Origin of the sequence: Clostridium tunisiense TJ (genome assembly GCF_000300195.1) — a bacterium.
Taxonomy (GTDB): Bacteria; Bacillota; Clostridia; order Clostridiales; family Clostridiaceae; genus Clostridium_J; species Clostridium_J tunisiense.
Window position 1 is genome coordinate 1 of record NZ_AMQH01000022.1, and the last position, 44,249, is coordinate 44,249.

Genomic DNA, 44,249 nt, shown 5'->3' on the forward strand with positions numbered 1-44,249 from the left:
TGTATATCCGTGTAATGATGTTATAGCAAATGATTTTCTTCCCATAATTCAAACTCCTTTCTCCGTACATTTAGTTTTTGGAGAAAAGTTTTAATTATTCGGTATAAGTTAAACATTCGTCAAGGAACCCTATATAGGGTTCCTTATTCAAAGATTAACTTATTAAAGATTAATTTTATTCATGATGAATTTTATTCATCTTCAAAAGGATTTAGGGGAACCAACATAGGAAGAATAACTTCTTTGAAGCAATGTTTTCAGGTTGAAGTGGTTTCTATATATATAAAGGTCATTCCACGAATTTTGGGATGACCTTTATATATAAAATAATTTTTTTGAAATATACCCTAAAAACCTTAATAAGTCCTTCGTACTTTATAACATGTGCAAAACAAATCCATGGATGTAAAAATAAATGCATAAGTACTTGTGTTTAAAAGTGTAACAAAATATTGAAAACAGGATGTTATCAATTAAACTTAGAAAAAGAATTGAAGTATGGAGGAAATATTATGTTGAAAAATAAGAAAATTGCAACTATTATCGCTGGGGTAGCTTTAGCGCTAGGAGTGTCAGGTATGGCTTATAGCTATACAGCACCTACCAAATATGTAAGTTTTGATATTAATCCAAGTGTGGAGTTAGTAACTAATACTTTTGATAAAGTTATTAAAGCAAGCGCATTAAATGAAGATGGTATAAAGATTCTTGAAAGTGTTGATTTAGAAAATAAAGATATTAAAGAAGCTGTAGATTTATTAACACAAGCTGCTATTGATAATGGATATTTAAAAGAAGAACTTCAAAATGAAATATTAGTTACTGTAGCTACAAATGATGAGGAAGAAGCTACAAAAACTCAAACAGATTTAGAAGAAGTAATTAAAGAAGAACTTACTGAAGAAAAACTAGAAGAAGTGCCAGTGACAACTGAGAATATTAATATGGAACGTCATAAAGAAGCTGAAAGACTTGGAATATCCCCAGGAAAAATGAATTTAATTCAGAAGCTTGAAGCAGTTAACCCAGGCATAAACTATGAAGAGTATGCGAAAAAACCAGTAAAAGATATTATGAAAGAAATTAAAGAAATTAGAAAAGGTAATGTAGAAACTACTAATACTGTTGAAGAATCAGAAAAGGTAGAAACAACTGGAACTGAAACTGAAGTGACAACTGAAGACGCAAATAAAGCAGTTGAAAGTTCAGAAGTAAAAGAGAAAGCTAAAAAAGAAAAAGTTAAAGAAGAGAAAGTAAAAGAGGAAAAAGTTAAAGAAGAGAAAACAAACAATGGAAATCAGGGAAATGGTAACAATGGTAATAGCAAAGGAAATAATGGACAAGGAAAAGGAAACAAAAACTAATACTTTAAAAAAGTATCCAGCTTATTCACTATGCAAAATGTAAGATAAAGATAAATAAACAAGTAATTAGTATAGGTGAAGCCACTTGTATAAAATTACTACCTTAAAATCCTATAGCAACTATAAAGAATGAAAGCCAAAAAGAGGTTTATGCCTTAACATGTACATTTTTATCAAAGGCTTTTAATTAAATAATGAATAGGTTCATTTTGTTTGGTCCCTTTAGAGGGGGATTAGGTTCTCACCAAAGTGTTACTTTCTGGATAGTGCCCCCACTTTCAGAGGGTGAGATGCTTTGCTTTTCAAAATATATTAAAATCTCAGGTTAAAATTTTGGTAACGGAAACCAAGATACTAACCTGAGATTTTTTTGTTTTGATTTGAGCTGAAAATAATATTTAGAACATGAAAACTTCATAAAATATAAGTTGTAATAGTACTTCTACATAGTTCAATAAATTAAAAACAACTTATATGAAATAAAATGCAAAAACAGACTTATTATTTGCGTAGTTTCTTTATTGTATTCAACATATATTAATATTAAAGCTGAATTACCATGCCTTTTCCATGAGCCTTAGCCTTTAGCAATGCATTTTCTGTTGCCTTAACCCATTGGTCTAAGGTGGAGATTTTATTTTCCTCCTTTAAAAAAGTACAAGTACCAATGGAAATAGTTAAGTTTTGTTTTTCACTTTTCAAAAAAATAGGAGTTTTTGCTACTGAGGTTGCTATCCTTTCTGCAAGAATAAAACTAGCCCTCTTACTTAGTAAGGGTATTACTACTATAAACTCATGGTTATGGGAACGTGCTACAGTTCCAGATTCACCTACAGTGGATGAAATTATTTCTGATACTTCTTTTAAAATCTTATCCCCCTCAGTTTTACCATACTTTTCATTAATATCTTTAAAATTATCAATGTCCAGGAGCATAAGAGTACAGAGCCACATGTATGGGAATTTATTAGTGAGTAAAGTATCAATATACCATCTATTGTAAATGCCAGTGACGAAATCTTTTTCTGATTTAGTGTTGACTCTAGAAGTGGTGGAGTTATTCATAATAGCCATCAATTTAAACACCTCTTTTCTCATAAAGCAATGGTGACTATATATCAGTATATGAAGATTTAAACTGGTTAGTGAAAATAAATTATTGAACAATTTTAAAGCATAGGTTTCCTTAGTTAAAGATTAATTTATTCATAATGAATTTTATTCATAATGAATGAAATTCATCTTCAAAAAGCCTTAAGGGAACCAATGTAGTTTCCATGTATAGGTTAAATGTTGAATTTATTATATATACATCTGTAATTATTTAAGTTCAATGTAACAGTGGAGAGTAGCAAGTAATATTATAATATTAAGGAGCAGCTTTATATTTTTTAAATTAAAATCATGTTAAGTAGCTGCATCTGGGGAGAGTAGAGATTTGTGATGAAAAATCATTAAACTTTATCTCTTAAATTTTTATTTGCTTCATATTGAAGGGTGATTTAAGTGAAGTATTTGTTATTATTATGGAAAAGACAAAGTCTATTTATAAGATTGACCATAGCTTTAATAACTAGCACTTTGGTAGTTTTATGTATAGTTCAGCTCTTAGAATTGGCTAGAACTAGTGAGTTTTTAGGGTTACCCTGGGGAGGAAAACCTAATAATGAGGTAATAATGCTGAGAGTAATTTCAATGAGTTTTATAAATATGTGTTCAATTTATAGCTATGATTTTTTAAAGGAATGTGAAAGTAAAAAAGTAAAGATAAGGATGGTAGCTACAAGTTGGTATATTATAATAATTTCCTGGTTAGCATTAGTTATTAACTATTTCAATGTGGATGATTTTGTCCCAATAGAAAATATAATAACTATTATAGGTATGACAAACATTTCTCTAGCTATGTATTGGCTTTACTTCTTTGCCTATATTTATAGCACAGTAAAGATAAGATTGGAAAATGAGAAGAAGCTTTCTCGAGAATTTCTTAGACAAGCTGTTACGGATAACCTTACAGGGCTAAGAAATAGAACAGCCTTTGTTAAAGATTTGCATGAAACTTTAGAAACTTGCAATATGGAAGAACAAAGCTTATCTGTTTTATTTTTAGATTTAGACAGGTTTAAATATGTTAATGACACTTTTGGCCATAGTGTGGGGGATTTAGTACTAATAAGAGTAGCTGAAATGCTAAGAGCATTGGCGAATAAGGATAGAATAATATACAGATTAGGTGGAGATGAATTTACAATAATTAATATGAAATCCAAGGAAGATATATTCTTATCAGAAACCATTATTAAGTCCTTTGAAAAGCCATTGAGGATAGATAATAAAGAAATTTATACAACTGCTAGTATTGGTATTGCAAGATATCCTGAGGCAGGAAATGATGTAGACACACTTACAGGGAATGCGGATTCAGCTATGTATATGGCTAAGGAGCAGGGTAAGAATAGATTTTGGATATATACAAAAAGTGTAAACCATAACAAATTAGGTTTATTAGAGTTAGAAAATGATCTTCGAAAGGCAATAAGTGAGGAACAGTTTTTTCTTAACTTTCAGCCAATTATAGATATAAAACAACAAACAGTTAGCTCTTTTGAAGTGCTTATTAGATGGAAGCATCCTACTAAGGGGATAATACCCCCAGGGGTTTTTATACCTTTAGCAGAAGAAACGGGGCTCATAGTGCCCATAGGGGAATGGGTTCTTAAAAATGCTTGTTTGAAGTATAATGAGTGGATAAAACCACAACACAAGGACATCAAGTTGGCTGTAAATCTTTCTGCAAGACAAATCCAGCAAAACAAACTGGTAAATAGTTTAGAAGATATTTTAGTAAAAACCAATTTTGAAGCGAAAAATTTGGAACTGGAAGTAACAGAAAGTTCCATTATGAAAAATTTAGAGGAGAGTATTGAAAGATTACGTTTATTAAGGGATGAAAGTATAAGTATAATTGTGGATGATTTTGGAATAGAATACTCATCATTGAATTATCTTAAACTGTTACCTATTAATACTCTAAAAATTGATAAATCCTTTGTGGACGGAATTTTAAAAAATAGAAGTGATCGGAGTATTATAAAGGCAATGATAGAAATTGGGCATAGCTTAGATATCACTGTAATAGCTGAAGGTGTGGAAAACAAAGAACAGTATGAGTATTTAAAAATACTAGGCTGTGACAGGATACAAGGATACTATTTTAGTAAACCAGTTGAGGTGGATAGGATTCCAGAATTCTTTAGAAAGTAAAAATATAAAAAGCTTGAAAGCCTGTTAACTTTCAAGCTTTTGATTCGATATTATTGATATTACAATTCTTATTGTCAAAGTGAATTTGGTAGTACAATTCAAAAAATCAAAATGACATAGATTTTGGATTCAAATTTTATAAAATGTACAAAGAGTTTATAAAATTTAATAAAAGAATTTGTAGGTGAAGAAATGAGAGAATTAGATATACTGCAAAAACACAAGGAATATCCAATAGAAGCATGTGAGTGTGACACCAACTTAAAAAGAGAGCTAAAAAATAAAGAGAAGTTGATAAATGCAATTTTTCAAGTTGCGAATATTGGTGTATGTGTTACAGATGAAAAGGGATTTTTTCAAATGGTAAATGAAGTTTACTGTAAGCTATATGGATATAATAGAGAAGAGTTAATAGGCAAGCACTTTACTATAGTGATTCCAGAAGAAAATCATGACAATGCTATAAGAGCACATGAAGCTTTTATTTCAGGAGAAGTAGAAGTTAGTAATGAGTGGTCAGTAATTACTAAGGATGGAAGATTATTAAGTGTCTACGTAACCTCCACATTATTAGAGCAAGAGGATGGGGAAAAATGCAGGGTTACAACGATTACAGATGTGACGGAGTTCAAGGAAGCCTATAATAAACTAAATTTAGTATCCTATGCCCTTTCTACTGCTAATGATGGTGTGATTTTTACATCTACTGATCCAAGCGATATCTTATATGTAAATGAAGCAATGATGAGGATAACTGGTTTTAGCAAAGAAGAACTTGTAAAAGAACAAAAAGGCTTTTTAAAAAGTGGTCCAGAAGATAGTAAATTCTATGAGGATATGTGGCACCAAGTAGAAAATCATGGCTTTTGGCAAGGAGAAATTAGAGGAGTAAAAAAGAGCAAGGAAGAGTATGTTGCTGAGCTGGCATTAAATAAAATCATGAATTCAGATGGACAAGTAACTAATTATATAGCAAATTTAAATGAAATAACAGAAAAGAAAAGAGTAGAAAAGAAAATACACTATTTAGCCACTTATAGTAGCATAACAAATTTACCTAATCGTCAATTTTATGAAAGCGCTGTAAGTCAGGTAATAAAGGCGCATAAAGATCCTCAGGGTAAAGTTGCAATGATTATGGTGGACTTAGATAGATTCAAAAATATAAATGATAGCTATGGGTTTTCAATGGGAAATAAACTTTTAAGAGCTGTAGCCTATAGAATAAAAAACATTTTAAAAGGCGTATCTACCGTAGCATATCTTGGTGAAGACCATTTTGGCATACTGTTAGATCAAATCACAGGAATGAACAACGTATGTACCATAACCCAGAAAATTAAGAGTGCAATCGGTAGACCTTTTGTTTTCGATAAAAATTATATTTACATTACTTGTAGTATGGGAGTAAGTTTTTACAGAAGAGAAAGTAAGGGCAGTGAGGACTTAATAAGTCATGCTGAGAAAGCTATCCTAAAAGCAAAAAACCAAGGTGGAAATTGTATGCAAGTATATACCTTAGAAATGGACAGAAAGCTCACTAGAAGAGCTCAGATTGAAAATGATTTAAAAACTGCTATCTACAATAATGAGCTGTTCTTAGTTTATCAGCCTCAAGTAGAGTTACTCAATGAAAAACTTGTAGGGGTGGAGGCTTTACTAAGATGGAAGCATCCTACCTTAGGAATGATATCACCAGATGAATTTATACCTATTGCAGAGGAAACAGGAGCAATTTTATCTATTGGGCAATGGGTTATAAAAACTGCAGCAATTCAAGCTAAGCAGTGGGAGTTAGATGGATTACCCGTTAGTAAAGTTGCAGTAAACCTTAGCTCAGTGCAGTTAAAACATGATAATATTTGTATGCTTATTAAAGATATATTACAACAGGTGGGACTGAGTCCAGAAAGTATTGAAATTGAGCTAACTGAAACTACTATGATGGAAGATATAGGAAGGTCTATTGATATCTTTAATACCTTAAAGGAAATGGGATTAAAGATTGCAGTAGATGATTTTGGAACTGGATATTCCTCTTTAAGTTATCTAAGGAAGATACCTATAAATAAATTGAAAATTGATCGATCCTTTATAATGGATTTAGAAACAGATTTTGAGGAATCTATAATAACTAAAACCATAATTCATATGGGTAAAAACTTAGGTTTCAAGGTTATAGCAGAGGGAGTAGAAACAAAGGAACAAATGCAATATTTAAGGGAAAATGGTTGTGATGAAGCTCAAGGATATTATTATAGCAAACCTCTTACACAAAATGAGTTAAAGGATTTTATCATAAATCATTATATATCATCGTAAAAATACAGATGAAATCACTATATAAAGAGGGGTTATCTTGCAACGCATAAATATGTGAAGTGAGGAGCTCCTTTTATTTTTTACATATAAAACTTCTATTACATACAAAATATATTGGTAAGTAAAACTTTTAAATAAATCAAGGTTGCTTGAAAATACTTTTTTAGACCTACCCCAAAAAAGTACACTGTAATTTCGAATATATATAGATATAATTTAAATATGTACTGTAGGTAAACGTTAGGACGTGAGTTTTATGAATAAGGATATAAACCAAAGAGTTTTAGAAATAAGAGTAAATCCAGAGGAATTAAATGGATTTATGGAAGAGTTCAAGCCCTTTGTTATTTCTACAGCAGAAAAAACTTTAAATAGATATATAGATTGTAAAAATGATGAAGAGTGGAGTGTAGCACTACTTGCTTTTAATGAAGCTATACAGAATTATGAAATACAAAAAGGAAGTTTTTTAGCTTTTTCAAAAATGGTAATTAAAGCTAGATTAATTGATTATTATAGAAAAGAATCAAAGCATAAAAATTTGTTGTACATAAACAAAGTGTTGGAAGATGAGGAAGAAATAGATTTATCAGAAAAACAAGCTATTGAAGAGTATCAGAAACAAAACCTTAATGAGTATAGAAAAATCGAAATTAGACAACTAACTGAGGAATTAGCAAAGTGGGATATTACCTTTAAGGATTTAGTAAAGGCTTCACCTAAAAGAGCTTCTACAAGAAAAATATACAATGTCATAATTAAATATATTTTAAATGATGAAAAGTCACTAAACTATGTTCTGAGCAAAAAAACCATCCCTATTTCAGATATTGAAAAAAATACTTTAGTACCTCGGAAAAAGATAGAGAGAGCACGAAAATATATAATATCAGTAGTATTAATAATTCTAGGTGACTATGAGTATTTAAATGACTATATTAATTTGGAGGAAGAAATATGAAGGGTATAATTGTTCAGCAGGAAAAAGGGCGTTTTATTATTATAACGAAAGATGGAAGATTTATTAAGGTAAGAGGTGAAAATGGTTATTCTATTGGAGATGAATATGAAGGAAAAATCGGATTGTTAAGATTAAGTGAACTGTTCTCCAATGTTATAAGTACTGGTGACAATGTAAATCGCACAAGATTTAACAAAAGAATAGCTACTGCTTTTGCCTCTATATTTTTAATTTTTGGTATGTCTACAGCAGCTTATGCCTATATGATACCTTCAAATTATGTGAATATAGATATAAATCCCAGTGTGGAATTAAGATTTAATAGATTTAATAGAGTTGTTAAGGCAGTAGGCTTAAATGAGGATGGTTTGAGGGTTTTAGAAGAACTGTCTTTAAATAATAAGCCTGTAGATGAAGCTATAAAATTAGTTATTGCTGAAGTAGAAGAAGAAGGGTATTTAAAGGAAGAGTTAGAAAATCAAGTTTTAGTTACAGTTTCAGCAAAAGATGAAAGTGCAGCAAAAGATATGGAGAGTCAGTTAGGTGAATTAGTAAAGGAACAGCTTGAAGAAGATAATTTAGTGAAAGTTCCAATCACCACAGCTGTTGCCACTTTAAATAGACATAAAGAAGCTGAAGCACTAGGAATTTCTCCAGGGAAACTTAATTTGATAGATAAGCTTCAAGATGTTATGCCAGAAATAAATCAAGAGGATTATGTAAATACATCTGTAAAAGATATTATGAAAGCTATTAAGAGTAGTAAAAAAGAAGGTTCTGTAGAAGAAAAGTTGGAAAGTAATGAAGAGAAACAGGAAGAACCAGCAAATAACCTAGAAAACAAAGATGGCACAAAGGAAGAAAAAAGCACTAATGATAATAGCAATGAGAATAATGGCAATAGCATGAAGGAAAATAAAAATAACAATTCTAATAATGAACAGAAAAATAGTAAAGTAAATAAAAAAGAGAAAGAAGATAAGAATAATAAATCTCAAATAAATAAGAATAAAAATCAACCTAAAAAGGATAAAGATAAATAAAGGTTAAGTTATAATAATATAAGTAATTTAAGGTGAAACTTCTAATGTATACGAAAATATACATTGGTTCCCTTAAAATTTTTATAAGTGAATAAAATCAAAAGTTAGTTTAATAGTTCATTATGCTCAATGTTGTAATTTAGCATAATGAACTTACCTCCTATAAACAAATATACCTTTTATAAAGCAGTGAGCTATAGGAATATAGTTTGCTGCTTTGTTATTAGTTAAAAATAATTACAATTGCAAAGTATGTTAAAATCATGTATAATTTTTAAGAGTATTAAATTGCTTCATTAAATTGATATAGATAAAAGGTTTTCTAGGGTTCCGCAGTAGCAAATACTGGTCTGGTCCAAGAGAAAACGCACATGAAATTGTGTACACGGAGGGATAAAAGCCTGGGAGATATCAAAAGAGATATCTTCTAGGCTTATTTTATTGCACTAATGGTAACTAGTGTAAATTGGTTAATTTCACAAATAGGATATGTATAATAAAAGTTAATTTGTGACTAGTTTAAGGTAATAATTAGTATTAATAATAAGGTTAATAGCAAAAGGAGAGTCGTTATGAGCAAAAGATTAAATTTATTAGAGCATAATATTAGGAGTATATTTTTTCATTACTTGCTTCCAAGCATAGGTGGAATGGTTGGACTATCATTATATATCTTTTTTGATACTATGTTTGTTGGACAAGGAGTGGGAAGTGATGGACTTGCAGCCCTTAGTATAGCAATACCTATGTATAATGTATACAATGCTATAGGGTTGCTCCTTGGGGTAGGTGGAGCTACAGTACTTTCAATCTATCATGGAGAAGAAAACTATGATAAAGCTAATGAGGCCTTTACCATTTCTTTTATTATTGCAATTGTTTTAGGAATAGTTTTTACTATAGTTCAAGTTGTATATATCGATGAGCTATGCTATTTTTTAGGGGGGAAAGGAACTCTATTTCCACTAGTTAAAGAATATCTAGAAGTAATGGCTAAATTCACTTGGGCCTTCATTTTATCGGGAACAATGGTAGCAATGGTTAGAAATGACAAAAATCCAAAGCTTGCCATGTGGGCTATGCTTTCAGGGTGCATTTCCAACATTTTCTTAGACTGGTTATTTATTATTGGATTCAACATGGGGATGACGGGAGCTATAGTTGCAACAGTTATTTCACCAATTATTACTTTGACCATCTTAAGTTTTCACTTCATCAGAAAAATGAACACTATAAAATTAGTGAGATTTAAAAAGGATATAACTTTAATAACTAGAATTCTTAAAAATGGAATTGCAAGCTTTATACTTGAAATTTCAGGAGCCATTGTTATATTTGCTTTTAATAAGGCTGTGTTTAATTTAATAGGAGATATAGGATTATCTGCCTATAGTATTATTGCAAATATAAATTTAATATGTGCTGCAGTATTCACTGGAGTTGCCCAAGCTATTCAACCAATTATAAGTGTAAACTTTGGAGCTAAAAAGACAGAAAGAATTAACAAAGCATTGATTTATGCTCTAATTACTTCCATAAGTTTAGGAGTAGTTTTTTATATTGTAGGTCTAGTGCTACCAAAACCCATTGTACTGATTTTTAATAGTGATAATCAGGAGTTAATGAATATTACAGTTACTGGAATAAGAATATATTTTACTGCTTTCTTATTTATGGGAGTAAATATTACTCTAGTTTCTTATTTTCAATCTATGGAAAAATCCAAGATTTCTATTTTTTCATCCTTAAGTAGGGGAATAATCTTTATACTAGTTGGATTATTTATATTACCCAAGATATTTTCAGTAAATGGGATTTGGCTTACTGCTACCTTTGCTGAGATAATCACTTTAATTATTAACCTAGTATATTTTTTAATTAAGAGAAAACGCCTAATAGCCTAGCATGGTTTTTAAGACTTCATCTTTTATGAGATGAGGTTTTTTTTTACATATATAGCTAGTATAAAATTAAGTTTTTAATCAAGCGGGACAAATACCATTTGTTCCTAAGTGTAAATCAGATAAATAATAAATGCAGTATTGATCTTACATTATTGAAAATTATAATAGGAATTTTTGAATAACCAAGAAAATAAACTCATATATTTAAAGTGTAAAACTAATTTTAACAACATTTCGGAAGCTTCAAGACTGACATCTTCTTTAAGTGGCAGTTGCTTAGCCTAGTAAATTGCTTTGGTGCAACAAAGTACCTTTGTTTAATTTTAAGCGGCTTCCAAAGTAGCTCCATAAAATGAACTTATTTATTATTTAATAAAAGTTTTTTAAAGTGTTTGAAAACTTAAAAAGTTATGATATAATATTTTTAAGATTGGAAACGTTACCGAAAACGATTTTAAAAATTATACATAAGTAAACATAAAATGATTTTACTATAGGAGAATAGAGTAGGTTAATTAAAGTAATAAGCTCTATTCTCCATAATTAATTTAAGAATTGGAAACGTTTCCGAAAACGTTACATATATTTTTCAGAAAAGAGGTTTTTTATGAAAAATCTAAATATAAAAGATATTGCTCGCATAGCAGGTGTTGGTGTTACTACTGTTTCAAGAGTTTTAAATAACCATCCTGATGTTAAAGATGAAACAAGGCAGAAAATCTTAGAAGTTATGAATAATTTTAATTACGTGCCAAATAACAGTGCAAGAAACTTAAAAAGAAACACTTCTAATAATATTGGAGTATTAGTTAAAGGAATTCATAACCCTTTCTTTTCAAAAATGATTAAATCCATTGAAGAAGAGATAGATAAAGAAGGATACTCTATGATCCTTCACTATAATGAAAGTAATAATAATGATATAGAAGCAGCAATTGAACTTATCAAGGAGAAAAAGTTAAAAGGCTTAATTTGTCTTGGAGGAGATTTTGAAAATCTAGACAAGCAAGAGCTTATTAATTTAAAGACTCCTATTGTATTAGCGTCAACTTATGTTATAGAAAAAGCAAACAAGACTTTATTTTCCAGTGTAATTATAGAAAATGAAAAGGCAGCTTTTAAAGCAGTAGATTACATAGCAAGCCTTGGACATGAAAAAATTGGAATTATTACTACAGGAGAAGAAGATAGAACTATTGGAAAGCTAAGATTTGAGGGTTATAAGAAAGCTTTAGAAAAAAATTCTATAGAGTTTAATGAGAACTTTGTAGAGATAGGTGAGTATACCTTTGAGTCTGGTTTTGAGGCAATGAATAAGCTTTTGGATAAGAACTTAGATTTAACAGCAGTATTTGTTACAACAGATATTATGGCCATAGGTGCTTCCAAGGCGATTTTGACTAGAGGACTTAAAATTCCAGAAGACATTTCCATTGTAGGCTTTGATGGTATTGATTATTCACTATATTTCCATCCATCCATTACTACAGTAGTACAGCCGGTAGAGGAAATGGGGAAAAAAAGCATAGATTTACTCTTTGAAATACTAAAAAATAAAAGAGAGCATCAGCATATAGTCTTAGAAACACAACTAGAGGAAAGAGAATCATGTAAAAAATTTTTGAAGGAGGCTTCACATGGCTAATGTTGTTATAAAGGGCATTGAAAAGGTTTATCCTAATGGATTTAAAGCAGTGCATGGTATTGACTTAGAAGTTAACGATGGCGAATTCATGGTTTTAGTAGGACCTTCAGGCTGTGCTAAATCTACAACTTTAAGAATGGTAGCTGGACTTGAGGAAATCACTAATGGAACAATTTTTATAGGAGATAAGGTGGTAAATAATATTCCACCAAAGGATAGAGGAATTGCCATGGTATTTCAAAACTATGCACTTTATCCTCATATGACAGTTTACGAAAATATGGCATTTTCGTTAAAGCTAAAAAAGCTTCCAAAGGATGAAATAGATAAGAAGGTAAGGGAAGCAGCGAAAATATTAGATTTAGAAGAAGTATTAAAAAGACGCCCAAAAGAGTTATCTGGAGGGCAAAGACAAAGGGTAGCCGTAGGACGTGCCATTGTTCGTGATCCAGAGGTTTTCCTATTTGATGAACCACTTTCAAACTTAGATGCAAAACTAAGAGTTCATATGAGGGTACAACTTTCACAGCTTCATAAGAAGCTTAAGTCTACTATGATTTATGTAACCCATGACCAAGTTGAAGCTATGACTATGGGAGATAGAATTTGTGTAATGAACTTTGGAAAGATAATGCAGGTAGATTCACCACTAAATCTTTATCATTATCCTAAGAATAAGTTTACTGCTGGTTTTATTGGTTCTCCTGCTATGAATATTGCTGAGGGAGAGTTAGTAAGCAAAGAGGAAAAAGTTGCTGTGAAAATAGGTGGAGAAGTATTAGTACTTCCAGAAAATAAGGGAAGTAAGGTTAAAAGTCATGTAGGGAAAAAAGTTTGGTTTGGACTTAGACCTGAACACATTAATTTAAAAGATCAAGAGAACTCATCAAAAGTAAATGGAAGTATAGATGTAATTGAACATATGGGAAATGAGTCTTTTGTTTATTTTAGTAAAGGGGAATTACAGCTAACAGCAAAAATTGATTCTATGGAATCAAGATGTTTAGAAACAGGAAAAGCAGAAAACTTTATATTTCATTTGGAAAACTGTCATATTTTTGATTATGAAAGTGAAGAGAATATAAGTCTATAATTACTAGGTCCTTAAAAATATTTCAACAAGGATTCTATGATTTTATTTTGGGAAGAATCTTTAGCTAGAAACAAACCTTGTTGGAAATTTAATCTCATTCCATTGTGGCTCTTCAAAATGAACTTGGTGATTATTTAAAAGTGTTATCAATTTAATTTTAATATATTCATAACATTACAGGGGAGGATTATTAACATGAAAAAAGTTAAAAAAATCTTAGCTTTAGCAATTTCATCCTTGATGGTAACTTCAGCTTTAACTGGTTGTGCAGCAAATGGGGATAAAAAATCAGAAGAGGGAACGAAACCAGCGGCAGAGGAGAAAAAAGAAAATGTTACTTTAAACATATTTCAGTTTAAGGTAGAGATTGATAAGGAGTTTAAAGAGGCAGCACAAGCTTATACCGCAGAACATCCAAATGTAAAAATTAATGTAGAAACTGTAGGTGGTGGTGCTGACTACGGTGCAGCTCTAAGAGCAAAAATTCAAGGTGGAACAGAACCTTCTATATTCAATATTGGGGGACCACAAGATGTTAAGGATTGGGAATCTAGATTAGTTGATTTAACTAATGAGCCCTGGACAAAACAAGCTCTTGATGGAGTTTTATCAGGCGTTACAGTAAATAATAAAGTTTATGCAATGCCTTTTGCAGTAGAAGGTTATGGCTTTGTTTATAACAAAGAAATATTCCAAACTGCAGGAATTGATACTAAAGGAGTTAAAGACTATGCTTCTTTAGAAAAAGCAGTAAAAGATTTAGATACTAAAATAAAAGCTGGTGAATTAAAAAGCAAATATCCAAACTTAGAAGCAGCTTTTGAGTTACCAGCAAAAGAAACTTGGGTAACTGGACTTCATACTTCAAATGCAGCTATTTCACAAGAATTTAATAGTTCATTAGATGCCTTTGCAGCTAAAAAGATCGATTTCAAAAACGGGGAAGCTCTAAAAGCATTAATAGATTTACAAGCTAATTACTCTCCAAGTGCAAAATCAAAAGAGAAGTTAAGCACAGTAGATTATGCAACTCAAGTAGACCAAGGACTTGCTATTGAACGTGTGGCTATGGTTCAACAAGGTAACTGGATTTATGGCGGAGTTCAAAAAATAGATCCAAAAGTAGCGGATAAACTTGATATATTACCAATGTCAGTTAAGGGTGGAAAAGAAGACACAATCCCAATGGGAGTTCCAATGTATTGGGCAGTTAACAACAAAGGTACTGCAGCTGAGCAAACAGCAGCTAAAGATTTCTTAAATTGGCTTTACACTTCAGAAAAAGGTAAGGACTATATAGTTAATAAATTCTTCTTTATTCCTCCATTTAAAGGTTATGAAAGTTTACAACCCAAAGACCCACTAGGTGCTGCGGTTAAGAGATATGCTGAAGCTGGAAAGACTACACCTTGGGTATTTATGGGATATCCAACAGGGTGGGGAATGGAAGTTCTTGGACAAGAAATTCAAAAATATTTAGCTGGACAAGAAGATTGGAATGCAGTAATGAAAAATTCTCAAGCTAAATGGGAAGAAATGAGAAAATAGTATTACAGGCGTACACAACAATTTATAGAAAAATAATCTTATAGTTTGTATTTGTTTAGTAAGAAACATTGAAATTGGGGAGGGGTTTTTCCCTCCTTAATTTATAGCTTTAGACATCTTCAAAAAATAAATAAGTCAGTATGCCTGTTTATTTTTTGTTATACTGCTTCAACAGAACCCTTAGATAGTACTACTATCGAAGAACCCTGTTTGTTTGTGGTTACAAGCTTGCTTGTGAACTCAAAATATCCTTCACATCTTTGATTTGTTTTTTGTGTTAAGATACCCTATTCACTTTTTTTCTTAAGAACTTGGGAAAAAATTCAAGACTAAATTTAAAAAGGAGGTTACTATGAAGAATTCAAAGTTATGGTTTAGTTTATTTGTTGGTCCTATACTTTTAGCATTTTTAATGGTAGTAATAATTCCTATGATTTCAGGAGTATATTTTTCCTTCACTAATTGGAATGGTATAGAAAATAATGCTACTTGGGTTGGACTTACAAATTATAAACAAGTGTTTAATAAAGAAAGTGGTTTCATACCAGCATTTATATTTACAGCGAAATTTGCAATAGCATCAGTAATTGCAATAAACTTATTTGGATTTTCTCTTGCCTTATTAGTTACTAGAGGGATGAGAATAAGCAACCTTTTAAGAAGTATATTTTTCATGCCTAATATGGTTGGAGGTTTGATTTTAGGTTTTATATGGCAATTTATTTTTACCAAGGCTTTTTCTTGGGTTGGTACTAAATTAGGAATAGAGTTTTTGAAGGGCTGGCTCGCAACCAGTACCACAGGTTTTTGGGCCTTAGTGATATTAATGTCTTGGCAAATGTCAGGTTATATGATGATTATATACATTGCGGCTCTTCAAGGAATTCCTGAATCCTTAAACGAAGCTGCAAAAATTGATGGAGCTAATGGGTTCCAAAGATTAAGACATATCACCCTTCCCTTAGTGGCACCAGCTTTTACTGTAGGATTGTTCTTAACTTTATCAAACTCTTTTAAGTTATTTGATCAGAACTTATCTTTAACAGGAGGAGGACCTTTTAACTCCACACAAATGTTAGCACTTAACATATATAATTCAGCCTTTACCTTTAACCAATTTGGTTTAGCTCAAGCAAAGGCAGTTATATTTTTAATAACTATAGCAGTTATATCACTTACACAGCTTTATTTTAGTAAGAAAAAGGAGGTAGAAATGTAATGAAAGAAAAGTTTTTTAAAAAGCTAGGTTGGAACCTTTTAGGTATCTCAGTGGCTTTAATATTTTTAGCACCTCTATACATTGTGTTTACTAACTCCTTTAAAACAGCTAAGGGAATTTTTACAAATGTACTTAGTCTACCAGTAAAGGATACCTTTACTGTAAATAACTATATTCAGGCCTTTAAGGACTTAAACTTTATTCACTCTTTAGCTAACTCTTTATTTATTACAATTACAAGTACGGTGCTAATAGTGATTTTCGCTTCAATGGCAGCTTGGATGTTAGTGAGAAGCAAATCGAAGTTCAGTACTTTTTTATTCTTCTTGTTTGCGGCGGCCATGCTAATACCCTTCCAATCAGTTATGCTGCCATTAATAAATTTATTAGGAAAGCTTAAGATGTTAAATCCTGTTGGATTAATATTTGCATATTTAGGCTTTGGTTCAAGTTTATCCATAATTTTATATCATGGATTTATTAAAGGAATACCTGTGGAACTTGAGGAAGCAGCTTTAATTGACGGCTGTAATAAATTTCAGGTATTCTGGCTTATTGTATTTCCACTATTGAAGCCAATAACCGTTACGGTTTCTATTTTAAATGCAATGTGGATTTGGAATGACTTTTTACTCCCTCAATTAGTTATAAATAAACCAGAGTGGCACACTATACCATTAAAAATGTTCTATTTCTTTGGACAGTACTCAAAGAGATGGGATTTAGCTCTTGCAGGGCTTGTAATTGGTATGATTCCTATTATTATATTCTACTTCTTTGCTCAAAAGCATATTGTTAAAGGTGTTACTCAAGGGTCTATAAAGTAATAAAATATGGGAGTAGATTTAGGGTAATAAATGAAATTATATAGACTGAAAAAGTCTATAAAACAGTATAAGAGGGGGAGTAAGTATATGAACTTTTATGAATTATCAGATAAGGTGTTTAAATATTCCTTTGGAAATCCCATTAACACTGAGGCTGTAGTAACTAAAGGCGAAAAAGTAAAAAATGAAGCTTTAAGATATTTTAATATAGATGATACTGAAGGAATGAGATTTACCTATAAAATGACTAAGGAACAAGTAGTTTGGGGTCTAGGAGAAAATCTAAAAGGTATGAATAAAAGAGGAGGAATTTATGATTCCTTTTGCAGTGATGACCCAAGGCATACTCCAGACAAAAAATCCTTATATGGAGCTCATAACTTTTTAGTTGTAGATGGTAAGGAAACCTTTGGAGTGTTTATTGACTATCCAGGTAAGGTTATTTTTGATATTGGATTCTCAGAAGAAAGCTCTCTCATAATAGCCATTGAAGAAAAGGATGTAGAGGTTTATATAATAACTGGAGAAAAACCTTTAGAAATTGTAAGAGAGTTTTTAAGTATAATTGGGGAAGGTTATGCTCCGCCTAAGTGGGCTTTTGGATATCAACAATCAAGGTGGAGCTACCCTAATGAAGAATCGGTGAGAGAAGTTGCAAAAAAATTTATAGAAAATAATATCCCTTGTGATGCCATTTATTTAGATATAGATTATATGGAAAGATTTAAAGATTTTACAATAGATCAAAAAGCTTTTCCAGAATTTAAAACTTTTGCTAAAGAGATGAAGGATAAAGGTTTTAGGCTAATTCCAATTATTGATGCAGGGGTGAAAATAGAAAAGGACTATGACATATATGAAGAAGGCTTAGAAAATAATTACTTCTGCCAGGATGAGGAAGGAAAGGCTTTCATGGCAGCAGTTTGGCCAGGGCGTTGTCACTTTCCAGATTTTTTAAATCCTCAGGTTAGAACCTGGTTTGGATTAAAGTACAAGGTATTAACAGATTTAGGTATTGAAGGCTTTTGGAATGATATGAATGAACCAGCCTTATTTTACACAGAGAGGGGATTAAAGGAAGCAGTTAGCTTGGCTAAGGTATCTGAAAATGAAAACTTAGATATTTATTCCTTCTTTAAGTTAAAAGACTCCTTTAACAATATGTCTAATAGTTTAGAGGATTACAAGAGCTTTTATCACAATATAAATGGGGATAAAATAAATCATTATAAAGTCCATAACTTATATGGTTACAATATGACTAGAGCTGCAGGTGAAGGCTTAAACCTTATAGATTCAAGTAAAAGATTTTTGCTATTGTCTAGAGCCTCTTATATTGGAATGCATAGGTATGGAGGTATTTGGACTGGCGATAATCATTCCTGGTGGGAACACTTACTTTTGAATATAAAGATGATGCCTTCCTTAAATATGTGCGGATTTCTTTATATTGGTGCAGATACAGGAGGTTTTGGAGGAGATACAAACCATGAGCTAATAACAAGATGGACGCAGTTTAGTATATTTACTCCTCTTTTTAGAAATCATGCAGCTATGGGAACAAGAAAACAAGAACCTTTCTCCTTTGAAGAAGAAACAATAAAAAATCTTAGAAATACTCTTGAACTCCGATATGCATTAATACCATATATTTATTCTGAATACATGAAATCCTTAAAGAACAAGGATATGTACTTCAAGCCTTTAAGTTTTGAATACACGGATGATTTTAGCAAAAGGGTGGAAAACCAATTGCTTTTAGGAGCTTCATTAATGATAACTCCGATATATGAAGAAAATTCCTTAGGTAGATATGTTTACTTACCAGAGGATATGGTACTTTGGAAGGTGAAGAATTACCAGGAAAGAATCTATGAAATTCTAAAAGGTGGTCATCATTATATTGATGTTGGGTTAAATGAAGTACCAATATTTTTGAGAAAAGATAAGGCTTTTATTTTAGGAAAACACAGTAAAAATGTGGATAGTTTAAATAATGAAGAGCTTAAAGTCATAGCCTTTGTAGAGAATGAAACAACTTATGTTTACTATGATGATGATGGCACTACTAAAGACTATAAGACAGGAACCCATGAAGAAGTAATTATTAATATAAAAAAATGTGGTGAAGATGACTTTGCTATTGAGATAAAAAACAAAGGAAATACAAAGGTGAGGGTTCTAAACCTTGAAATAATTGATACAAATGGAAGGGTTCATAAGAAAATCCTATCAGTTGAAACCTAAGAAGGAGAAGGATAAAGATGAAGAGAAGCAGCGGTATTTTAATGCACATAACCTCCTTACCTAGCCCTTATGGAATAGGAACCTTTGGAAAGGAGGCCTATGAATTTGTAGACTTTTTAGTTAAAGCAGGGCAAAAATATTGGCAAATACTGCCACTAGGATCTACAAGTTTTGGAGATTCTCCCTATCAATCTTTCTCAGCCTTCGCAGGGAATCCTTACTTTATAGATTTGGACCTTTTAAATAAAGAAGGTATTCTCTCCAAAAAGGACTATGAGACATTAGATTTTGGTCATAGCATTGAAAGTGTAGACTATGAGAAGATATTTAAAAATAAGATGAAGGTGCTAAAAGTTGCTTTTAACAATGCAAAGAACAAATATTTAGAGGATATAAAGGAGTTTAAAGAGGACAATACCCAGTGGCTAGAAGATTATGCCCTTTATATGGCAATAAAAGAAAAGTTTCAATTAAAGCCTTGGAAGCTTTGGGATGAGGATATTAAACTAAGAAAAGAAAGTGCTATAAAAACTTATAAGAAAGAATTAAAAGAAGAAATAGAGTATTGGGTATTTTTGCAGTACTTATTTTATAAACAGTATGGGGAATTAAAAGCTTATGCAAATTCCAAGGGTGTTAAAATTATTGGTGATATTCCTATATATGTGGCAGAAGATAGTGCTGATACCTGGGCAAATAGCAATATATTTCTCCTTGATGAAAATAAGATTCCAACTGTAGTGGCTGGATGCCCACCAGATGCTTTTTCAGAAACTGGACAGCTTTGGGGAAATCCTATTTATGATTGGAAGGCTTTAGAAAAACAGAATTACTTATGGTGGATTGAAAGAATTGCTGGAAGTAAAAAACTATATGATGTAATTAGAATAGATCATTTTAGAGGCTTCGAATCCTATTGGCAAATTCCTTATGGAGAAGAAACGGCTATAAATGGAACTTGGGTAAAAGGACCTGGGATAAAGCTTTCCAACGCCATTAAGAAAGTATTAGGGGATGTAGAAATTATTGCTGAAGACTTAGGGTTTCTAACTGAAGAAGTTATAAATTTCAGAATAGAATCTGGGTACCCAGGAATGAAAGTGCTTCAATTTGCCTTCGATTCTAGGGAAGAAAGTGACTACTTACCACATAATTATGAAAAGAACTGTGTGGTTTATACAGGAACTCATGATAATTATACGGTAAATGGATGGTTTAAAAACACTAATAAAGCAGATGTAGATTATGCAGTTAGGTACTTAAATTTGAGTGAAAAGGAAGGCTATAATTGGGGATTTATTAGAGGGGCATTAAGTTCTGTAGGTAGTTTAGCAATTGCACAGATGCAGGATTATCTAGGCCTTGGAGATGAGGGAAGGATGAATATTCCATCAACCCTAGGAGGTAACTGGCAGTGGAGAGTGAAGAAAGAAGCTCTTACAGAAGAGTTGGCAGAAAAAATAAATAAAATAACAAAACTTTATGGAAGATAAAAAAGGAAAGGTAGATAAATATGTTTGATACTAAAGAATTAAGAGAAAACATAGAAAGAATTCTTAAAACAGATTACGGCAAAACTTTAGCTAAAGCTCAAACTCATGAGAAGTATAATGCCCTTTCTAAAGCCATAATGGGAACAATTATTAATAACTGGGATGAAACAGAGAAGACTTACTCCACTGGAAAAGCAGCTTATTATCTTTCCGCCGAGTTTTTAATGGGAAGAGCCTTAGGTAACAACCTATTGAACTTAGGAATTTATGAAGATGTAAAAGTAGTATTAAAGGACATGAATATAAATATCAATGATATTGAAGAAATGGAAGAAGATGCTGGTCTTGGAAATGGTGGTCTTGGGAGACTTGCAGCTTGTTTTATGGAATCCTGTGGAACTTTGAATCTTCCTGTAAGAGGCTATGGTATAAGATATAGTCATGGCTTATTTAAGCAAAGTTTTGAAGATGGTTTTCAAAGGGAACAAGGTGACAATTGGCTTAAATATGGAGATCCTTGGTCAATAAGAAAAGAAGAGGAATCTGTAATTGTTGAATTTGCTGATGAAAAGGTTAAGGCAGTACCTTATGACACACCAATCATTGGCTATGGCACAAAGAATATAAATACTCTTAGATTATGGAAGGCAGAAAGCTTTAAGGATTTTGATTTTCATCTATTTAATGACCAAAAGTATAATGAGGCAGTAGAGGAAAAAAATAAGGCAGAGGATATATCAAGAGTGCTATATCCTAACGATTCCACAGAAGAGGGAAAAATACTTAGACTAAAGCAGCAATACTTTTTTGTATCAGCTTCCTTAAAAGATTTAATAAAACAATATAAGAAAGATCATAGGGGAGATTTCAAGGACTTTCCAGAGTTTCACGCAATTCAGCTTAATGACACTCACCCTGTAGTTGCAATACCAGAGTTAATGAGGTTATTAGTGGATGAAGAAAATATAGATTGGGAAATAGCTTGGGATATTACTGTAAAAACCTTCTCTTATACTAATCACACTATCTTAGCAGAGGCTCTAGAGCAATGGTGGAATGGCCTTTATAAAAAGGTGCTTCCAAGAGTATATGAAATTATTGAAGAGATTGATAGGAGATTTGTTATTGAGCTTTCACAAAAGGGCTATGAACCAGAAAAGATAAATTCTATGGCTATTATTAATAGGGACATGATTCGTATGGCTTTTCTTGCTATTCATGGAACTCATACTACCAATGGAGTAGCTCAGCTTCATACAGATATATTGAAATTTCAAGAGCTTAGAGATTGGTATGAGCTTTATCCAAATAGGTTTCAAAATAAAACTAATGGAATTACACCAAGAAGATGGCTTGCACTTTGCAATAGGGAATTAGCACAAATGATTACAAAGCTCCTTGGAACTGATAAATGGATAAATGAACTTACTTTACTTAAAGATCTTGAAAAATATTTAGAGGACGAAATGGTGCTAAATAAGATTTTAGAAATAAAGGAAGAGAAAAAGCACCAGTTAGCTGAATATATAAAAGTTCATGAAGGGGTGGAAATAAATCCAAATTCTTTATTTGATATCCAAATAAAAAGATTACATGAGTACAAAAGACAGCTTTTAAATGCCTTTGGAATTTTGGATTTATATTTTAAACTAAAGGAAAATCCAGAAATAGATATAGTACCTAGAACCTTTATTTTTGGAGCAAAAGCTGCTCCAGGATATATAAGAGCTAAGGGTATAATAAAGTTTATAAATGAAATAGGAAAACTAATTAACAATGACCCTCTGGTTATGGGAAAAATTAAAGTAGTTTTTGTTCAAAACTATAGAGTATCCTATGGGGAAAGGCTATTTCCAGCAGCAGATATTTCTGAGCAAATTTCTACAGCAGGTAAAGAGGCTTCAGGTACTGGAAATATGAAGTTTATGCTAAATGGAACTCCAACTTTAGGAACTTTTGATGGTGCCAATGTGGAGATAGTACAAGAAGCAGGAGAAGAAAATAATTTTATTTTTGGTGCTAGGGTTGAAGAAATAGAGAAAATTAAGGATACTTATAACCCAAAAGATTACTATGAAAATAATCCAAGATTAAAGAAGGTAGTAGACACCTTAATAGATGGAACCTTCTCTGATGGAAATACAGGAATGTTTGAAGAAATCTATACCTCTCTTCTTGAAGGTGCAGCTTGGCATAAGCCAGATCATTACTTTATATTTAAAGATTTTATGGGTTATGTAGAAGCACAAGAAAAGGTAGATAAGGCCTATAGACATAGACTTTTATGGGCTAAAAAGTGTCTAAAGAATATAGCTAACGCTGGTAAGTTTAGTAGTGATAGAACCATTGAAGAGTATGCAAGAGAAATTTGGTATATTGAGCCAAAAAAAATATAAAAAGCCAGATAAAACCCATTATATTTTAGGTACACAAGAGTTCTAATTATTTTAGTCTTGTGTGCCTAAATTTTTGTAGAATGGATGAATTAAATGAATTATAATTATAATATATAGAATGCAATAAACGTACTGTATAAATATAGATAAGTCTATTTTCCATTCTCTTTAACATAAGTGCCTAAAATTATAAGTAATATTACAACTTATGTAAGAGGTTTAGAGTATTTGTACAAAGAGCAAAGCAAGGAGGAGCACCATGTATGTAGGAGTAGATTTAGGCGGGACTAATATTGCAGTTGGCCTAGTAGATGAAAATAGTATTTTAAAATATCACAAGTCTACACCAACTAGGGCAGAAAGAGGTTCAAAGGAAGTAATTAAAGATATTATTAAGCTAATCAATGAAACAATAAGAGACTATGGCATAAATAAAGAGACAGTTAAAGCCATTGGTATAGGTGTGCCAGGAATTGCAGAGCCTAATTCTGGAGAGGTAATTTACTGTGTCAACTTAGGGTGGAATAATGTACCTTTAAAGCAAGACCTTGAAAAAGAGCTAAATATTCCAGTATTTGTAGACAACGATGCCACCGTTGCTGGACTTGCAGAGTATAAGATAGGCACTATGAGGAATTGTGAAAGTGGTGTGTTCATAACTTTAGGTACTGGAGTTGGTGGAGGTATTGTTATCAATGGTAAGGTTAGGTCAGGTTTTAATGGTATAGGATCTGAAATTGGGCACATGATAGTAGGAGAAAACTTTTATCCTTGTAATTGTGGTCGCAATGGGTGTTTAGAAACCTTTACTTCCTCAACGGCCTTAATTAACTATACGAGAAAATTAATTAGTGAGGGGAATGAGACCTCCATAGTTAAAAAAACAAAGGGCAGTTTAGAAGAAATTAATGGAAGAATTATTTTTGAAGCTGCAAAAGAAGGAGATTATGTAGCTAATAAAGCTGTAGATAGGTTAGTAAAATACCTAGCTATTGGAATTACCAATATCATAAACATTATTGATCCAGAGATAATAGCATTAGGTGGAGGACTTTCTGGAGCAGGAGATTTTCTTTTGGTAAAAGTTCAAGAAGAAGTTGAAAGAGTAAGATATATGAAAATGATTCCTATAGGAAAGATAGTTCTTGCAACCCTTGGAAATGAAGCAGGAATTATTGGAGCAGCAGCTCTTGGTATGTAGGAAATAAGCTCAAAGTTTAGCCTCACAGGGAAAATACCTGTGAGGCTAAATAATTTGTTAATTTCCGCTACCTAAGTTTTGGCAAGTTCCTCTTGCACCAGATTTCATACCAGCTCCATTACCCATACCTTTGCCGGCACCTCTTCTTTGTCCATTTTCTCCCACCATGTTCCCATTACCTTTTCCTTTTTGCCCTTCACCTGGAGTAGTGCAAGCGGCTGAGTTTTCTTCTATTTTAGCTTTTATGGCTTCACCTTGTTCTTTTGTTACTGAACCATTATTTATAGCTTCGTCAATAGATTTTATTTTTTCTTCAACCATAGTTGACTTAAACTCCTCAGCAGTAATTCCTTTTTCACTCACCAAATCATACATTGTTTTACCAGCAGCTCTGCCTTCAATTATTTCAGTTTCCTCTATACCAAACTTTTCTTTTAATAAGCTTGTCATAAAATCATAGCCTTTTTTACCAGTAATTCCTCTAAGTCCAGAACCTTGGCAAAGAGAAGTAGGGTTATTAGTGTTAGCTGTAGTAGTTGCTGAGTCTGCATAAGCAGTTGCTCCAACACCAAGTGCTAATGTTAGTGCTAATACCATCATAAGATTTTTCTTTTTCATTGTCATTACCTCCATAAATTTATTTGTATTTTTACTGAGTTACAACACAGGCCTCCAACAGGAAATTTAAGTATATTTATCTTGGAAATCTATAAGAGAACAAGTTAGATCTCTGTTCAACTAAGGAATACTATGGTGTTCCAAAAACAAATTTAATAGTTGAAAGTTAATATGTTTTATATCTCAGTAGCTTATATTAAAATAATACATACAAACTTTGATAATACTATGGGGTAATTGTGATAAATTTGTGAAATATCAAGTTAAAGAATTTCTATATTTTAAATTTTACCTTATGTCTTTAGAAATAACTTAGTATACTAAGTTACTTACTATACTAAGTTATTTATTACTCTGGTACTTCCTCCATAGGCTTATCACACTTTCTTATAAATTTATTGGGAATTATAAAATAGAATTCTGTTTCTTTTCCTAGGGAACTATTAGCACCATATTCAAAGCCATGTAGTTTTAAAATTTCGCTAGAAATTGGGAGACCAAGACCCATACCACCACTTTGAGAAGTTTTGTAATACCTATGCCAGATATCTTCTAGTAAATTTGGAGGTATTCCCACTCCATAATCTATAATAGATACTTTAATATGTGTATTTTCTTCACTAGCTAAGACTTTGATTTCACTATTTTCCCTACTAAATTTAATTGCATTATCTAGAAAATTATAAAGAACTCTTTCTAGATGTTTTTTATCAGCTTCTATATTTATGGGTAGGAAACTGCAATGAATGGAAAGATTTTTTTTAACAATCATAGGATGAAGCTTATTAATCACATCCTCTAGTAGCAGTGAAAGGTTGATAGAACTCTTATTTAGTGTAAATGCTCCTTGTTGAAATTTAGAAAGTTGAAGCAAATCTACAACCAAGTTATTTAATCTATCTACTTCTTTAATTATTTCAAGGGAATATTTATCTTTATCTTCTTCAGTTACTAAACCATCATAAATAGCTTCACTATAGCTTCTTATTACACTAAGTGGGGTTTTAAAGTCATGGGAAACGTTAGCCACAAATTCCCGCTGAAGGTGATTTTTCTTTTTAAGTTCAAGAGCCATTTTTTTAATACTATAAGATAGTGCTTCAATTTCATCTTTTGTATTTATATCTAACTTTAAATCAAAGTTTCCTTTTGATATTTCATCAGCAGCATTTTCTATTTGTAGTATAGGATTAGTAAACTTTCTCCCAATATAAGAAATGAGTGGGAGTGATAATAATACTCCTACCACAAAAACTAAAAATAATATTATATAAATACCTTTCAAATAGTCCTCAGAGTATTTATTATTTTGAAAAACCACAATATCACCTAATGAGGTTTGAAACTTGTAATAAAGAAATTCTGATCCCATCATATTTTTAAATTTTCCCTTTTTCACAAAATCTTTTTCTTTAACATTTTGTAGAAAAGACATCATTCCCATTTTTCCTTGAGTTAATGGTGTAATAGTTCCATCTTTAATTAGGATAGCACTAACTTCAAGACTTGGAAGGGGATTAGATGTACTCAGATACTCATAAATTTCCTTGGATGAGCTTTCTAGATAAGTGTATTGCTGAAACATATAAAATTTAGATAAAAAGATACTGCTACCAATAAAACATAAAATCACTACAAAAGTAATTATGCCTAAGAAATATTTTGAAAGTTTTACTGTTATTTTATTCATATTTACTCTCCATAAATTTATTAATTATAAATAAGAAAATTACGGCATTATATTTTAAGCAGAACATTAATTGACTAATGAGATTTTCAGTATATTTAATCATTATATAAGGTGCAATATTATTTTTACATTGAAAGAAAATTTTAAGCAACTTATACAAAAGAGAATACAAAACAGGATTAGATATAATTATTCAGTATTTTTATTGCATTCTATATATTTCAAAATAAATTTCATTAAGATTTAGTGAAAAGATTATTATATACTAATTTTTAAAGTCCATCTTATAGCCTACACCCCAGACCGTTGCCAAATGATTTTCACAAAAGCTAATTTTTTCTCTTAACTTTTTCACGTGAGTATCAACAGTTCGAGAATCTCCAGCGTAATCATATCCCCAAACTGTACTAAGTAATTGTTCTCTATTAAAAACTTGACTAGGATTCTTACAGAAAAACACTAGAAGATCGAACTCTTTTGGAGTTAGTACTATATTTTTATCCTCTTCTATTACTTCTCTCTTGTTTTCTGAAATAGTTAATTTATTGAAAACAAGTGTTGTACTATTATCTACCTTGCTATTCATTCTCAAGTTTACTCTTAATATTAATTCTCTCATGCTAATAGGTTTCACCATATAATCATCAGCCCCTAATTCTAGACCAAAAATCCTATCATCTTCCTCACCTCTAGCAGTAGTCATAATTACTGGGGTGTTTCCTAAGGTTTTAATTTTTCTTAAAAGAGCCCAACCATCTTTATTAGGGAGCATTACATCTAAGATAATCAAATCAAAAGTTTCGGTAAAAATAGCATCTTCAGCTAATTTACCATCTGAAATGCAAGTAACTTCATAATTCTCTTTTTCTAAATATAAGGTCATTACTTCTAAAAGTTTAGTTTCATCTTCAACAATAAGTATTTTACCCTTCATAAACTCACTCCTTTAAAGTTTGATTATCATTATATTACAATAATATAATAAAACAAAGTATTTTTCTATACTAAAGTTAGCAACCAATAAGTGAAGAAGTATGCTCTAATAAAGTATATTTATAACTTATATACAGTTATAAAGTTTCTCAAATATGCAAATATTATATTTAATAAATAATATATGGTCATCAAAGAAGAGGAGTATTTGAAAAATTCAAGTGCTTCGTAAAGGAGACTGAGATGAAAAGAGGAGTTATTGAAAGAAATTTTCGCAAGATTAAAAACCAAATTCATCAGATAAATGAGATAGTAAAAAATTCAAAAACTAATTCCTTATGGGAGCATGAGGCTTCTGTTAGAAAAAAGCTTAAGCAACTAAAGGAATTTGAAGGTGCGGGCCTTCGAGATTATGAAGAAGTTTACCAAAGTTATTTAGAAATTTTAGAGTATATTTCTGAGAGACTTGTTAAGGATTATAACAATAAAAACGATACAAAGTTTAATTTCAGAGACATTATAGAAGATAATTACGAAGGATATTTAAAATCAGGAATAATTAGTGTATTAATTTCTAATCATATGCCTAGATTAATTTCTAGTGAATTTGATAGAGTGTTTCCAATGAATCCTAAGAATGAATATAGAGAAACAAGAAGAGTGAAAAGGGAGTTTTATCTTCACTTAGGAGAAACAAATACAGGAAAAACCTACAATGCTATGCAAAGGTTAAAGGGCAGTAGCAGAGGTATCTATTTATCCCCATTGAGAATCTTGGCTTTAGAGAATTATGAAAGATTAAATAATGAGGGAGTTAAATGCAGTCTTTTCACAGGTGAAGAAGAAATTATAGTAGAAGGAGCTACTCATATATCTTGTACTATTGAGAAATTGGATATTGAAGAAGAGTATCAGGTTGCCATTATTGACGAGGTTCAAATGATAGATGATGATCAACGTGGTGCGGCATGGACCAGAGCTTTGCTTGGGGTGAAAAGCAAGGAAGTTCATCTTTGTGGGTCTTTGAATGCTAAAAATATTATAATAAAAATCCTAGAAGACTGTGAAGAAAATTATACTTTAAAGCTGTATCAACGGCAAATACCTCTTCAACTTCAACAGCAGAACTTTTCCTATAGAAATATAGAAGAAGGAGATGCATTAGTTGTTTTTTCGAAAAAAAGAGTATTAGAGCTAGCATATGAATTTGCAGACCTTGGCATTAAGGCCAGCTTAATTTATGGAGATTTACCACCTGAAGTTAGAAGAAAACAATATGAACAATTCATTAATAAAGAGACAAAGATATTAATTTGTACTGATGCTATTGGCATGGGAGTTAATCTTCCCATTAAAAGAATAATATTTATGGACATAAAAAAATACGATGGAAATGAATTTAGATTTTTAAACTCCCATGAAGTAAAGCAAATAGCAGGTAGAGCAGGGAGAAAGGGGATATATGAAGTTGGTTATGTGGCATCCATTGGTGGAAATCAAGATTTCCTAGATGAAATGCTAAGTTCAGAAGATAGAGAAATAAAAGAAGCAGTAGTGGGGCCTAGCGAAGCAATTTTAAAAGTAAAAAGCCTTTCTTTAAGGGAAAAGCTTGCTCTGTGGAGTACTAGAGAAGAACAAGTACCTTTTTATAGAAAAATGGATATTAATGAATATTTAATAATTCTTGATCATCTTAAAAGCTATAAACTTCATGAACAGGATCAATGGAAACTTATAAGAATTCCTTTTGATGTAACAAATCCTAAGTTAATGGAAGCTTTTTTAATTTATGTTGATCAATTATTCATTGGAAAAATGGATAGTATATCAAAACCATCCTATTCATTACAAGAATTATATGAACTTGAAATTTACTATCAAAAGGTGAACTTGTACTATAGCTTTTCGAAAATTTTCAAATTAGAATATGATGAGCATTGGGTACAGGACGAAAGAGCTAGGGTAAGTGAAGAAATAAATAAAATATTACTTGACATATAATTAATATTTATTAAAAGTTTTAAGAGAAACTGGGGTAATATAAACATATAAAATATTACAAATGATAAACATTTGAAGTTTTCAAATAAATTACCTCTTATAGAATTAGTTTAATTGTAGAAACTAATATAGAGAAGGATATAAATTTAAAATTATTATGTTTTAGGTAAAAGCAATAAAAAACAATATTGGAGGGATTATTATGGCAGAAAACAAGTATAAAGAAAAACATATGGCAATGCCAATTGAAAATTTTGCAACAGCACCATTGGCTAATAGGGATCATTTACAACCACGAACAAGAGTAAATATTCCTAATAATAACGAGATTAGAAATGCAAAAGATTGGGTAGATGCAAATCAAAAATAGTATCTAAAAGTGAAAAAGCAACAGTTTCATAAAAAGAAGCTTGATTTGAAATCAAGCTTCTTTTTATGAGAAAATTTTTAAATTTTATAATTAGTATTGTATTTCAGCCAATCTTCTGTATGTGTCGTATCTTTCACGGGCATGCTTTTCTGCTACATCATACATTTGATCAGCAATTTCAGGGAATACGGTTGCAAGAGAAGTGTAACGAATTTCACTTAAGATAAACTCTTTAAAGGATTTTGTTGGTTCCTTAGAATCTAATACAAATGGATTCTTTCCTTCTTCCTTAAGCATTGGATTATATCTATAAAGATGCCAATATCCAGACTCCACAGCCTTTTTCTCTTGGGCAATACTTGTGCCCATTCCTGTTTTAATACCATGGTTAACGCAAGGTGCATAAGCAATAATTAAGGAAGGTCCTTTATATGCTTCAGCTTCTGCAATAGCTTTTATTGTATGGTTCATATTAGCACCCATAGAAATTTGAGTTACATATACATAGCCATAACTCATAGCCATTAAGCCTAAATCTTTCTTTCTAATTTTCTTACCAGCAGCTGCAAATTTAGCTACTGCAGCTGTAGGCGTAGCTTTAGAAGACTGGCCACCAGTATTAGAATAAACCTCTGTATCCATAACAAAGATATTAACATCATCGCCTGTTGATAGAACTTGATCTAATCCAGAGAAACCTATATCATAAGCCCAACCATCTCCACCAATCATCCAATGAGATTTTTTAACTAAATGATCCTTATTCTCCATAATTTCTTTAAGAATTGGATCTTTTTCATAGTCTATAGTCTTCATAGCTTCAAGAATTTTAGAGGTAGCAGCTTTAGAAGCTTCTCCATCATCAATACCAGCTAGCCACTGTTCAAATGCGTCTTTAACAGGTGCACTTAAAGTTGAGTTTAACGCTTCCTTCATTAACTGAGCAAGTTTTTCCCTTAGTTGTTTTACCGCTAAGTACATACCATAGCCGTATTCTGCATTATCTTCAAAGAGAGAGTTACCCCAAGCTGGACCTTTACCGCATGCATTAGTAGTATATGGAACAGAAGGTGCACTACCACCCCAAATTGATGAACAACCTGTAGCGTTGGCTATCATCATTCTATCACCAAATAATTGGGTAAGTAGTTTAACATATGGAGTTTCTCCACAACCTGGGCAAGCACCACTGAATTCCATAAGTGGTCTTACAAACTGGCTTCCTTTTAGTGTTTTCTTATCCATAATATGATCTTTAGAAGTAACTGTTGTACCAAACTCCCAGTTTTCAGATTCCATTTCAATTTCATGTTCTGCTGGTTTCATGATTAATGCTTTTCCTGGAGCAGGACAAATATCAGCACAGTTTCCACAACCAGTGCAATCTAGTGGACTGATTTGTATACGGTAATGTAAGTCTTCAAAGCCTTTTCCAGTAGGCTTTTTAGTTTTAAAGGTATCAGGTGCTTTTTCTTTCTCATTATCATCAAGTAATAATGGACGTATTACTGCATGAGGACATATATAAGCACATTGGTTACATTGAATACACTTATCAATTTGCCACTCAGGAACGGTAACCGCTATACCGCGTTTTTCATAGGATGTTGTTCCCGTTGGGAAAATACCATCTTCCATACCGTTGAAAGCGCTAACAGGGAGTTCGTCTCCCTCATGTCTTTCCATAGGTCTTTGAATATTTTTAACAAAATCGGGTTCTTCCTTAATTGGCAGATTTTCATCTTCTGCGTTAGCCCAAGATTCAGGTACATTAACCTTGTGTAATGCATTTACACCCTGGTCAATGGCTTCTTTATTCATATTAACAATCTTTTCACCCTTTTTACCATAGGTCTTTTCTACAGAAGATTTTAGTAAATCTATGGCTTGTTCTACTGGAATAACATTAGCTAGTTTAAAGAAGGCAGACTGCATTATCATATTAATTCTACCACCTAGACCAATTTTCCCAGCTATAGAAATTGCATCTATGGTATAGAAATTAATATTGTTTTTTGCAATATATCTTCTTAAAGAAGCAGGCAATCTTGTTTCTAATTCCTCATCACTCCATCGGCAGTTAAGAACAAATACGCCATTTTTCTTTAATCCTTTTACTAAGTCAAAATTGTAAACATAGGAAGGATTATGGCAAGCTATATAATCAGCTTTATATACTAAATATGGTGACCTAATTGGTTTTTTACCAAATCTTAAGTGTGAAATTGTACTTCCACCAGATTTTTTACTATCATAAGAAAAGTAAGCTTGAGCATAAAGATCTGTATTATCTCCTATAATTTTAATTGCAGATTTATTTGCTCCAACAGTTCCATCTGAACCTAGTCCCCAAAACTTACAACTAATAGTTCCTTCAGCAGCAGTTTCGATGATTTCTTCTTCAGGTAGTGAAGTATTAGTAACATCATCTACAATTCCAATGGTGAAGCCGTTTTTAGGTCTTGGAGCTTTCAAATTATTATAAACTGCTAAAATTTGAGATGGTCTAGTATCTTTTGAGCCAAGGCCATATCTACCACCCACTATTAATGGCTTTTCAGAATGATTGTAGAAGGCATTGCAAATGTCTAGATACAATGGTTCACCGAGAGAGCCAGGTTCCTTTGTACGATCTAGTACAGCTATTTTCTTTACAGTCTTTGGAAGAACATTAAATAGATATGTACTACAGAATGGACGATAAAGATGAACTTTGATAAGTCCTACCTTTTCACCTTGGTTAGTTAAATAGTCTATGGTTTCTTCGATTGTGTCACATACAGAACCCATAGCTATAATTATATTTTCAGCATTTGGGTCACCATAATAGTCGAAGGGATGGTATGCTCTTCCTGTAATTTTTTCTAGTTCTCTCATATAATTTTCTACGATATCAGGTACTGCTTCAAAATATCTATTAGAAGACTCCCTTTGTTGGAAGTAGATATCAGGGTTTTGAGCTGTACCTCTTAGCGTTGGATGTTCAGGATTTAGAGCTCTTTGTCTAAAGGCTTTAATAGCATTGTGATCTACTAGCTTAATAACATCCTCAGGATTTACTATTTCTATTTTTTGATATTCATGTGAGGTTCTAAATCCATCAAAGAAATGTATAAAAGGAACTCTAGATTTTATAGAAGAAAGGTGAGCAACATTAGCTAAATCCATTACTTCTTGAACATTTGAAGCAGCTAAAAGGGCTACTCCAGTTTGTCTAGTAGCCATTACGTCTTGATGGTCTCCAAAAATAGAAAGGGCATGCGCAGCAACAGCACGTGCGCTTACGTGTAATACTCCTGGTAAAAGTTCTCCTGCCATTCTATAAAGGTTAGGGATCATCAGCAATAATCCTTGAGATGCAGTATAGGTTGTTGTAAGTGCTCCTCCAACTAGAGAACCGTGTACAGAGCCAGAAGCACCAGCTTCTGATTGCATTTCAACAACTTTTACTGGTTGACCAAACATATTTTTTCTACCGTGGGCAGACCAATCATCTGTAAGTTCAGCCATAGGTGTAGACGGGGTTATAGGATAGATAGCAGCAACTTCTGTAAAAGCATAAGAGGCTTCTGCAGCAGCTTGGTTTCCATCCATAGTTTTCATGATTTTTGCCATTAATAAAATCCTCCTCTATAATGATTTAAGCACCTACAAGAATTATGAGTGAGTAGGTACCTTACATTAAATCTTACCTATTCTATTATTTACTAGGAATACGCAGTCCATACATTAAAATTTTATAAAGTAATACAAAGAGATATAAATAGCAGTTGATGAGAAGAATTTTAAGGTTTAAATATAGATTGCTCCTTCGTTAACCAGGAACATTTGATGAGAAAATATGAATTAAGTATTCATATTGAGATGTTTTACAAGTCTCATCTATGCAGGGTTTCTTAAAGAAAGTTTACAAGAGAGCTTAAGTATTTAAAGGTTTCTATATAAATTTATAGTTTGGAATTAAACTTATAGGGAGAAAGGGCTTATTTTTAGTGTGAAGACTAAGAGGTTGGTAGAAATATGTCGAATTAATTGGTAAAAATGTTATAAATTTGTGAAATGTAAGTAAATATGCAGAAAAATGTTGAATATTGGAAAATCACATGTTATATTATTATTGAAAATAAATTTACTTTAATGAAAATAAATAAATTAAAATGGGGGAATGATGAAATTTATGTGTAGTGATTGTTTAGAAGAAACAAAAGCTAGTATTTTGAAAAATCTACTGAGAGAATTAGAAGGAAAAAGCAAAGATACGTTAACGCATTGTTATAATGTAGTTAATTACGCTACAAGTTTTGCTAGATATATTCAGTGTGAAAAAGAGGATATTACTAAACTTCATTACGCAGCATTATTACACGATATAGGAAAAATTAGAATTCCAAATGATATACTTAATAAAAGTGAAGAATTGACAAAAGAAGAATATGAAATAATAAAAAAACATTCCTACTATGGTTATGACATTGTTAAGTATACAGGGATTTTCAACGAGGAATTAGAATTAATACTTCATCACCATGAGAGAGTTGACGGAATGGGTTATCCCCATAAATTAAATGATAATAATATTAATAAACTATGTAAGATACTAAGTATATGTGATTCTTTTGATGCTATGGTTAGTGAAAGAACTTATAAAAAAAGTATGACTATAAAAGAAGCGGTTCAAGAACTTATGGATAATGTAGAAAAGCAATTTGATAAAGAGTTGGTTCCTTTATTTGTAAAGTTCATAGAAGAACATGGATTGATTAAAGATGGTAATTATTACATTATAGAGGATGTTTTTTATTAAAGACATCCTTTTATTATATAAATTATGATTTGGTTAAATATGATTTCATTAATTCAAGTTTGATCTATAAAACTATTTAATGGGATTAGTTTTTATTGAAAGGTTGTTTTAGTAAATTAAACTATAATTCTAAGTATATTTATGAATTGGATAGATAATAATATAAATAGTTAAATAATCATACAAGTAACCCAAACTATGTATGACAACCTATTTTTCTTAAATCAAAAAAGTATGGCTTTTATAGCCATACTTTTTTACTGTGTATATCCTTGATCGCTTATTAAAATATGCTCACATATCCACTTGTGTACAAACTGTAATAATTCTAGTATATATTCATTTTGACCATAATCTATGCGACTATAGTCAATACTATTTACCTTTTTTATAAAGTCATCATGTTGCACTTTGTGTGATAAGAATTTTTTATAACCAATACTTAACATATAATCTTCTTCAGATTTAAAATGGAATATAGCATAATCCCTTAACTCTTCAATAATAGCAAGTATTTTGTCATACTTATCAATAGATAAGTTGTTTGTTAGTAAATCATAAGCATTGTTTCCAATTTCAAATAGCTTCACATGTTGTTCATCTACATGAGTTACACCGGTTTCATATTCATCTTTCCATTCAAACATAATAAATCCTCCTAAAAACTTTATAGTATACATTTGAACAAGTGTAGATGCTAGAGACATCTTATAGAAATCTATATAGCAAATTTCATAAAAATCTGTAAAGTATAAGCACAGATATATTAAAGGCACCTAGTAATTTTAGCAAAGTTTACTTTCAATAATAGACTTTACCTTGGCTGGAAGTGCTTCTAAATCTTCTTTAGAAAGACTTGCAGTGTCCACAGGTGGGTGAATGTACATTTCTACTTGAGACGGCACAATCTTATTTCCATTGGCTTCCATGAGTTTATAAGAACCTTTTATGGTTACAGGAACTATAGGAACTTTTGACTTTGTTGCAAGTTTAAAACTGCCTGCTTTAAATTCTCCAATTTTATCTCCCTTACTTCTTGTTCCTTCTGGAAAAATTACAAGAGAGTATCCCTTTTTAATTATATTTACTCCTTCAACTATGGCTTCAGCAGATTTTCTTATACTACTTCTATCCATAAAAACACAGTTCATATAAGTCATCCAATCACGAAGTATAGGGATTTTTTTCATTTCAATTTTAGCAACATATCCTTTAGGCTTGTCTATATAACTCATAAATAAAGCTATATCAAAATTGCCTTGATGATTGCTTATAAACACTACAGGCTTATCTTTAGGAATGTTTTCCTCACCGAAAATTTGAACCTTTGCACCGCTGAATTTAACTCTATTGAGTGCCCATTTTGAAGTAGTCTTATGTACATACTCATCTCGCTGAGCTAGTTCCCCTTTTTTCTCAAATGACTTTACAATATACATTTGTGGCAATTTAGCTACTAAGCTACCAGCAAAACTTATATACCATCCAATTGTTCTTAGCATAATTCCCTCCAACTTTATTCTATATGCTTTTTAAGTATAAGTTGCAAGATTAGTTACAGACTTTACAATACATTAGCATAAACATAAATTCATCTATTTTCTTATTCCATTATATACATATTTAGCAAGACTATAAAGTGTATATCTATTAAATATTTTGAAACTATAATAAATAATATTGTAGAATTTATATAAAAATGGTATTTTAAAATAAATTTAATATATAAGACCATACAAGGTTATAAAAAATTATGTGTAAATAAATTTATAGTATTAAAATGAAATTATAAATATCATAAACTTAAATCTGTTTTATAGGGAAGTTTTAGTGCAAGTGATATACTAATATAGTTCTATAAGATGCTGTTCAAAATTATATGGTAAACTATGAATTTAGGAGTTTCTTTACTAAACATTATAAAAAATACATAGGAAAATGGAGAATAAAATGAAAGTATATATTTCACAATTAGATGAATTTAGCAAGCTAGAACATTTAGTATCAGAATACGGTGTAGGACTAGAAGTTGTTATGTTTGCTAATGCTATGGTTCTAGATGATAAGGAAAGGTATGTGGCAGAACTTAAGGAATATATTCATAAAGTAGAGCAGGTATCTTTTCATGGGCCTTTTTCAGATTTAATTCCTGGAAGCAATGATCCTGAGATCAGAAGGGTTGCCAATATGAGATTTACACAAGGATTTCAGGTGGCAAAACAATTTAAATCTAAGCGTATAGTATACCATACAGGATGTATTCCTCATACTTATTGGGAAAAACAATGGCTTGAAAATTCCAAGTGTTTTTGGAAAGAGTTTACACAGGGGAAACTTGAGGAAATGGAAATACATATTGAAAATGTATATGATGATGATTATATACTTATGGCTGAAATAATTGATGAAGTGAACAACCCTAACTTTTCTGCCTGTTTAGATATAGGTCATGTTAACACCTGTTCATCTAAGTCAATTGAACATTGGATTAAAGGTCTTAATAAAAGGGTGAAGCATGTGCATTTACATAACAATGAAGGGGTTTTGGATAATCATAATGGGCTTAGAAACGGGAAAATTAATATGGTGAAAACCTTGGAAATGTTGAAGAATTATTGCCCTGAAGCTAACTGGGCTATAGAAGTTTTTGATATAAATCAGCTAGCTGAGTCTCTGAAGTTTTTGAAAAATCTAGGTTTTCTATAATAGATTAAAAGAACTAAGATTTTGAATTAACGTATATTGAACAAAGTAAGTCTCAATTTAAACATAAATACAACACTATGTTAAATAAGTCTCTCGATATATATTAGTGAATTAAAAGTTTGCTTAGGGATTTTTTACAAATTTAAACTCAGTATAAGTAAGAGTGGATTATGAATAGTTTAACACACTGAAAGCACTATGGATTAGGTTGTATCCATAGTGCTTTCAGCTTATATAAGTTATTAGGATTTATAACTTATTATAAAAATCTTATATAATTTAAGTGTCAAATCATGTGTTAATCTGTTTATTAATTTAAAAGTTAAATAAGTCTCTCTGAGGATATAGACCGAAAAGACCTCCTGTATGGATAAATAAAATGTTCTCGTCCTTTTTAAAAGTTCCTTTTTTTATTTCCTTAGATAATCCATACATAGCTTTACCGGTATAAACAGGATCTAATATTAGGCCTTCAAGTTGAGCAATATGAAGTATAAATTCTAAAGTTTCAGGAGTGCTTAGGGCATATCCTCTTCCAACATAACCATCAATTATATGAATTTCATCAAGATTAAAATTTAAGTCTATGTTCAAATAATTAATGCTTTCATCTAAAATATTATGAATTCTATTTTTAAAGTAATCCTCATTGTCACAAACATTTATACCGTAGATTTCACCATGAAAGCCTAAGATTTTTTTACTAAGTAAAAGACCAGCATGGGTACCACCTGAACCTACAGCAACTATTATTTTATCAAAATGTATATTCATATCCTTTTCCTGATTAAGAATTTCCTCCATAGCATTAAAATAACCAAAAGTTCCTATGCCATTTGAGGCACCTTCGGGGATAATGTATGGTTTAAATCCTTGTTTTTCATATTCAGTTTTAAGGTTTTCCATTATCAACATTCTATTGTGCTTATAATCTTCAGCTGTTATAAACTTTATATCTGCACCTAGAAGTTTGTTTAAAAATAAATTCCCATCAATATCCTTTGCTTCTGATCCTCTTAAAACCAGGGAAGATTTTAATCCAAGTTTTGCAGCAATAGCAGCAGTAGCCCTACAGTGATTAGACTGAATACCACCACAGGTTATTAATAGGTTACATCCTTGATTTAAAGCTTCTTTTACAGAAAACTCTAGTTTTCTTATTTTATTACCGGAGACTTCTGAACCAGTTTCATCATCTCTTTTAATAAAAATATTAGGACCTTGAAGTTCCTTAGTGAGTCTTTCTAGTTTTTGAATTTTAGTAGGTAAATTTGCTATATTTAATTTTTCAGGAATATTAAACATAAAATCATCTCTCCAATCTACTAAATAATAAAAAAAGGTTATACACTATAACTATGCAGAGTGATATTTGTTAAAACAAGGCTGCCAATCTTATAAAAATTTGATCAACAGATGCCATGGATACCTTTAATTGAAGGGTTAGGGTATCCTTAATGGCTAAAACAAAAGGTCTCATATTATTAATTATAATTTATTATGTAAGTATTATCCATTGATATAAGAAAAAAGTTGGAGTTTTCCAAATAAGTTTCTGATAGGTATTTATGAAATTATGTATATTACTCAGATTAAATTTTATAAAATAAAAAGTAAAACATATTGAAAAAATATGAATTAATTATAAATTTATTTACTGTTTCATGTTATAATAATTAATAATGTTAATGAATTTAACAATATAAAATCTTTATTTATATATAGAAATTTAGCCGTGAAAATAATAGGATTATATTTAAAAATATTAAGAAGATATTAAGATAACAAAGGAAAATTATTGGAGGAAGAAATGAAATTATCTATAGTAAGCAATAAAATAATAGGCAAAGAACTAGCTTTTCCAATTTACATGGATAATGGGGTAATGTATTTAAATAGGGGAATAAAATTAAATGAAAAATATATTAAATCAATTCAAAATATGAAAATTAATTTAGTATATACAGATGATGGCATAAGTGACATTGTGCTTAAGGAAGTGTTAGATTCGGAAACAAAGCTAAAAATGATAAGAACTTTAAAAGCAGAGTTTTATTCCATTAAAGCAACAAAAAAAATAAATGATAAAATCATAAAAGAAATGGTTGAAGAAATTATTGCGCAAATTGATATGTCAGAAAATGCATTGTTTATCAATACCTTTGGGCATACTGACGAAATGACTGGGATGTGCATTCATGGAATTGATGTAGCAATACTTTCTATTATGGTAGGGGTCAACTATGGATATAATTATAAAAAGCTATTTAATTTAGCAGTAGGGGCGTTGCTTCATGATATAGGAAAGCTCTTAGTACAGGGAACAGAACATTCCTTAGAAGGCTATAATTTATTGAAAAAGAATTACATTTTTGACACCTCAACATATATTTCTGTTCTACTTCACCATGAAAATGTTGATGGAACTGGATACCCTGAGGGGTTAAAGGGAAGCAAAATTCATGAGTTTGCTAAGATTGTAAGTATATGTGATGGATATTTAAATGCAATAAATAATGAGAGAATGTTACTTCACCAAGCTATGGAGAAGGTTCAGGCAGAAACCTTAAGAAAGTATGATGAAGAAGTTTATAAATCTTTTAACAAATCCATATATTTATACCCCGTTGGTGTAGAAGTAAAGTTAAATAATGGTAAGATTGGAATGGTAATTCTCCAAAATAGAAATTTTCCTATTAGACCAGTTGTAATGGTGGAAAGTAATGGTGAAAGAGAATATATTGACTTAAACAATAAGGATAACTTAACATTATTTGTTGAAGAGGTTGTATTATAACTTGTGAGGATGATTAAAATAATTAGACTATAACTGTAAAAAATTAGCAAGGAAGTCCCTGCTAATTTTTTTTGTTTTAGCTAATTTACTCCTACTGAACTAAAGGCATTATGAACTGCTGTAACTTCAGCACTACCTGAACCATAAAGGTCAGCTGCAGCTTGAGCAAGACAAGCTCTTGCAGCTGAGAAGTCTGTGGAGGCAGTCATATACTGAGTTAATGCTCTATAGTAGATTTGTTCTGCTTTATTAACACCAAGATTACTTGTTATTAGATAACAAGCTTTATTAGGTATTCCACTATTGGTATGAACACCACCATTATCTTGAGTTGTATTAACATAGTTATTCATATGAGCAGGGTCACCGTATTTAGTAGGATCAGAAATATCTCTTAAGGCATCATTTGCAACTTTAGGAGTCCAAATATCTTCACCCATTAGCCAGTCAAACTTACTATTTTGAGCGTAGTACTCTACAAAAACACCAAAAGCATCTGACATTGACTCATTTAGGGCACCTGATTGATTTTGGTATATTAAATCAGCTTCATATTGGTCTACTCCGTGAGTAATTTCATGAGCGATGACATCTAGACCTCCAGATAAGGCTAATGAATTAACACCATCACCATCTCCATAAACCATTTGAGTTCCAGTCCAACCAGCATTAACATAATTTCTTAAATAATGGACACTAGATTTTATAGCCATGCCAGACCCATTTATACTGTTTCGATTAAATTTGTTTTTATAATAATCGTAAACTACTCCAGCATAATAGTGAGCGTCAACTGCAGCAGGATCATTGATAGTAGTTGTTGTAGAAGATATTAAAGTTCCTGGAGTTCGGCTTCCATAGCTACTTGTGTAGGTAGAGATTGTAGCACCTCTAGTTAAATCAGTTAGATTATAGGAGGTTCCCTTTCTAATTGAAACTTTATCTAGATTAAGTGTTTTTGTGTCTCCTAGCACACCAGTTCCAGTACCAGTTGCGGCAACATTTGCAAATTTGTTATATTTATTTACTATTTCACCTGTATAAGCATTGACGAAGATACTCCAGTTGCCTGGCTTAGGAAGTAAGTAGTTAATTTGTACTAAATATACTGGGATATATTCATTATTCAAATTATATAAATATAGCTTAGCTTTTCCATTGTTAGGGAAGTCAGCATCTAGACTACTGGGGTCGTAATCAATAATTCCAAAAGCTTTATTTTCAGCTTCACCTGGAGTGATGTATTCTTTAGATTTTTTGAATTCTTTTGCCTTAGGATTGTAATTTCCGTTTACAGAATAAACTTCACCATTATCATTAAAATGTACTATATACTCATGGCCAAAAACTGGTACACCTTTTACTGTTTGCTGCAATTTTAAGTGGGTATAACCTAAGGAATCCTTTTTGGAACTTTTAGTAGTAAATTCATCCTCAGCATTTTTGATTTTAAATTTGTCATTATTGTCCTTAAATAATTGGTTTACACCTTTAAGATCAGTGGAATATTTACCAAACTTCTCAACCTTGAAATCATGGCCATTTACTTTAGCTGTAGCTGAAGAAGTAGCAAAAAAAGAAGAAATAATCACCGCAGAGGTGACAAGAGCAATAATTTTTTTCATAACACATCTCCTAAATAATTTGTTGACGTTACAATATATTCATAGATTAAAACAATTATTCCATATATGTCACGATAATAAACGAAAAATATGTGTCATTTCATTCTATTCTTAGGTTAGTTCGTAGTGTTATATGAAAGCTAAGAAACCTATGGGAAAAGTACCTTATACAATTGGTGGGTACAGGATTAATTATAGTAGTGATTAGCATGAGATCCAGTAAAACCATACTAAATTTGTAATAAAAAGTAGTAAAGAGTAAATGTGAACATGATAGTTATGAAAAGTTTGGGTGAGTAAAGCTTTTATTAAAGACAGTGATAAAAGTCTTTGATACAGAAAGTCATATAATAATTGAGACAATAAAAGTTATGAAAGTAGTTGCACAAAAAATAGATTCTAAAGGAGAATTTAAAATTTTTTTAAACTTCAAATGAAAAATAATAAAAAATTTGATTTCCCTATCACCACAATTATGTTGTTGAATAATATGTTATTAGGCACAAAATATTGGGCTAGTAACTATCAGATATAAAGTATTGTCAGAATTTGATAAGAAGGTCAGTTTAAAGGTCTGGCCTTGCATCTACAAAAAACAAATTATTATGAGGTGATTTAAGTGGAAACATGTTATGAACTAAAGAAATGTTTAGGACAATTAGGATATGCTAGAGCTTATGTTCTTCCCCAAGATTATGAAAATTTATATCCAGTGGATAAGGCACTTTGGAAAGGGACTATATTTGAAGATTTGAAGCTACCTTACTACAGTGATATAACTGATTACAAACACAAAAGGGAGGAATAAATCATGGCAAAAAGCAAAAGTGAATTAATGTTGTTGTTACAACAATATGGGTTTTATGCAGTTGAAATAAATTTATACTTGGATAATTTTCCTGATAATAGAAAAGCATTGAGAGACTACCAAAAGGTTACTGAAATTTATCAAAACCTAAAAAAAGAATATGAAATGCAATATGGTACCCTAGCTAACTTTGCTTATGGTGAGGTTTGTGGAGATTGGAACTATGTTAACGACCCATGGCCATGGGAAGGCAAATGTTAGGAGGTAGCGGATTATGTGGATATATGAAAAGAAATTAGAATACCCAGTGGTAATAAAAAGTAAAGATATTAACATGGCAAAATACTTGTTTGCTCAATACGGTGGCCCTGACGGGGAATTGAGTGCTTCCATTAGATATTTAAGTCAAAGATATACAATGCCAACAGGAAAATCTAAGGCGTTGTTGACAGACATAGGCACTGAAGAATTGGCACACGTAGAAATTATTGCTTCTATGATTTACCAGCTTACTAAGGACGCAACTCCTGAAGAATTAAGAGAAGCTGGACTCGGAGCAGCATATACAGAACATGGGAAGGCAATTTACCCAGCAGATGCAAATGGAGTACCTTGGACAGCCGCTTATGTTCAAGCAACTGCAGATCCTGTAACAGATTTAACTGAAGATATGGCTGCTGAACAAAAGGCAAGAACTGTATACGAGCACCTAATAAAATTAACCGATGACTGCGATGTTAAAGATGTACTAAGATTTTTGAGAGAAAGAGAAGTTGTACACTTCCAAAGATTTGGAGAAGCTTTAGTTGATGTTCAGGACAATTTTTTAAATAAGAAAAGAGTTTACTAAAATTAAAGATTGATACAATATAATACAGGCTTTTATAATTAAATTTTAAATTTAAAGCAATAAAAGCTCTGAGGAAACCAAGATTAATTTGAAAATTATATATTCTTGGTTTCCAAGTTAAAATTATATTTTGTATAAAAAGCTAGAAGGTGCAGGGGTGTGTCTACTTTAAATCATAGACTTTGCAGAACTTCTAGCTTTTTTATTGTGTTTTAATATAGAATTATATGGAACCAAATTCAAGACTAAACTTATATGTGGAACATATATTGGTTTCCTAAAGGATTTTTAAAGATGAACGAAAAATTAATCATGAATGAATTAATAATTGACTAGGGAAGCCTATACTAAGTAAATTATATTACGTTCAAAAGTAACAACACTGAAGGTTCATATAGGTGAGTATTATAGGGAACCAGAGTTAAAAATTAACTAATACATTAGTCCTACCCTGCTTCCCTTAAGGGTTTATGAAGATGAATAAGTTAAAATTCTATCATGGAACCCTATAGTAAAA

The 44,249-nt window shown here is 31.3% G+C and carries 32 protein-coding genes and 1 riboswitch; of the genes, 23 read left to right on the plus strand and 9 right to left on the minus strand.

Going from position 1 to position 44,249, the window contains the following annotated elements; translation table 11 throughout:
- Positions 1-512: 512 nt before the first annotated feature.
- Entirely contained in the window at positions 513-1,364 is an 852-nt protein-coding gene (locus tag C661_RS22390) for an anti-sigma-I factor RsgI family protein (RefSeq protein WP_017417082.1), read from the plus strand.
- Between the two features lie 543 nt (positions 1,365-1,907).
- Here the strand turns inward: C661_RS22390 and C661_RS0119880 are convergent.
- Positions 1,908-2,438 carry a GGDEF domain-containing protein gene (locus C661_RS0119880; protein WP_017417083.1) on the minus strand — a complete coding sequence of 177 codons (531 nt, stop codon included), beginning with the start codon at positions 2,436-2,438 and terminating at the stop codon, positions 1,908-1,910.
- A gap of 432 nt (positions 2,439-2,870) precedes the next feature.
- Here C661_RS0119880 and C661_RS22395 point away from each other — a divergent pair, with 432 nt between their 5' ends.
- The 14 genes from C661_RS22395 to C661_RS0119950 all read left to right on the plus strand — a co-directional run bounded on the left by C661_RS22395 (position 2,871) and on the right by C661_RS0119950 (position 24,530).
- Entirely contained in the window at positions 2,871-4,631 is a 1,761-nt protein-coding gene (locus C661_RS22395) for a putative bifunctional diguanylate cyclase/phosphodiesterase (protein WP_017417084.1), read from the plus strand.
- 192 nt (positions 4,632-4,823) lie between these two features.
- Entirely contained in the window at positions 4,824-6,953 is a 2,130-nt protein-coding gene (locus tag C661_RS22400) for a sensor domain-containing protein (protein ID WP_017417085.1), read from the plus strand.
- Between the two features lie 256 nt (positions 6,954-7,209).
- Positions 7,210-7,914 (plus strand): RNA polymerase sigma-I factor, encoded by a 705-nt coding sequence (gene sigI / locus C661_RS0119895; RefSeq protein WP_017417086.1) that lies wholly within the window; start codon positions 7,210-7,212, stop codon positions 7,912-7,914.
- Positions 7,911-8,957, plus strand: a complete 1,047-nt coding sequence (locus C661_RS22985; RefSeq protein ID WP_017417087.1) for an anti-sigma-I factor RsgI family protein — start codon at positions 7,911-7,913, stop codon at positions 8,955-8,957. Before sigI ends, C661_RS22985 begins: the two co-directional genes overlap by 4 nt.
- Positions 8,958-9,268: 311 nt before the next feature.
- A riboswitch (guanidine-I (ykkC/yxkD leader) is annotated at positions 9,269-9,367 on the plus strand.
- A 162-nt stretch (positions 9,368-9,529) separates the two neighbouring features.
- Positions 9,530-10,861 carry an MATE family efflux transporter gene (locus tag C661_RS0119905; RefSeq protein WP_017417088.1) on the plus strand — a complete coding sequence of 444 codons (1,332 nt, stop codon included), beginning with the start codon at positions 9,530-9,532 and terminating at the stop codon, positions 10,859-10,861.
- Positions 10,862-11,468: 607 nt separating this feature from the next.
- Positions 11,469-12,506 carry a LacI family DNA-binding transcriptional regulator gene (locus C661_RS0119910; protein WP_017417089.1) on the plus strand — a complete coding sequence of 346 codons (1,038 nt, stop codon included), beginning with the start codon at positions 11,469-11,471 and terminating at the stop codon, positions 12,504-12,506.
- The gene (locus C661_RS0119915; RefSeq protein ID WP_017417090.1) at positions 12,499-13,599 is read left to right on the plus strand and encodes an ABC transporter ATP-binding protein; all 1,101 of its coding nucleotides are present in this window, start codon (positions 12,499-12,501) and stop codon (positions 13,597-13,599) included. The genes C661_RS0119910 and C661_RS0119915 overlap by 8 nt, the downstream gene beginning before the upstream one ends.
- A gap of 195 nt (positions 13,600-13,794) precedes the next feature.
- Entirely contained in the window at positions 13,795-15,147 is a 1,353-nt protein-coding gene (locus C661_RS0119920) for an ABC transporter substrate-binding protein (RefSeq protein ID WP_017417091.1), read from the plus strand.
- A 352-nt stretch (positions 15,148-15,499) separates the two neighbouring features.
- Positions 15,500-16,366: a carbohydrate ABC transporter permease gene (locus C661_RS0119925; protein WP_017417092.1), complete on the plus strand. Its 867-nt coding sequence runs from the start codon at positions 15,500-15,502 to the stop codon at positions 16,364-16,366.
- Positions 16,366-17,193, plus strand: a complete 828-nt coding sequence (locus C661_RS0119930) for a carbohydrate ABC transporter permease (protein WP_017417093.1) — start codon at positions 16,366-16,368, stop codon at positions 17,191-17,193. Before C661_RS0119925 ends, C661_RS0119930 begins: the two co-directional genes overlap by 1 nt.
- An 87-nt stretch (positions 17,194-17,280) precedes the next feature.
- Positions 17,281-19,440 carry a TIM-barrel domain-containing protein gene (locus tag C661_RS0119935; protein WP_017417094.1) on the plus strand — a complete coding sequence of 720 codons (2,160 nt, stop codon included), beginning with the start codon at positions 17,281-17,283 and terminating at the stop codon, positions 19,438-19,440.
- Positions 19,441-19,457: 17 nt separating this feature from the next.
- On the plus strand, positions 19,458-20,933 hold the full coding sequence (gene malQ, locus C661_RS0119940; RefSeq protein WP_017417095.1) for a 4-alpha-glucanotransferase: 1,476 nt from the start codon (positions 19,458-19,460) through the stop codon (positions 20,931-20,933).
- A gap of 20 nt (positions 20,934-20,953) precedes the next feature.
- The gene (locus C661_RS0119945; RefSeq protein WP_017417096.1) at positions 20,954-23,329 is read left to right on the plus strand and encodes a glycogen/starch/alpha-glucan phosphorylase; all 2,376 of its coding nucleotides are present in this window, start codon (positions 20,954-20,956) and stop codon (positions 23,327-23,329) included.
- Positions 23,330-23,588: 259 nt separating this feature from the next.
- Complete coding sequence (locus C661_RS0119950; protein WP_017417097.1) at positions 23,589-24,530, plus strand: ROK family protein; 942 nt, start codon at positions 23,589-23,591, stop codon at positions 24,528-24,530.
- A 57-nt stretch (positions 24,531-24,587) separates the two neighbouring features.
- Here C661_RS0119950 and C661_RS22410 read toward each other — a convergent pair whose 3' ends face one another.
- The 3 genes from C661_RS22410 to C661_RS0119965 form a co-directional block, all read right to left on the minus strand.
- On the minus strand, positions 24,588-25,148 hold the full coding sequence (locus C661_RS22410) for a hypothetical protein (protein WP_017417098.1): 561 nt from the start codon (positions 25,146-25,148) through the stop codon (positions 24,588-24,590).
- A gap of 349 nt (positions 25,149-25,497) precedes the next feature.
- Positions 25,498-26,838, minus strand: coding sequence for a sensor histidine kinase (locus C661_RS0119960; RefSeq protein ID WP_017417099.1), 1,341 nt, complete (start codon positions 26,836-26,838; stop codon positions 25,498-25,500).
- Between the two features lie 265 nt (positions 26,839-27,103).
- Positions 27,104-27,772 carry a response regulator transcription factor gene (locus C661_RS0119965; protein WP_017417100.1) on the minus strand — a complete coding sequence of 223 codons (669 nt, stop codon included), beginning with the start codon at positions 27,770-27,772 and terminating at the stop codon, positions 27,104-27,106.
- Positions 27,773-28,014: 242 nt separating this feature from the next.
- Here C661_RS0119965 and C661_RS0119970 point away from each other — a divergent pair, with 242 nt between their 5' ends.
- Together C661_RS0119970 and C661_RS23265 are read left to right on the plus strand one after the other, a co-directional pair.
- On the plus strand, positions 28,015-29,772 hold the full coding sequence (locus tag C661_RS0119970; RefSeq protein WP_017417101.1) for a helicase-related protein: 1,758 nt from the start codon (positions 28,015-28,017) through the stop codon (positions 29,770-29,772).
- A 202-nt stretch (positions 29,773-29,974) separates the two neighbouring features.
- Positions 29,975-30,142, plus strand: a complete 168-nt coding sequence (locus C661_RS23265) for a CDIF630_02480 family spore surface protein (protein WP_017417102.1) — start codon at positions 29,975-29,977, stop codon at positions 30,140-30,142.
- A gap of 90 nt (positions 30,143-30,232) precedes the next feature.
- Here C661_RS23265 and nifJ read toward each other — a convergent pair whose 3' ends face one another.
- Complete coding sequence (gene nifJ / locus C661_RS0119980; RefSeq protein WP_017417103.1) at positions 30,233-33,757, minus strand: pyruvate:ferredoxin (flavodoxin) oxidoreductase; 3,525 nt, start codon at positions 33,755-33,757, stop codon at positions 30,233-30,235.
- Positions 33,758-34,307: 550 nt separating this feature from the next.
- On the opposite strand from nifJ, the gene C661_RS22415 reads away from it, so the two are divergent.
- Positions 34,308-34,946 (plus strand): HD-GYP domain-containing protein, encoded by a 639-nt coding sequence (locus tag C661_RS22415; RefSeq protein ID WP_083861726.1) that lies wholly within the window; start codon positions 34,308-34,310, stop codon positions 34,944-34,946.
- Between the two features lie 257 nt (positions 34,947-35,203).
- Here C661_RS22415 and C661_RS0119990 read toward each other — a convergent pair whose 3' ends face one another.
- Both C661_RS0119990 and C661_RS0119995 read right to left on the minus strand, forming a co-directional pair.
- Positions 35,204-35,593, minus strand: coding sequence for a bacteriohemerythrin (locus C661_RS0119990; RefSeq protein ID WP_017417105.1), 390 nt, complete (start codon positions 35,591-35,593; stop codon positions 35,204-35,206).
- A gap of 138 nt (positions 35,594-35,731) precedes the next feature.
- Positions 35,732-36,448, minus strand: a complete 717-nt coding sequence (locus tag C661_RS0119995; protein WP_017417106.1) for a lysophospholipid acyltransferase family protein — start codon at positions 36,446-36,448, stop codon at positions 35,732-35,734.
- A 448-nt stretch (positions 36,449-36,896) separates the two neighbouring features.
- On the opposite strand from C661_RS0119995, the gene C661_RS22420 reads away from it, so the two are divergent.
- Positions 36,897-37,652: a sugar phosphate isomerase/epimerase family protein gene (locus C661_RS22420; protein WP_017417107.1), complete on the plus strand. Its 756-nt coding sequence runs from the start codon at positions 36,897-36,899 to the stop codon at positions 37,650-37,652.
- A gap of 315 nt (positions 37,653-37,967) precedes the next feature.
- Here C661_RS22420 and C661_RS0120005 read toward each other — a convergent pair whose 3' ends face one another.
- A complete protein-coding gene (locus C661_RS0120005) occupies positions 37,968-38,957 on the minus strand; it encodes a D-cysteine desulfhydrase family protein (protein ID WP_017417108.1) in 990 nt (329 codons plus the stop codon).
- Between the two features lie 505 nt (positions 38,958-39,462).
- On the opposite strand from C661_RS0120005, the gene C661_RS0120010 reads away from it, so the two are divergent.
- On the plus strand, positions 39,463-40,449 hold the full coding sequence (locus C661_RS0120010; RefSeq protein ID WP_017417109.1) for an HD-GYP domain-containing protein: 987 nt from the start codon (positions 39,463-39,465) through the stop codon (positions 40,447-40,449).
- A gap of 80 nt (positions 40,450-40,529) precedes the next feature.
- On the opposite strand, the gene C661_RS0120015 is transcribed toward C661_RS0120010, so the two are convergent.
- On the minus strand, positions 40,530-42,074 hold the full coding sequence (locus C661_RS0120015) for a M4 family metallopeptidase (RefSeq protein WP_017417110.1): 1,545 nt from the start codon (positions 42,072-42,074) through the stop codon (positions 40,530-40,532).
- Between the two features lie 619 nt (positions 42,075-42,693).
- Here C661_RS0120015 and C661_RS22425 point away from each other — a divergent pair.
- The 3 genes from C661_RS22425 to C661_RS0120030 are packed head-to-tail and all read left to right on the plus strand — an operon-like array spanning position 42,694 to position 43,732.
- Positions 42,694-42,882: a spore coat associated protein CotJA gene (locus C661_RS22425; protein WP_017417111.1), complete on the plus strand. Its 189-nt coding sequence runs from the start codon at positions 42,694-42,696 to the stop codon at positions 42,880-42,882.
- A 3-nt stretch (positions 42,883-42,885) separates the two neighbouring features.
- Entirely contained in the window at positions 42,886-43,143 is a 258-nt protein-coding gene (locus tag C661_RS0120025) for a spore coat protein CotJB (protein WP_017417112.1), read from the plus strand.
- A 13-nt stretch (positions 43,144-43,156) separates the two neighbouring features.
- Complete coding sequence (locus C661_RS0120030; RefSeq protein WP_017417113.1) at positions 43,157-43,732, plus strand: manganese catalase family protein; 576 nt, start codon at positions 43,157-43,159, stop codon at positions 43,730-43,732.
- Positions 43,733-44,249: the final 517 nt, after the last annotated feature.

What these genes read in the sequence shown, in the direction of transcription:
- C661_RS22390 (WP_017417082.1), top strand. Translation starts at nt 513, where the DNA reads ATGTTGAAAAATAAGAAAATTGCAACTATTATCGCTGGGGTAGCTTTA.
- C661_RS0119880 (WP_017417083.1), bottom strand. Translation starts at nt 2,438, where the DNA reads ATGGCTATTATGAATAACTCCACCACTTCTAGAGTCAACACTAAATCA.
- C661_RS22400 (WP_017417085.1), top strand. Translation starts at nt 4,824, where the DNA reads ATGAGAGAATTAGATATACTGCAAAAACACAAGGAATATCCAATAGAA.
- sigI (WP_017417086.1), top strand. Translation starts at nt 7,210, where the DNA reads ATGAATAAGGATATAAACCAAAGAGTTTTAGAAATAAGAGTAAATCCA.
- C661_RS22985 (WP_017417087.1), top strand. Translation starts at nt 7,911, where the DNA reads ATGAAGGGTATAATTGTTCAGCAGGAAAAAGGGCGTTTTATTATTATA.
- C661_RS0119905 (WP_017417088.1), top strand. Translation starts at nt 9,530, where the DNA reads ATGAGCAAAAGATTAAATTTATTAGAGCATAATATTAGGAGTATATTT.
- C661_RS0119910 (WP_017417089.1), top strand. Translation starts at nt 11,469, where the DNA reads ATGAAAAATCTAAATATAAAAGATATTGCTCGCATAGCAGGTGTTGGT.
- C661_RS0119915 (WP_017417090.1), top strand. Translation starts at nt 12,499, where the DNA reads ATGGCTAATGTTGTTATAAAGGGCATTGAAAAGGTTTATCCTAATGGA.
- C661_RS0119920 (WP_017417091.1), top strand. Translation starts at nt 13,795, where the DNA reads ATGAAAAAAGTTAAAAAAATCTTAGCTTTAGCAATTTCATCCTTGATG.
- C661_RS0119925 (WP_017417092.1), top strand. Translation starts at nt 15,500, where the DNA reads ATGAAGAATTCAAAGTTATGGTTTAGTTTATTTGTTGGTCCTATACTT.
- C661_RS0119930 (WP_017417093.1), top strand. Translation starts at nt 16,366, where the DNA reads ATGAAAGAAAAGTTTTTTAAAAAGCTAGGTTGGAACCTTTTAGGTATC.
- C661_RS0119935 (WP_017417094.1), top strand. Translation starts at nt 17,281, where the DNA reads ATGAACTTTTATGAATTATCAGATAAGGTGTTTAAATATTCCTTTGGA.
- malQ (WP_017417095.1), top strand. Translation starts at nt 19,458, where the DNA reads ATGAAGAGAAGCAGCGGTATTTTAATGCACATAACCTCCTTACCTAGC.
- C661_RS0119945 (WP_017417096.1), top strand. Translation starts at nt 20,954, where the DNA reads ATGTTTGATACTAAAGAATTAAGAGAAAACATAGAAAGAATTCTTAAA.
- C661_RS0119950 (WP_017417097.1), top strand. Translation starts at nt 23,589, where the DNA reads ATGTATGTAGGAGTAGATTTAGGCGGGACTAATATTGCAGTTGGCCTA.
- C661_RS22410 (WP_017417098.1), bottom strand. Translation starts at nt 25,148, where the DNA reads ATGAAAAAGAAAAATCTTATGATGGTATTAGCACTAACATTAGCACTT.
- C661_RS0119960 (WP_017417099.1), bottom strand. Translation starts at nt 26,838, where the DNA reads ATGAATAAAATAACAGTAAAACTTTCAAAATATTTCTTAGGCATAATT.
- C661_RS0119965 (WP_017417100.1), bottom strand. Translation starts at nt 27,772, where the DNA reads ATGAAGGGTAAAATACTTATTGTTGAAGATGAAACTAAACTTTTAGAA.
- C661_RS0119970 (WP_017417101.1), top strand. Translation starts at nt 28,015, where the DNA reads ATGAAAAGAGGAGTTATTGAAAGAAATTTTCGCAAGATTAAAAACCAA.
- C661_RS23265 (WP_017417102.1), top strand. Translation starts at nt 29,975, where the DNA reads ATGGCAGAAAACAAGTATAAAGAAAAACATATGGCAATGCCAATTGAA.
- nifJ (WP_017417103.1), bottom strand. Translation starts at nt 33,757, where the DNA reads ATGGCAAAAATCATGAAAACTATGGATGGAAACCAAGCTGCTGCAGAA.
- C661_RS22415 (WP_083861726.1), top strand. Translation starts at nt 34,308, where the DNA reads ATGATGAAATTTATGTGTAGTGATTGTTTAGAAGAAACAAAAGCTAGT.
- C661_RS0119990 (WP_017417105.1), bottom strand. Translation starts at nt 35,593, where the DNA reads ATGTTTGAATGGAAAGATGAATATGAAACCGGTGTAACTCATGTAGAT.
- C661_RS0119995 (WP_017417106.1), bottom strand. Translation starts at nt 36,448, where the DNA reads ATGCTAAGAACAATTGGATGGTATATAAGTTTTGCTGGTAGCTTAGTA.
- C661_RS22420 (WP_017417107.1), top strand. Translation starts at nt 36,897, where the DNA reads ATGAAAGTATATATTTCACAATTAGATGAATTTAGCAAGCTAGAACAT.
- C661_RS0120005 (WP_017417108.1), bottom strand. Translation starts at nt 38,957, where the DNA reads ATGTTTAATATTCCTGAAAAATTAAATATAGCAAATTTACCTACTAAA.
- C661_RS0120010 (WP_017417109.1), top strand. Translation starts at nt 39,463, where the DNA reads ATGAAATTATCTATAGTAAGCAATAAAATAATAGGCAAAGAACTAGCT.
- C661_RS0120015 (WP_017417110.1), bottom strand. Translation starts at nt 42,074, where the DNA reads ATGAAAAAAATTATTGCTCTTGTCACCTCTGCGGTGATTATTTCTTCT.
- C661_RS0120025 (WP_017417112.1), top strand. Translation starts at nt 42,886, where the DNA reads ATGGCAAAAAGCAAAAGTGAATTAATGTTGTTGTTACAACAATATGGG.
- C661_RS0120030 (WP_017417113.1), top strand. Translation starts at nt 43,157, where the DNA reads ATGTGGATATATGAAAAGAAATTAGAATACCCAGTGGTAATAAAAAGT.